Source organism: Streptomyces sp. CB01373, assembly GCF_002803075.1.
GTDB lineage: Bacteria > Actinomycetota > Actinomycetes > Streptomycetales > Streptomycetaceae > Streptomyces.
The window spans coordinates 43,387-101,057 of record NZ_NNBK01000009.1; the positions used below are offsets into that span (position 1 = coordinate 43,387).

General features: G+C 71.8%; 50 protein-coding genes and 1 tRNA gene (1 of these 51 running past the window's edge). 33 read left to right on the forward strand and 18 right to left on the reverse strand.

Features of this window, described 5'->3' with window-relative positions:
• The 5 genes from CG719_RS36445 to CG719_RS15375 all read right to left on the reverse strand — a co-directional run.
• On the reverse strand, positions 1-433 hold a 433-nt coding region (locus tag CG719_RS36445), incomplete at its 3' end, for an ABC transporter transmembrane domain-containing protein (RefSeq protein ID WP_267895360.1).
• 96 nt (positions 434-529) lie between these two features.
• Entirely contained in the window at positions 530-1,396 is an 867-nt protein-coding gene (locus CG719_RS15360; RefSeq protein ID WP_100569389.1) for a serine hydrolase, read from the reverse strand.
• A gap of 184 nt (positions 1,397-1,580) precedes the next feature.
• Positions 1,581-3,266 carry a thiamine pyrophosphate-binding protein gene (locus tag CG719_RS15365; RefSeq protein ID WP_100569186.1) on the reverse strand — a complete coding sequence of 562 codons (1,686 nt, stop codon included), beginning with the start codon at positions 3,264-3,266 and terminating at the stop codon, positions 1,581-1,583.
• 5 nt (positions 3,267-3,271) lie between these two features.
• A complete protein-coding gene (gene speB, locus CG719_RS15370) occupies positions 3,272-4,243 on the reverse strand; it encodes an agmatinase (protein WP_100569187.1) in 972 nt (323 codons plus the stop codon).
• A gap of 56 nt (positions 4,244-4,299) precedes the next feature.
• Positions 4,300-5,760 (reverse strand): sodium:solute symporter, encoded by a 1,461-nt coding sequence (locus CG719_RS15375; RefSeq protein WP_100569188.1) that lies wholly within the window; start codon positions 5,758-5,760, stop codon positions 4,300-4,302.
• 193 nt (positions 5,761-5,953) lie between these two features.
• Between CG719_RS15375 and CG719_RS15380 the strand changes: the two genes are divergently transcribed.
• Positions 5,954-7,732: a PucR family transcriptional regulator gene (locus CG719_RS15380; protein ID WP_100569189.1), complete on the forward strand. Its 1,779-nt coding sequence runs from the start codon at positions 5,954-5,956 to the stop codon at positions 7,730-7,732.
• A 62-nt stretch (positions 7,733-7,794) separates the two neighbouring features.
• Complete coding sequence (locus CG719_RS15385) at positions 7,795-8,583, forward strand: phosphatase (protein WP_100569190.1); 789 nt, start codon at positions 7,795-7,797, stop codon at positions 8,581-8,583.
• Between the two features lie 15 nt (positions 8,584-8,598).
• Here CG719_RS15385 and CG719_RS15390 read toward each other — a convergent pair whose 3' ends face one another.
• From CG719_RS15390 to CG719_RS15400, 3 genes are all read right to left on the reverse strand, one after another.
• The gene (locus CG719_RS15390; RefSeq protein ID WP_100569191.1) at positions 8,599-9,495 is read right to left on the reverse strand and encodes an acyl-CoA thioesterase; all 897 of its coding nucleotides are present in this window, start codon (positions 9,493-9,495) and stop codon (positions 8,599-8,601) included.
• 14 nt (positions 9,496-9,509) lie between these two features.
• A complete protein-coding gene (locus CG719_RS15395; RefSeq protein WP_100569192.1) occupies positions 9,510-10,667 on the reverse strand; it encodes an acyl-CoA dehydrogenase family protein in 1,158 nt (385 codons plus the stop codon).
• 99 nt (positions 10,668-10,766) lie between these two features.
• On the reverse strand, positions 10,767-11,375 hold the full coding sequence (locus CG719_RS15400) for an SACE_7040 family transcriptional regulator (RefSeq protein WP_100569193.1): 609 nt from the start codon (positions 11,373-11,375) through the stop codon (positions 10,767-10,769).
• A 108-nt stretch (positions 11,376-11,483) separates the two neighbouring features.
• Between CG719_RS15400 and CG719_RS15405 the strand changes: the two genes are divergently transcribed.
• From CG719_RS15405 to CG719_RS15455, 11 genes are all read left to right on the forward strand, one after another.
• The gene (locus tag CG719_RS15405; protein ID WP_100569194.1) at positions 11,484-13,100 is read left to right on the forward strand and encodes a carboxyl transferase domain-containing protein; all 1,617 of its coding nucleotides are present in this window, start codon (positions 11,484-11,486) and stop codon (positions 13,098-13,100) included.
• A gap of 17 nt (positions 13,101-13,117) precedes the next feature.
• Positions 13,118-15,136, forward strand: a complete 2,019-nt coding sequence (locus CG719_RS15410; RefSeq protein ID WP_100569195.1) for an acetyl/propionyl/methylcrotonyl-CoA carboxylase subunit alpha — start codon at positions 13,118-13,120, stop codon at positions 15,134-15,136.
• 14 nt (positions 15,137-15,150) lie between these two features.
• Positions 15,151-16,101, forward strand: coding sequence for a hydroxymethylglutaryl-CoA lyase (locus CG719_RS15415; RefSeq protein ID WP_100569390.1), 951 nt, complete (start codon positions 15,151-15,153; stop codon positions 16,099-16,101).
• A gap of 6 nt (positions 16,102-16,107) precedes the next feature.
• Positions 16,108-17,268, forward strand: a complete 1,161-nt coding sequence (locus tag CG719_RS15420; RefSeq protein ID WP_100569196.1) for an acyl-CoA dehydrogenase family protein — start codon at positions 16,108-16,110, stop codon at positions 17,266-17,268.
• 151 nt (positions 17,269-17,419) lie between these two features.
• Positions 17,420-17,758 carry a hypothetical protein gene (locus CG719_RS15425; protein WP_234375599.1) on the forward strand — a complete coding sequence of 113 codons (339 nt, stop codon included), beginning with the start codon at positions 17,420-17,422 and terminating at the stop codon, positions 17,756-17,758.
• 342 nt (positions 17,759-18,100) lie between these two features.
• The gene (locus CG719_RS15430; RefSeq protein WP_100569197.1) at positions 18,101-19,150 is read left to right on the forward strand and encodes an ABC transporter substrate-binding protein; all 1,050 of its coding nucleotides are present in this window, start codon (positions 18,101-18,103) and stop codon (positions 19,148-19,150) included.
• Between the two features lie 66 nt (positions 19,151-19,216).
• Positions 19,217-20,071, forward strand: coding sequence for a siderophore-interacting protein (locus CG719_RS15435; protein ID WP_100569198.1), 855 nt, complete (start codon positions 19,217-19,219; stop codon positions 20,069-20,071).
• A gap of 120 nt (positions 20,072-20,191) precedes the next feature.
• Positions 20,192-21,634: a lysine decarboxylase DesA gene (gene desA / locus CG719_RS15440; RefSeq protein WP_100569199.1), complete on the forward strand. Its 1,443-nt coding sequence runs from the start codon at positions 20,192-20,194 to the stop codon at positions 21,632-21,634.
• Positions 21,618-22,901: a lysine N(6)-hydroxylase/L-ornithine N(5)-oxygenase family protein gene (locus tag CG719_RS15445; RefSeq protein ID WP_199836650.1), complete on the forward strand. Its 1,284-nt coding sequence runs from the start codon at positions 21,618-21,620 to the stop codon at positions 22,899-22,901. The genes desA and CG719_RS15445 overlap by 17 nt, the downstream gene beginning before the upstream one ends.
• Positions 22,898-23,428, forward strand: coding sequence for a GNAT family N-acetyltransferase (locus tag CG719_RS15450; RefSeq protein ID WP_100569200.1), 531 nt, complete (start codon positions 22,898-22,900; stop codon positions 23,426-23,428). The genes CG719_RS15445 and CG719_RS15450 overlap by 4 nt, the downstream gene beginning before the upstream one ends.
• On the forward strand, positions 23,425-25,194 hold the full coding sequence (locus tag CG719_RS15455; RefSeq protein ID WP_100569201.1) for an IucA/IucC family protein: 1,770 nt from the start codon (positions 23,425-23,427) through the stop codon (positions 25,192-25,194). Before CG719_RS15450 ends, CG719_RS15455 begins: the two co-directional genes overlap by 4 nt.
• Before the next feature lie 103 nt (positions 25,195-25,297).
• On the opposite strand, the gene CG719_RS15460 is transcribed toward CG719_RS15455, so the two are convergent.
• Positions 25,298-26,887 carry a beta-N-acetylhexosaminidase gene (locus CG719_RS15460; protein ID WP_100569202.1) on the reverse strand — a complete coding sequence of 530 codons (1,590 nt, stop codon included), beginning with the start codon at positions 26,885-26,887 and terminating at the stop codon, positions 25,298-25,300.
• A gap of 307 nt (positions 26,888-27,194) precedes the next feature.
• On the opposite strand from CG719_RS15460, the gene CG719_RS15465 reads away from it, so the two are divergent.
• Together CG719_RS15465 and glmS are read left to right on the forward strand one after the other, a co-directional pair.
• Positions 27,195-27,452 (forward strand): hypothetical protein, encoded by a 258-nt coding sequence (locus CG719_RS15465; protein WP_100569203.1) that lies wholly within the window; start codon positions 27,195-27,197, stop codon positions 27,450-27,452.
• Positions 27,453-27,465: 13 nt separating this feature from the next.
• Positions 27,466-29,283 (forward strand): glutamine--fructose-6-phosphate transaminase (isomerizing), encoded by a 1,818-nt coding sequence (glmS, locus tag CG719_RS15470; protein ID WP_100569204.1) that lies wholly within the window; start codon positions 27,466-27,468, stop codon positions 29,281-29,283.
• Positions 29,284-29,484: 201 nt separating this feature from the next.
• Here the strand turns inward: glmS and CG719_RS15475 are convergent, their stop codons facing one another.
• A complete protein-coding gene (locus CG719_RS15475) occupies positions 29,485-30,051 on the reverse strand; it encodes a GPR1/FUN34/YaaH family transporter (protein ID WP_100569205.1) in 567 nt (188 codons plus the stop codon).
• A gap of 139 nt (positions 30,052-30,190) precedes the next feature.
• Entirely contained in the window at positions 30,191-30,718 is a 528-nt protein-coding gene (locus CG719_RS15480) for a universal stress protein (protein ID WP_100569206.1), read from the reverse strand.
• A gap of 353 nt (positions 30,719-31,071) precedes the next feature.
• On the opposite strand from CG719_RS15480, the gene CG719_RS15485 reads away from it, so the two are divergent.
• The 5 genes from CG719_RS15485 to CG719_RS15505 all read left to right on the forward strand — a co-directional run bounded on the left by CG719_RS15485 (position 31,072) and on the right by CG719_RS15505 (position 37,299).
• Positions 31,072-31,452: a hypothetical protein gene (locus CG719_RS15485; RefSeq protein WP_376492152.1), complete on the forward strand. Its 381-nt coding sequence runs from the start codon at positions 31,072-31,074 to the stop codon at positions 31,450-31,452.
• Between the two features lie 378 nt (positions 31,453-31,830).
• Positions 31,831-33,051 (forward strand): helix-turn-helix domain-containing protein, encoded by a 1,221-nt coding sequence (locus tag CG719_RS15490; protein WP_100569207.1) that lies wholly within the window; start codon positions 31,831-31,833, stop codon positions 33,049-33,051.
• Between the two features lie 126 nt (positions 33,052-33,177).
• Positions 33,178-33,786: an oligoribonuclease gene (orn, locus tag CG719_RS15495; RefSeq protein WP_100569208.1), complete on the forward strand. Its 609-nt coding sequence runs from the start codon at positions 33,178-33,180 to the stop codon at positions 33,784-33,786.
• A gap of 111 nt (positions 33,787-33,897) precedes the next feature.
• Positions 33,898-33,970 (forward strand) — tRNA-His (locus tag CG719_RS15500).
• Positions 33,971-34,152: 182 nt separating this feature from the next.
• Complete coding sequence (locus tag CG719_RS15505) at positions 34,153-37,299, forward strand: FG-GAP repeat domain-containing protein (RefSeq protein WP_234375600.1); 3,147 nt, start codon at positions 34,153-34,155, stop codon at positions 37,297-37,299.
• 77 nt (positions 37,300-37,376) lie between these two features.
• Here CG719_RS15505 and CG719_RS15510 read toward each other — a convergent pair whose 3' ends face one another.
• Positions 37,377-37,880 carry an NUDIX hydrolase gene (locus CG719_RS15510; protein WP_100569209.1) on the reverse strand — a complete coding sequence of 168 codons (504 nt, stop codon included), beginning with the start codon at positions 37,878-37,880 and terminating at the stop codon, positions 37,377-37,379.
• A gap of 133 nt (positions 37,881-38,013) precedes the next feature.
• Here CG719_RS15510 and CG719_RS15515 point away from each other — a divergent pair, with 133 nt between their 5' ends.
• Positions 38,014-38,484, forward strand: coding sequence for an ankyrin repeat domain-containing protein (locus CG719_RS15515; RefSeq protein WP_100569210.1), 471 nt, complete (start codon positions 38,014-38,016; stop codon positions 38,482-38,484).
• On the opposite strand, the gene CG719_RS15520 is transcribed toward CG719_RS15515, so the two are convergent.
• On the reverse strand, positions 38,453-39,508 hold the full coding sequence (locus CG719_RS15520; RefSeq protein WP_100569211.1) for a LacI family DNA-binding transcriptional regulator: 1,056 nt from the start codon (positions 39,506-39,508) through the stop codon (positions 38,453-38,455). The genes CG719_RS15515 and CG719_RS15520 overlap by 32 nt on opposite strands.
• A 364-nt stretch (positions 39,509-39,872) precedes the next feature.
• Here CG719_RS15520 and CG719_RS15525 point away from each other — a divergent pair, with 364 nt between their 5' ends.
• The 4 genes from CG719_RS15525 (at position 39,873) to CG719_RS15540 (ending at position 44,863) form a co-directional block, all read left to right on the forward strand.
• Complete coding sequence (locus CG719_RS15525; protein ID WP_100569212.1) at positions 39,873-41,237, forward strand: ABC transporter substrate-binding protein; 1,365 nt, start codon at positions 39,873-39,875, stop codon at positions 41,235-41,237.
• Positions 41,238-41,242: 5 nt separating this feature from the next.
• Positions 41,243-42,253: a carbohydrate ABC transporter permease gene (locus CG719_RS15530; RefSeq protein WP_100569213.1), complete on the forward strand. Its 1,011-nt coding sequence runs from the start codon at positions 41,243-41,245 to the stop codon at positions 42,251-42,253.
• A 12-nt stretch (positions 42,254-42,265) separates the two neighbouring features.
• Positions 42,266-43,171 (forward strand): carbohydrate ABC transporter permease, encoded by a 906-nt coding sequence (locus CG719_RS15535; RefSeq protein WP_100569214.1) that lies wholly within the window; start codon positions 42,266-42,268, stop codon positions 43,169-43,171.
• Positions 43,172-43,426: 255 nt separating this feature from the next.
• Positions 43,427-44,863, forward strand: coding sequence for a GH1 family beta-glucosidase (locus CG719_RS15540; protein ID WP_100569215.1), 1,437 nt, complete (start codon positions 43,427-43,429; stop codon positions 44,861-44,863).
• Positions 44,864-44,958: 95 nt separating this feature from the next.
• Here the strand turns inward: CG719_RS15540 and CG719_RS15545 are convergent, their stop codons facing one another.
• Complete coding sequence (locus tag CG719_RS15545; protein WP_100569216.1) at positions 44,959-46,362, reverse strand: sensor histidine kinase; 1,404 nt, start codon at positions 46,360-46,362, stop codon at positions 44,959-44,961.
• Entirely contained in the window at positions 46,359-47,063 is a 705-nt protein-coding gene (locus CG719_RS15550; protein ID WP_100569217.1) for a response regulator transcription factor, read from the reverse strand. Before CG719_RS15550 ends, CG719_RS15545 begins: the two co-directional genes overlap by 4 nt.
• A 140-nt stretch (positions 47,064-47,203) precedes the next feature.
• On the opposite strand from CG719_RS15550, the gene CG719_RS15555 reads away from it, so the two are divergent.
• On the forward strand, positions 47,204-47,743 hold the full coding sequence (locus CG719_RS15555) for a hypothetical protein (RefSeq protein ID WP_100569218.1): 540 nt from the start codon (positions 47,204-47,206) through the stop codon (positions 47,741-47,743).
• A 38-nt stretch (positions 47,744-47,781) separates the two neighbouring features.
• Here CG719_RS15555 and CG719_RS15560 read toward each other — a convergent pair whose 3' ends face one another.
• Positions 47,782-48,651, reverse strand: a complete 870-nt coding sequence (locus CG719_RS15560) for a spermidine synthase (protein WP_100569219.1) — start codon at positions 48,649-48,651, stop codon at positions 47,782-47,784.
• Positions 48,652-48,743: 92 nt separating this feature from the next.
• Positions 48,744-49,124: a hypothetical protein gene (locus CG719_RS15565; RefSeq protein ID WP_199836651.1), complete on the reverse strand. Its 381-nt coding sequence runs from the start codon at positions 49,122-49,124 to the stop codon at positions 48,744-48,746.
• Positions 49,125-49,464: 340 nt separating this feature from the next.
• Here CG719_RS15565 and CG719_RS15570 point away from each other — a divergent pair, with 340 nt between their 5' ends.
• Positions 49,465-50,898, forward strand: a complete 1,434-nt coding sequence (locus CG719_RS15570; protein WP_100569221.1) for a hypothetical protein — start codon at positions 49,465-49,467, stop codon at positions 50,896-50,898.
• Between the two features lie 25 nt (positions 50,899-50,923).
• Here CG719_RS15570 and CG719_RS15575 read toward each other — a convergent pair whose 3' ends face one another.
• Positions 50,924-51,517 (reverse strand): histidine phosphatase family protein, encoded by a 594-nt coding sequence (locus CG719_RS15575; protein ID WP_100569222.1) that lies wholly within the window; start codon positions 51,515-51,517, stop codon positions 50,924-50,926.
• Between the two features lie 201 nt (positions 51,518-51,718).
• Between CG719_RS15575 and CG719_RS15580 the strand changes: the two genes are divergently transcribed.
• The 6 genes from CG719_RS15580 to CG719_RS15605 form a co-directional block, all read left to right on the forward strand.
• A complete protein-coding gene (locus CG719_RS15580; protein ID WP_100569223.1) occupies positions 51,719-52,717 on the forward strand; it encodes a phosphatase PAP2 family protein in 999 nt (332 codons plus the stop codon).
• The gene (locus tag CG719_RS15585) at positions 52,629-53,801 is read left to right on the forward strand and encodes a hypothetical protein (protein ID WP_442802730.1); all 1,173 of its coding nucleotides are present in this window, start codon (positions 52,629-52,631) and stop codon (positions 53,799-53,801) included. Before CG719_RS15580 ends, CG719_RS15585 begins: the two co-directional genes overlap by 89 nt.
• Entirely contained in the window at positions 53,792-55,396 is a 1,605-nt protein-coding gene (locus tag CG719_RS15590) for a hypothetical protein (protein ID WP_100569225.1), read from the forward strand. The genes CG719_RS15585 and CG719_RS15590 overlap by 10 nt, the downstream gene beginning before the upstream one ends.
• Entirely contained in the window at positions 55,393-56,766 is a 1,374-nt protein-coding gene (locus CG719_RS15595) for an AAA domain-containing protein (RefSeq protein ID WP_100569226.1), read from the forward strand. The genes CG719_RS15590 and CG719_RS15595 overlap by 4 nt, the downstream gene beginning before the upstream one ends.
• A gap of 287 nt (positions 56,767-57,053) precedes the next feature.
• Positions 57,054-57,428, forward strand: a complete 375-nt coding sequence (locus CG719_RS15600; RefSeq protein WP_100569227.1) for a hypothetical protein — start codon at positions 57,054-57,056, stop codon at positions 57,426-57,428.
• Between the two features lie 146 nt (positions 57,429-57,574).
• Positions 57,575-57,671 carry the 5' end (the start) of a bifunctional DNA primase/polymerase gene (locus CG719_RS15605; RefSeq protein ID WP_100569228.1) on the forward strand. The gene runs 542 nt beyond the window's last position, so the window shows 97 of its 639 coding nt (coding positions 1-97); the start codon lies at positions 57,575-57,577; its stop codon lies beyond the right edge, outside the window.

Here is a 57,671-nt window from a genome sequence, read left to right on the forward strand (position 1 = left end):
GCAGGACGTTGCCGATCGTCATCGGCAGCATGAAGAGGAGGCCCTGGATCAGCTGGAGGTCGCTGGTGGCGCGGCCGATCACCTGGCCGGTGGACAGCTCGTCCTGGCGTCTGCCGTCGAGCCGGGTGATCGTCTCGTACATCTCCGTCCGCAGGTCGTGCTGGACGTCGAGGGCGAGCCGGCCGCCGTAGTAGCGGCGGATGTAGGTGAGGACGTAGACGACGAGCGCGGCGGCGATCAGGGCGCCCGCCCAGGGGGTCATACGGCGGCTGTGGTCGCCGATCACGTCGTCGATGATCACCTTGGTGATCAGCGGCACCAGCGCCGTGACGGCCATGCCTCCGAGCGAGGCGCCGAGGGCGAGGACGACGTCCCTGGGGTGACGCCAGGCGTACCCGGCCAGTCTCCGCGCCCATCCCGGCTGCGCTGCCACGTCGGTGCCTCCCTCAAGAACTGATCTTCCGGAAGACACCAACGCGGGCGGGGGCGGATTTCATCCCGCCGCAACGATGCGCCCGGCGGCGCGGGGTCACCCGCCGGGGGGAACGGCCACGAACGCCTCCTTGGGTGTGGTGGTCGGCGCGTAGCGCGCGGGGTCCGTCGTCGTGGGGACGAGGTCCTTGTGGATGGCCTTGGCGATGTTCTGGATGGTGGTGACGCCGTAGTTCATGGTGCTGTTGTCCTGGGTGAGCACCGTGATCATGTAGTCGCGGCCGGTGCCCTTGAAGGTGCCGACGCTGTGCACCCGCCAGCCGTGCGTCGCGCGCGACAGCCAGCCGTTCTTGACGTGCACGGCGACGGAGGACGGCGCCCCGGCGGGCGTGCCCCAGCGCTGGGAGGCGACGACCTGGCCCATGAGCTTGAGGATGTAGTCGCGGGAGTTGTCGCTGAGTACCGAGTTCTTGGCCGTGATCAGCCCGAGCAGCTTCTGCTCGTCACGCACGGTGATCTGGGTCAGGCCCCAGTAACCATTCGCGCCGGGCTTGGTCTGGGTCATGCCGGCCGCGGTGAGGAAGCCCTTCACCTTCGTCACGCCGAGCTGCTTCCACAGGGTGGAGGTGGCGTCGTTGTCCGACTTGGTGATCATGGCCTTGGCGAGGGTCGTCTCGCGGGCGGTGAGGTAGCGGTTGTGCTTCTTGGCGTCCCACAGCAGGGTGGCGAGGACGGTGACCTTGACGACGCTGGCCGAGTCGTAGGCGGTCGACTGGCGCAGCGTGCAGGTCGTGTCGGTGGTGCGGTCGCGCAGACCGACGGCGACGGTGCCCTTGCGGCCCTTCATCGCCGCGGTGATGTCCTTCTCCAACTTGGCTGCCAGGCCCGCCTTGCCGGACGTGCAGCTGACCGTGGGTGTGGCGGCCGCGGCGGGCGTCGCGGCGGCCACGCAGGGAATCAGCATCCCGGCGCCCACGCCCGCCGCTAGCACTCTGGCGCGTCGGGTTGTTGAGTGAGTCATGCACTCTTGACATACGGACTGCGGGGCATGGTTGCGCGAGTTGGTCGAAATTTGACCGGTCGTTACCCGAATGCAGTCAGGGACTCGCGCGTACGAGCACGAGCCCCTTTCCGGTTTCGACGCGGCCTCAGTCCAGATGCGTGGGCGCGAACATCCGCAGGACGGCGGGGAGGACGACGACCGAAGGACCCGGCTCGGCAAGGGCGTTCGCCAGGTCGGCCGCCAGGGTCTCGGGGGTCGTGCGGACGCCCGGGACGCCGAAGGACTCGGCGAGGGCCACGTAGTCGGGGCGGGTGAGCTCCGTGGCCGTGGCCTGGCCGAAGGCGTCGGTCATGTACTCGCGGAGGATGCCGTAGCCGCCGTCGTCGACGATCAGCCAGGTGACGTCGAGGCCGTACTGGCGGGCGGTGGCCAGTTCCGCGATCGAGTACAGGGCGCCGCCGTCGCCGGACACCGCCAGGACCGGGCGGGTGCGGTCCGCGGCCGCGGCTCCGAGCGCCGCCGGGAAGCCGTAGCCGAGGCCGCCCGCGCCCTGGGCCGAGTGCATGGTGTTGGGGGACTTGGCGTCGAAGGCCGACCAGGCCCAGTACGCCAGGATCGTCATGTCCCAGAAGGACGGCGAGCCGGCGGGCAGGGCGCGGCGGACGGACGCCAGCACGTCCTGCTCCAGCGTGAGTTCCTGGGCGGCGATCCGGTCGCGGACCTTGGCAAGGACCTCGCGCACGCGGTCGGCGGCGCCCTCGTCGGCGCGCTCGTCCACGGTCTCAAGGAGGGCCTGGAGCGCCAGGCGGGCGTCGGCGTGGATGCCGAGCGCCGGGTGGTTGGACTCCAGCTTGCCGAGGTCGGCCTCGATCTGGATCACGCGGCCGCGCGGCTTGAACGTGTGGTAGTTGGAGGAGAGTTCGCCGAGGCCCGAGCCGATGACGAGCAGCACGTCGGCGTCCTCGAGGAAGTCCGTGGTGTGCCGGTCCTCCAGCCAGGACTGGAGGGACAGCGGGTGCTCCCAGGGGAAGGCGCCCTTGCCGCCGAAGGTCGTGACGACGGGGGCGTTCAGCCGCTCCGCGAGGGCCAGCAGCTTGCCGGACGCGTCGGCGCGGACCACCCCTCCGCCCGCGATGATCGCCGGGCGGGCGGCCCCGGACAGCAGGCCGGCCGCCACCGCGGTGAGTTCGGGACGCGGGACCAGTTCCTCCGGGGTGGCGTCCAGGGCCGTCACCACCGGCAGGCTCGTCGGGTCGAGGAGCACGTCCTGCGGGATCTCCACCCACACGGGCCCGTGCGGGACCGTCAGCGCCGACTTCCAGGCGGCCGCGATGGCGGAGGGGATCTGGGACTGGGTGCGGACCGTGTGGACCGACTTCACCACACCGCGGAACGAGGCGGCCTGGTCGGGCAGTTCGTGCAGGTAGCCGTGACGGCCGCCGCCGAGCCCGGCCGTCGGGATCTGGCTGCTGATGGCCAGGACGGGGGCGGAGGCCGACGCCGCCTCCTGGAGGGCCGCCAGCGAGGTCAGCGCTCCCGGGCCGGTCGACAGCAGCAGCGGCGCGGCCTCACCGGTGATCCGGCCGTAGGCGTCGGCGGCGAAGCCGGCGTTGTTCTCCACCCGCAGGCCGACGTACGTCAGCTCCGACCGGCGCAGCGCGTCGAACATGCCGAGGGCGTGCTGCCCGGGCAGGCCGAAGACGGTCGTCGCGCCCAGCCCGGCCAGGGTCTCCACGACCAGGTCTCCGCCGTTGCGGCCGGGGGGAGGGTTCAGGGCGGCCTCCGTCTGCTCGGGTGTCGGGCGGAGTACCAGGTCGTGGTCGTGCGTCACTTCGCTTACGCGTCCTTCCGGGCCGCCGCGATCTGGCGGGCCATGATCGTGGTCAGTTCGTACGCCGTGTGCGAGGCGGCCACCGAGGTGATCTCGGCGTGGTCGTACGCCGGGGCCACCTCGACGACGTCGGCGGAGACCAGGTTGCAGGAGGCCAGACCGCGCAGGATCTCCAGCAGTTCGCGGGAGGTCATGCCGCCCGCCTCGGGGGTGCCGGTGCCGGGCGCGTGCGCCGGGTCGAGGCAGTCGATGTCGATGGAGATGTACAGCGGGCGGTCGCCGATGCGCTGGCGGAGCTGGTCGGCCACCTCGTCGGCGCCGCGGCGGTAGACGTCGGCGGAGGTGACGATGCCGAAGCCCATCTTCTCGTCGTCGGTGAGGTCCTGCTTGCCGTACAGCGGGCCGCGGGTGCCGACGTGGGAGAGCGCCTCGGTGTCGAGGATGCCCTCCTCCACCGCGCGCCGGAACGGGGTGCCGTGCGTGTACTCGGCACCGAAGTAGGTGTCCCAGGTGTCGAGGTGGGCGTCGAAGTGGAGCAGCGCGACCGGGCCGTGCTTCTTGGCGACGGACCGCAGCAGCGGCAGCGCGATGGTGTGGTCGCCGCCGAGGGTCATCAGCCGGGCGCCGGTGCCGAGGAGTTCGTCGGCGGCGGCCTCCATCGTCTCGACGGCCTCGTTGATGTTGAACGGGTTCACGGCGATGTCGCCGCCGTCCGCGACCTGGGCGAGGGCGAAGGGGGAGGCGTCCTGCGCCGGGTTGTAGGGGCGCAGCAGCCGGGACGCCTCACGGATGGCGTTGCCGCCGAAGCGGGCGCCCGGCCGGTACGAGACGCCGGAGTCGAACGGCACACCCACGACGGCGACGTCGGCGGTGCCCACCTCGTCGAGGCGGGGCAGCCGGGCGAAGGTCGCGGGGCCGGCGTACCGCGGGACGCGGGAGGAGTCGACGGGACCGCGGGGCGTCTCGGTGCTGCTCATGGTGAAATGCCTTCTTTCTTGCGCTTCGTCGCGTATGTGATGGCTCGTGATCGACTCTACTGGTGAGCGGGGGCCGGTTCGGACGCGAGTTCGGGGGTGCGCCCGGCGAGCCGCTCGCGCCAGGCGGCGAGGACGGCCGCGTCGGTCGGCTTGGTCGCCAAGGAGACGATGACGTAGGCGGCCAGGGAGGACAACAGGCCGTAGTAGACGGGCTCGTTGGCGAGGATGCCGAAGGTCGCCATGAGGCCGATGACCGCGGCGCCGCCGACGATCACCGAGGCGAGGGCGCCGTGCGCGGTGCCGCGCTTCCACAGCAGTCCGCCGAGGATCGGCACGAGCAGCCCGCCGACGAGCAGGTTGTAGGCGACGGTCAGCGCCTCGACGACGTTGTTGAGCGCGATGGCGGTGCAGATCACGCCGACGCCCATGATCAGGATGAAGACGCGGTTGCCCTTGACCTCGTCGTGCTCCTCCCCGTCGCGGCGGACGGCGCCGCGCAGCCGGGACCAGATGTCGTTGTTGGCGACGGTGGCGCAGGCGATCAGCGCCCCGGAGGAGGTGGACATCACCGCGGCCAGCGCGGCGGCGAGCACAAGGCCGCGGACACCGACGGGCAGGTCCGCCTTGACGATGGTGGCGAAGGCGTCGTCGGCGCTGTCGAGGTTGGGGTACAGCACCTTGGCGGCGGTGCCGATGACCGCGCCGGCGATCGCGTAGACCAGGCAGTAGGTGCCGGCGACGGTGCCGCCCCACTTGGCGGTGGTGTCGCTGCGGGCGGTGAACACGCGCTGCCAGATGTCCTGGCCGATCAGCATGCCGAAGGTGTAGATCAGGACGTACGTGAAGATCGTCTCGCCGCCGATGCCCAGCGGGTCGAAGTAGGAGGTCGGCAGCTTGGCCTTCATCTCGCTGAAGCCGCCCGCCTTGACGACGGCGATGGGCAGCAGCAGGAGCAGCACGCCGATCGTCTTCACCACGAACTGCACCATGTCGGTCAGCGTGATGGACCACATGCCGCCGAGGGTGGAGTAGGCCACGACGATCGTGCCGCCGAGGATGATCGCGACGGTGCGGTTCAGGTCGAACAGCACGTCGAAGATCGTGGCGTACGCGATGGTGGAGGTCACCGCCAGCATCAGGGTGTACGCCCACATCACGACGCCCGAGATGATGCCGGCCTTGCCGCCGTAGCGCAGGTCGAGCATCTCGGAGACGGTGTAGACCTTCAGCCGGGCGATGCGGGCGGAGAAGAAGACCGAGAGGGCGAGGATTCCGAGGCCGATGGTGAAGACCATCCAGGCACCGGAGAGGCCGTACTTGTAGCCGAGGCCCACGCCGCCGATGGTGGAGGCGCCGCCGAGGACGATCGCCGCCATCGTGCCGGAGTACATCGCGGGGCCCAGGCGGCGGCCCGCGACCAGGAACTCGCTCTTGGACTTGGCGCGACGCATGCCCCACCAGCCCATGGCCAGCATGCCGGCGAGATAGACGACGATCACTGTGTAGTCGACGGCCATGTGGGGCCCTCCTTCGCGCACATCCGGGTGGCGGTGTCGTGCAGATGTATGGGGTCGTGCAGATATGTGGGGGTGAGGCTCGGCAAGGGCTCGCGGGGACATCGCCCGTACCCGTGGCTGCCGGCCCCCTAGACACTAGGTGGCCGAAAAGCGACTGCGAAGTGTACTTTTCATCCATTCGAGTCGCGGCGGTATGGAGGGAATGCACATCGTGCCGGATGCACCTGTCCCCCTGGCCCCAGCCGTCCCACCGACCCCACCGATCCCGCTGTCCGCCCTGCTGGCCCGGGAGGACCTCGCGCTGCGCCGGATCGCCGGCCCGGCCGGCCCGGACACCGCGATCCACTGGGCGCACACCTCGGAGATGGCCGACCCCTACCCGTACCTGCTGGGCGGCGAGCTGCTGCTGACGGCCGGCGTCCATGTCACCCCGGCGGACGCCACCGGGGCGTACTTCGACACCTACGTCTCCCGGGTGGCGGCGGCGGGCGGCGCGGCCATCGGCTTCGGCCTGGCGCCGGTGCACGACACGGTGCCGCCCGCCCTGGTGGCGGCCTGCGAGGCCCACGGCCTGCCGCTGCTCGAAGTTCCGCCGCAGACCACCTTCTCCGGCGTCGCGCGCGCGGTCTGGCAGCTGATGGCGCAGGCCCGGCTGGCCGAACTGCGCCGCGTCACGGAGGCGCAGCAGCGGCTCGCGGCCGCCGCGTCCCGCCCCGACCCCGTCCCCTCCGTGCTGCGCCAGCTGGCCCAGCGCCTGTCCGGCTGGGGGGTCCTGTACGGCCCGGACGGCACGGAGATCGCCTCGGCGGGCCGGGCCCCGCACGAGACGGCCCGCCAGGCGCTCGCCCACCTGACGGACGTGGTCCGCCCGGCCCCGACGACCATGGCATCACCGGGGACGACCGTCCGCACGCCTCCGCCGTGTCCCACGCCCCCGCCGGGGACGGCCGTCCGAACGCCCCCTCCGTCTGCCACGACCCCGCCGGGCACGACCGGCCGGACGCACCCACCGTCTGCCACAACCCCGCCCGGCACGACCGTCCGGGCACCCTCGCCATCTCCCACGACCCCACCGGGCACAACCGGCCGGACGCACCCACCGTCTCCCCCGGCCCCCGTCGGCCGGCCCGTCGCGGCAGCCGTTCCCGTCGCCGCCCGGCCCGTTCCCTCCTCCGCCACCGACACCGTCGCCGGCAGCCATCTCGCCGCCTACGCCCTCGGCGCCGGGCAGGGCTTCGTGCTCGGAGTCGCCTCACCGCACCGCGAACCCGGGGACCACACCATCGCGTCCGTGGCCGCCGTGCTGCTCTCGCTGCTCACCGGAGAGCACCGCAGCGGTACGGGGGCGGCCCGGTCCTCGGCGCTGGTGCGGGTGCTGCTGGGCGCGCCGCCCGAGGAGGTGGCGCCGCTGCTCGGGACCGGACGGTGGGTCGTCGTGCACGCGCGGCCGGACACCCAGGCGGCCGACGCCGTGGCCGCCTCCGCGCTCGGCGCCGCCCTGGGCTCGGCCCTGGTCGACCTCGCCGACGGGGTCGTACGGGTCCTGCTGCCCGCCGAGCGGGAGCCGGGACCGCAGCCCGGCTGGGCCCTCGGGGTGAGCACCGCCGTCGGCCCCGGCGACTGGACGACGGCCGACGCCCAGGCGGCCCGCGCCCTGGCCCGCGCCCGCGCCACCCGCACCGCGCTGGTCGGCCACGGCACCCGCCCCGGCCTGGCCGACCTGCTCCCGCGGGACGAGGCCGACGCCCACGCCCAGGCGCTGCTCGCCCCGCTCGGCGCGGCCCCCGCGCTCACCGAGACACTGCGCACCTGGCTCTCCCTGCACGGCAGTTGGGACCGCACCGCGGTCGCCCTGTCCGTGCACCGCAACACCGTCCGCCAGCGCATCGCCCGCTGCGCCGCCCTCCTCGGCACCGACCTGGACGACCCCGACGTCCGCATGGAGCTGTGGTTCGCCCTGCGGCGGGCGTGACCCGCGTCCCAGCGGCCGGGACATCGGCGACGCGGACAGAGAGCTGCACCACAATGGGAGCCATGCCGATATCCGGGACACCCAGCCGCGCCGAGCTCGTCGACCACCTCGTGAGGACCCGTATCGCCGGGGACGTCGCCACCCCTCGCGAGAACAACCTCTCCCACTACCGCAAGCTCGCGAACGGCGACCGCCACTTCTGGCTCGGTCTGGAGCTCGGCGACCGCTGGAGCGACGAGCAGGACGTGCTGGCGGTGATGGCGGAGCGCGTCGGTGTCATCGACGACCCGGAGCACCGCTACGGCCAGGACACCATCGACCCCGAACTGACCGTCGACGCCCTGGAGCGGATGGCCGGCCGGCTGCGCAAGGCCGCCGACAGCAGTCAGCGGGTGCTGTTCGCGACCGGTCACCCCGGCGGCCTGCTCGACGTGCACCGCGCCACCGCCGCCGCCCTGCGCGCCGCCGGCTGCGAGATCGTGGTGATCCCGGACGGGCTCCAGACGGACGAGGGATACGTCATGCAGTTCGCGGACGTGGCCGTGCTGGAGCACGGGGCCACCCTGTGGCACACGCACTCCGGCGAGCCGATGCGGGCCATCCTCACCGGCCTGGAGCGCGAGGGCCGGCGACTGCCCGACCTGGTCGTCGCCGACCACGGCTGGGCGGGATACGCCGGTCAGCACGGCGTGGACTCGGTCGGCTACGCCGACTGCAACGACCCGGCCCTCTTCGTCGCCGAGGCCGAGGGCACCGTCCAGGTGACCGTGCCGCTCGACGACCATGTGGTCAGCCCCCGGTACTACGACCCGATGACGGCGTACCTGCTGGACCAGGCGGGTCTCGGCTAGGGCACGCGTTCCGGATCAGGTCGGCGGGGCGTTCTCGGACCGGGGGACGCGGACCACGCCCTCCTGGATCACCGAGATCGCCAGCCGGCCGTCCTGGGTGTAGATGCGGGCCTGGCCGAGGCCGCGCCCACCGTGCGCGGAGGGGGACTCCTGGTCGTAGAGCAGCCACTCGTCGGCCCGGAACGGCCGGTGGAACCACATCGCGTGGTCCAGCGAGGCCCCGACCACGTCGCCGACCGCCCAGCCGCCGCGGCCGTGCGCGAGCAGCACCGAGTCCAGCAGCGTCATGTCGGAGACGTAGGTGGCGAGGACGACGTGCAGGAGGGGCTGGTCGATAGCGCCGTCGAGCTTGCCGTCGGTGCGGAACCAGACCTGGGAGTGCGGCTCGCGCGGCTCGCCGAACCTGCCGTACGGCGGCTCGTCGGCATAGCGCAGGTCGACGGCCTCGCGGGCCTCCAGGAACCGCTCCACGACCTCGCGCGGAAGGTGGCCGTAGCCGCGCATCCGCTCCCGCGAGGTGGGCAGGGTCTCCGGGTCCGGGGCGGGCGGCATGGGCGCCTGGTGGTCAAGGCCCTCCTCGTACGTCTGGAAGGACGCCGAGAGGTGGAAGACCGGCTGCCCGTGCTGGACCGCGACGACCCGGCGGGTGGTGAAGGAGCGGCCGTCGCGGATGCGGTCCACGGTGTAGACGATGGGCGCTCCCGGGTCGCCGGGGCGCAGGAAGTAGGCGTGCAGCGAGTGCGCGTGCCGGTCCGCGGGGACCGTGCGCCCCGCGGCGACCAGCGCCTGTGCCGCGACCTGCCCGCCGAAGACGCGCGGGACGACCGCGTGGCGGGACCGGCCGCGGAAGATGTCCCGCTCGATCCGCTCCAGGTCGAGCAGATCGAGCAGGGACCGAAGTGCCGGGTTCATGCGTCGGCCGTCCCCTACAGGCCCATGTCCTTGGCGATGATCGACTTCATGATCTCGCTGGTGCCGCCGTAGATGCGGTTGACGCGGTTGTCCGCGTACAGGCGGGCGATGGGGTACTCGTTCATGTAGCCGTAGCCGCCGTGCAGTTGGAGGCAGCGGTCGATGACGCGGTGGGCGACCTCGGTGCAGAAAAGCTTGGCGGAGGCGGCCTCGGCGGGGGTGAGCTCACCGGCGTCGAGGGCCTCGAGCGCGCGGTCGGCGACGGCCTGCGCGGCGTCCACCTCGGCCTGGCAGGCGGCCAGCTCGAACTTGGTGTTCTGGAAGTGGGCGACCGGCTTGCCGAAGACCGTGCGCTCCAGCACATACTGCCTGGCGAACCGGACGGCGGCCCTGGCCTGCGCGTACGCGCCGAAGGCGATGCCCCACCGCTCGGAGGGCAGGTTGGCGCCGAGGTAGGAGAAGCCCTTGTTCTCCTCGCCGAGCAGGTCCTCGACCGGGACCTCGACATCGGTGAACGCCAGCTCGGCGGTGTCGGATGCCTTCAGGCCCAGCTTGTCGAGCTTGCGGCCCACCGAGTAGCCCTCGGACCGGGCGTCCACGGCGAACAGGGAGATGCCGTGGCGGCGGTCCTCGGCCGTCGGGGCGGCGGTGCGGGCGCAGACGATGACCCGGTCGGCGTGGACGCCACCGGTGATGAAGGTCTTGGCGCCGTTGAGGACGTAGTGCGTGCCGTCCTCGCTGAGCCGGGCGGTGGTCTTCATGCCGGCGAGGTCGGAGCCGGTGCCGGGCTCCGTCATCGCGATGGCCCACATCTCCTCGCCGGAGACGAACCTGGGCAGGTAGCGCTTCTTCTGCTCGTCGGTGGCGAGCATCTTGAGGTAGGGCAGCGCGAGCAGGACGTGCACGCCGGACCCGCCGAAGGTCACGCCCGCGCGGGCGGTCTCCTCGTACTGGACGGCCTCGAACCGGTGGGTCTGGAGTCCGGCGCCGCCGTACTCCTCGGGAACGTTGATCCCGAACAGACCGAGCTCGGCGAGCCGGTGGTAGAACTCGCGCGGGACCTGCCCTGCGGCGCACCACTCGTCGTAGACCGGCACGACCTCCGCCTCGATGAAGGCACGAAGGGTCTCCCGGAACGCCTCGTGATCCTCTCCGAACACCACACGCCGCACGCCGCCACCTCCACAGAGCAACTGTCCAAGCGCTTGCTCAGCCAAAGATACCGACGAGTACACAACCTCGTAAAGAGGCCGGACGCACCCGCGAACCGTTCAGCCCCCCGCGGGCGACCCCGCGGAGGCGAAGGCCCCCCGAGCCATCCGGTGCAGCAGCTCCGCCGTGTCCCCGCGCCCCGGCAGGACACCCGCCCGCCCCAGGTGCGGCGTGGAGTTCAGCAGCCCGAACACCGAGTGCACGGCCGACCGCGCGGCCGGCACACCGAGGTCCGGATGGACCCGCCGGACCACCTCCACCCACAGCTCGACGTACTGCCGCTGAAGCTGGCGCACCAGCTTGCGGTCGCTGTCCCGCAGGCGGTCCAGCTCCCGGTCGTGCAAGGTGATGAGCGGACGGTCGTCGAGCGCGAAGTCGATGTGCCCCTCGATCAGGGAGTCGAGCACCGCCTCGGGCCCGGCCACCCCGTCGGCCTCGGCCAGACGCCGCTTCGCCCCCGTCAGGAGCTGACCGCTGATGCCGACCAGCAGCTCGGCGAGCATCGCGTCCTTGCCGGCGAAGTGCCGGTACAGACCCGGCCCGCTGATACCGACGGCGGCGCCTATCTCGTCGACGCCTACACCGTGGAACCCGCGTTCGGCGAAGAGCCGCGCCGCTTCCTTGAGGATCTGCTCGCGACGGGTGGGGGCATCGGTTCGAGTGGCCATGAAAGCAATTCTAGACAGGACGGTTAGCGCTCGTTAACCTGGAGGGGAATCGCGTTAACGCTCATTAACAGTCGGGGGCACCGGCCACCGGGTGAGGGGACCGCAAGGATGCACGAGGCACCGGAGCTGACGAGCGCGGCCGATCCCGCGTCGGAGGCCTGGCGAGCCAACGAACAGGCACACCGCGCGCTCGCCGAGGAGCTGCGCGGCAAGCTCGCCGCCGCACGGCTCGGCGGCGGCGAGAAGGCGCGCGCCCGGCACACCGCGCGCGGGAAGCTGCTGCCGCGCGACCGCGTGGACACCCTCCTCGACGCCGGGTCGCCGTTCCTCGAGCTGGCCCCGCTGGCCGCCGACGGGATGTACGACGGCCAGGCACCGGCCGCCGGGGTCGTCGCCGGCGTCGGACGGGTCGGCGGACGCGAGTGCGTGATCGTCGCCAACGACGCCACCGTCAAGGGCGGGACCTACTACCCGATGACGGTGAAGAAGCACCTGCGCGCCCAGGAGGTGGCGCTGGAGAACCGCCTGCCCTGCCTGTACCTGGTCGACTCCGGCGGCGCCTTCCTGCCCATGCAGGACGAGGTCTTCCCCGACCGGGAGCACTTCGGGCGGATCTTCTACAACCAGGCCCGGATGTCGGGGGCCGGGATCCCGCAGATCGCCGCGGTCCTCGGCTCCTGCACGGCCGGCGGCGCCTACGTCCCGGCGATGAGCGACGAGGCCGTGATCGTCCGCAACCAGGGCACGATCTTCCTGGGCGGGCCGCCGCTGGTGAAGGCGGCCACCGGCGAGGTCGTGACCGCCGAGGAGCTCGGCGGCGGCGAGGTGCACTCCCGGATCTCCGGCGTCACCGACCACCTCGCCGAGGACGACGCCCACGCCCTGCGCATCGTGCGGAACATCGTCTCCACCCTGCCCGCGCGCGGCGCCCTGCCGTGGACGGTCACCGAGGCGGTCGAACCCAAGGTCGACCCCATGGGACTGTACGGCGCGGTGCCCGCCGACCCCCGCACCCCCTACGACGCCCGCGAGATCATCGCGCGCGTGGTCGACGGCTCCCGTTTCGCCGAGTTCAAGTCCGAGTTCGGGCAGACCCTCGTCACCGGCTTCGCCCGGATCCACGGCCACCCGGTCGGGATCGTCGCCAACAACGGCATCCTGTTCGCCGAGTCCGCCCAGAAGGGCGCCCACTTCATCGAGCTGTGCGACCAGCGCGGGATCCCGCTGCTGTTCCTGCAGAACATCTCGGGCTTCATGGTGGGCAAGGACTACGAGGCGGGTGGCATCGCCAAGCACGGCGCCAAGATGGTCACCGCGGTCGCCTGCACCCGCGTGCCCAAGCTGACCGTCGTGGTCGGCGGCTCGTACGGCGCGGGCAACTACTCCATGTGCGGCCGGGCGTACTCCCCCCGCTTCCTGTGGATGTGGCCGAACGCCAAGATCTCCGTCATGGGCGGCGAGCAGGCCGCCTCCGTGCTCGCCACCGTCAAGCGGGACCAGCTCGAAGGCCGGGGCGAGGAGTGGCCGGCGCAGGACGAGGAGTCCTTCAAGGCCCCCATCCGCGCCCAGTACGAGCACCAGGGCAACGCCTACTACGCCACCGCCCGCCTGTGGGACGACGGCGTGATCGACCCGCTGGAGACCCGCCAGGTCCTGGGCCTGGCCCTGACCGCGTGCGCCAACGCGCCACTGGGTGACCCCCAGTTCGGCATCTTCCGGATGTGAGGGGGGACCTCGTGACGATGTTCGAAACGGTTCTGGTGGCCAATCGGGGCGAGATCGCCGTCCGGGTCATCCGTACGCTGCGCGCGCTCGGTGTGCGCTCGGTGGCCGTCTTCTCCGACGCCGACGCCGACGCCCGGCACGTCCGGGAGGCCGACACGGCGGTCCGGATCGGACCGGCGCCCGCGGCCGAGAGCTATCTGTCCGTCGAGCGGATCCTGGAGGCCGCCGCCCGCACCGGCGCGCAGGCCGTCCACCCCGGGTACGGCTTCCTGGCGGAGAACGCCGGGTTCGCGCGGGCCTGCGAGGAGGCCGGGCTGGTCTTCATCGGCCCTCCGGCGGACGCGATCTCCCTCATGGGCGACAAGATCCGCGCGAAGGAGACGGTGAAGGCGGCCGGGGTGCCGGTGGTACCCGGCTCCAGTGGCTCCGGGCTCACCGACGCTCAACTCGCAGAAGCGGCCCGCGAGATCGGCATGCCGGTGCTGCTGAAGCCGTCCGCCGGCGGTGGCGGCAAGGGCATGCGGCTGGTGCGGGACGCCGGCCTGATCGACGAGGAGATCGCCGCCGCCCGTCGTGAGGCCCGCGCCTCCTTCGGCGACGACACGCTGCTGGTCGAGCGTTGGGTCGACCGCCCCCGGCACATCGAGATCCAGGTCCTGGCCGACGGGCACGGCAACGTGGTGCACCTCGGCGAGCGCGAGTGCTCCCTCCAGCGCCGCCACCAGAAGATCGTCGAGGAGGCGCCGAGCGTGCTCCTCGACGAGGAGACCCGGGCCGCGATGGGCGAGGCCGCGGTCCAGGCGGCCCGTTCCTGCGGCTACCGGGGCGCGGGCACGGTGGAGTTCATCGTCCCCGGCGGCGACCCGGCGGCGTATTTCTTCATGGAGATGAACACGCGCCTGCAGGTGGAGCACCCGGTCACCGAGCTGATCACGGGGCTCGACCTGGTGGAGTGGCAGCTGCGGGTGGCGGCGGGCGAGCCGCTGGCGTTCGCCCAGGAAGACGTCCGGCTGACCGGTCACGCGATCGAGGCCCGTCTGTGCGCGGAGGACCCGGCACGCGGGTTCCTGCCCTCGGGCGGCGCGGTGCTCGCACTGCGTGAGCCGCAGGGCGAGGGCGTACGCACCGACTCCGGGCTCAGCGAGGGCACGGAGGTCGGCAGCCTGTACGACCCGATGCTGTCCAAGGTGATCGCCTACGGCCCGGACCGCGCCACCGCGCTCAGGAAGCTGCGTGCCGCCCTCGCCGGGACGGTCACGCTGGGCGTGCAGACCAACGCCGGGTTCCTGCGCCGGCTGCTGGCCCACCCGGCCGTCGTGGCGGGCGAACTGGACACGGGCCTGGTCGAGCGGGTGGTCGACGAGCTGGTTCCCACAGAGGTGCCTGCGGAGGTGTACGAGGCCGCGGCGCTGCTGCGTCAGGCGGCGCTCGGCCCGGCCCGCGCGACCGGTTGGGCGGACCCGTTCTCCGCCGCGGACGGCTGGCGTCTGGGCGGCGAGCCGGCCTGGACGGTCCACCATCTGCGCGTGCCGGGACACGAGCCGGTCGCCGCACGCGTGCGCCGCACGCCGGACGGCGGAGCCGAGGTGCTGACGGACGGGTCCGGTACACCTCGCCGGGCGTCCGGGGGCCTGCCCCCGCGAGCCGGCACCGACGACCGGTTCACCTTCCAACTGGACGGCGTCGTGCACACCTTCGCCGCCACGCCGGACGGCACCTGGCTCGGCCGCGACGGCGACGTCTGGCACGTGCGCGACCACGACCCGGTGGCCGCCTCGCTCAGCCGCGCGGCCCACTCCGGCGCCGACTCGCTCACCGCCCCCATGCCGGGCACGGTCACGGTGGTGAAGGTCGCGGTCGGCGACGAGGTGGTGGCGGGCCAGAGCCTGCTGGTGGTCGAGGCGATGAAGATGGAGCACGTCATCTCCGCGCCGCACGCCGGCACCGTCACCGAACTGGACGTCGCACCGGGCGCGACGGTCGCCATGGACCAGGTCCTGGCGGTCATCGCCCCGGCGGAGGAGGAGACGGCATGACCGCCCCGGACGGCATGAGCGCCCCGGAGACCGGCCTCCCGATGGTGGTCACGGCACCCGACCTGCCCGCGCGGGTCAGGATCCACGAGGTCGGGCCGCGCGACGGACTGCAGAACGAGAAGGCGACCGTACCGACCGAGGTCAAGGCGGAGTTCATCCGCCGCCTCGCCGACGCGGGCCTGACGACCGTGGAGGCCACCAGCTTCGTCCACCCGAAGTGGGTTCCCCAGCTGGCGGACGCGGAGGCGCTGTTCCCGCAGGTCAAGAATCTGAAGGGGGTGCGTCTTCCGGTCCTCGTGCCCAATGCGCGCGGACTGGATCGCGCGCTCGCGCTGGGGGCGGACCGTATCGCCGTCTTCGCCAGCGCCACCGAGTCCTTCGCCAAGGCCAACCTCAACCGCACGGTGGAGGAGTCGCTCGCGGTCTTCGAACCCGTGGTGGCTCGCGCGAAGGAGGAGGGCGCGCATGTCCGCGGCTATGTCTCCATGTGCTTCGGCGATCCCTGGGAGGGCGCCGTCCCGATCCACCAGGTCGTCCATGTGTGCAGGGCGCTCCTGGACATGGGCTGCGACGAGCTGAGCCTCGGGGACACGATCGGTGTCGCCACCCCGGGGCACGTCCTGGAACTGCTGGCCGCGCTCAACGAGCGGCACGTGCCGACCTCCGCGCTCGGCGTGCACTTCCACGACACCTACGGCCAGGCACTCGCCAACACCCTGGCCGCCCTCCAGCACGGCGTCACCACCGTCGACGCCTCCGCGGGCGGTCTCGGCGGGTGTCCGTACGCCAAGTCCGCCACCGGCAACCTCGCGACCGAGGACCTCGTGTGGATGCTCCAGGGTCTCGGCATCGAGACCGGAGTCGACCTCGGCCGCCTCACCGCCACCAGCGCGTGGATGGCCGAACGGCTGGGCCGCCCCAGCCCCTCCCGCACTCTCCGTGCCCTCTCCCACAAGGAGCAGTGATCGACCATGAACCACCGTCTCTCCCCCGAGCTGGAGGAACTCCGCCGTACGGTGGAGCAGTTCGCCCACGACGTCGTCGCCCCGAAGATCGGTGACTTCTACGAGCGGCACGAGTTCCCGTACGAGATCGTGCGGGAGATGGGCCGTATGGGCCTGTTCGGGCTGCCGTTCCCGGAGGAGCACGGCGGCATGGGCGGCGACTACCTGGCGCTGGGCATCGCCCTCGAGGAACTGGCGCGGGTGGACTCCTCGGTCGCCATCACGCTGGAGGCCGGGGTCTCGCTCGGCGCCATGCCGATCCACCTCTTCGGCACCGAGGAGCAGAAGCGCGAGTGGCTGCCGCGGCTGTGCTCCGGCGAGATACTCGGCGCCTTCGGCCTCACCGAGCCCGACGGCGGCTCGGACGCGGGTGCGACCCGCACGACCGCCCGGCTCGACCCGGAGACCGACGAGTGGGTGATCAACGGCACCAAGTGCTTCATCACCAACTCGGGCACGGACATCACCGGACTGGTGACGGTGACGGCGGTGACCGGCCGCAAGCCCGACGGGCGCCCGCAGATCTCCGCGATCATCGTCCCCTCCGGCACGCCCGGCTTCACGGTGGCGCCCGCCTACTCGAAGGTCGGCTGGAACGCCTCCGACACTCGTGAGCTGTCCTTCGCCGACGTCCGGGTGCCGGCGGCGAACCTGCTGGGCGAGGAAGGCCGCGGCTACGCGCAGTTCCTGCGCATCCTCGACGAGGGCCGGATCGCCATCGCTGCGCTGGCGACCGGGCTGGCGCAGGGCTGTGTGGACGAGTCGGTGAAGTACGCCAAGGAGCGCCACGCCTTCGGCAAGCCCATCGGCTCCAACCAGGCCATTCAGTTCAAGATCGCCGACATGGAGATGAAGGCCCACACCTCCCGTCTCGCCTGGCGCGACGCGGCCTACCGCCTGGTGGCCGGTGAGCCCTTCAAGAAGGAGGCCGCCCTGGCCAAGCTCTACTCCTCGACGATCGCCGTCGACAACGCCCGCGACGCGACCCAGGTCCACGGCGGCTACGGCTTCATGAACGAGTATCCGGTGGCCCGCATGTGGCGCGACTCCAAAATCCTCGAGATCGGCGAGGGCACGAGCGAGGTGCAGCGGATGCTGATCGCACGGGAGTTGGGGCTGACCGGCTGATCTCCGCGGCTGCCGGACGGATGCGGCCTCACCGGCCCCGACCCGCCCGGCAGCCGGCAGCCGGACGCACGGCACCAGCCCAGGAACGGCTGGTACAACGTCCTGGAGAACTGCAACAAGCTCAGCCGAGCCGGCTGAGCCCGGAGGTCCCGTGAAGAACGCGCAGCCATGGAAGTCCTTCGTGCCCATGGCGGTCAATCTGCTGCTCGGGATTCCGGCGATCGTGCCGATCTTCCTGGTCTGGTACGTCCTGTCCAACGGCCCGCTGGCCGAGCTGGGCTTGACCATCCGGGACCCGAACGAGGACGACGGGATGCTGCTCTGGCTGGTCATCGTCGTACCCGTGGTGGCCGGCTTCGCGGGGATCTGGACACTGGTCAACATCTGGCTGCGGCGCAGGCTGTTCACCGTCCCGCCGCCGTACCCGTACTGGCTGGCGTGCGTGACGGCGACCCTCGCCCCCTTCTTCGTGGGAATCGGCATCGGCTGAACGGATGCCGTACGGCGTGGCGCGAGCGTGCACGGCACCGCAGGACAGCACAGTCCGCGGCTGGGACGCGCGGCCCGGCAAGGGGGGCCGGCGCGCCTGTCGACGTCCTGTCCGGCCAACGCCGCACCGCCACCGAGGCGTTGGGCCGCAGGCAGCGCGCCGCCGTCTGAGGCACCGGCCCCCTCATTCGGCCGCCCCGGAGCCCCGTGAGGCGATCGGCCCGGCCGCGCGTCCATGCCCTCGATCGAGGCGGACGACCGTTGGACAATCACTAAGGTTAGGCTAACCTGGCTTCGATTTTGTCCGGCGGGCGCTCCGCCCCGTTCGAAAGCAGTCACACCCATGCCCAACGCCCGTGCCACCCTTCTCTCCCGCCGCGGCATCCTCACCGCGGGCGGCGCCCTCGGCCTCGGTGCCGTGCTCGCAGCCTGCGGTGACGGCGACGCGAAAAGCGGCGGCTCGGGTGGCAAGGCGGCCAAGGGCGCGTCCGGCACGTGGTCGTTCAAGGACGACCGCGGGCAGACCGTGAAGGCCGACAAGACCCCCTCGCGCATCGTCGCCTTCGTCGGGGTCGCCGCCGCGCTGCACGACTACGGCGTCCGGGTCGAGGGCGTCTTCGGCCCGACGACGACCAAGGACGGCAAGGCCGATGTGCAGGCCGGCGACATGGACGTCAGCAAGGTGACGGTGCTCGGCAACGAGTGGGGCCAGTTCAACATCGAGAAGTACGCGTCCCTCGCCCCCGACCTGCTCGTCTCCACCATGTTCGACGACGCGGGCACCCTCTGGTACGTCCCGGAGGAGTCGTCGAAGAAGATCCTCGCCGTCGGCGCCCCCACCGTCGGGGTCTCCGTCTACGACCGGCAGCTGACGGAGCCGCTGGAGCGCATGCTCGCGCTGGCCAAGTCGCTCGGCGCCGATGTCACCGGCGACAAGGTGAAGCAGGCCAGGAAGCGGTTCGAGGACGCGGCCGCCCGGCTGCGTGCTGCCGCCCGGGCGAAGCCGGACATCAGGGTACTGGCGGGCTCCGCGAGCCAGGACCTGTTCTACGTCTCCGGCACCAACCTCTCCATCGACCTGGAGTACTTCAAGGCACTCGGCGTGAACTTCGTCGAGCCCCCGGAGAGCGCCAAGAAGGAGGGCGGCGGCTGGTACGAGTCCCTGAGCTGGGAAAACGCCGACAAGTACGCGGCGGACATCATCATGATGGACAACCGCACCTCGGCCATCCAGCCCCCCGACATCACCCAGGGCACCTGGAAGAAGCTCCCCGCGGTCAAGGCGCAGCAGGTCATCGCGCGCAACCCCGAGCCGATCCTGTCCTACGACAAGTGCGCCCCGCTGCTCGAGGACCTCGCGAAGGCCATCGAGACGGCGAAGAAGGTCGCCTGACCCGCTCCGCCTCCGCTCCACCACCCCCCCACATGCACGCCCCCTGACGCCGACTCAGGAGCCTCCATGACGACGGCCGTGGCCGCCCCGTTCCGTTTCTTCTCCCTCCAGGTCGTACGGGCGAGGCGGCTCGGCCCGTCTCTCGTCCGGGTCACCTTCGCGGGGCCCGACCTGCACGCCTTCCACTCCGACGGACGCGACCAGTCCCTCTCCCTCTTCCTGCCGCAGCCGGGCCAGACCGAGCCGGTGGTGCCGCTCGAACTCGGCGACAGCTGGTGGCAGGGCTGGCGCGAACTCCCTGACGACGTACGGGCGGTGATGCGTTCGTACACCCTGCGGTCGCTGCGCCGCGGCCCCGACGAGATCGACATCGACTTCGCCCTGCACGGCTTGGAGCCGGGCGCCGCGGTACCCGCCGGGCCCGCGTCCCGCTGGGCCGCCCACGCCACGCCCGGCGACCGCGTCCTGCTGCTCGGCCCGGCGGTCGCGGACAACCGGGCGATCCGCTTCCGCCCGCCCGAGGACACCGATCTGGTGGTGATGTGGGGCGACGAGACCGCCGTGCCCGCCGCGACCGCGATCCTGGAGTCCCTGCCGGCCGGCACGCGGGTGCGCGCCTGGCTGGAGGTGGGGCACACGGGCGACATCCAGGACGTGGCGACCGACGCCGACGCCGATGTCACCTGGCTGGTGCGCGAACCCGGCCGCCCGGAGGGGTCCCCGATGGCGCTCGACGCGCTGCGCGGCACCCGACTCCCCATCGGCGAGCGGCCGTACGTCTGGCTCGCGGGCGAGTCCGGGTGCGTCCGGGCGCTGCGCCGGCACTTCGTCGGCGAGCGCGGGACCGACCGTCGCCGCGTCACCTTCGTGGGCTACTGGCGGCACGGTCTGAGCGAGGAGCAGTTGCGCACGCAGGAGTGACACCGGTCACGGCGGGGCAACACCCGACATAGATCAACTTAGGTTAGGCTAACCTAAGTAATCGCGCGCCGCTTTCCCGTCCCACATGGACCGTCCCCACCCCACCGGAGGACCCCCCACATGCGCTCACACCTGCTCAACGACCTGACCGCGGAGCACTACCGCCGGTCCGTGAAAGAAGGAGTGGAGCGGGTGGCCGCCCGACTGGCCGCCACCGACCGGCCGTTCACGGGCGTGACCCCCGACGCCCTCGCCCCCCGCATCGAGCGGATCGACCTGGACCGGCCGCTGAACGACACCACGGCGGCCCTCGACGAGCTGGAGGAGGTCTACCTCCAGGACGCCGTCTACTTCCACCACCCCCGCTACCTCGCCCACCTCAACTGCCCCGTCGTCATCCCGGCGGTGCTCGGCGAGGCCGTGCTGTCGGCCGTCAACTCCTCCCTCGACACCTGGGACCAGTCGGCGGGCGGCACCCTGATCGAGCGCAAGCTCATCGACTGGACGGCCGCCCGGATCGGCCTCGGCCCCGGTGCCGACGGAGTGTTCACCTCGGGCGGAACCCAGTCCAACCTCCAGGCGCTGCTGCTGGCCCGCGAGGAGGCCGGCGGCACCCCGCTCTCCGAGCTGCGGATCCTCACCTCCGAAGCGAGCCACTTCAGTGTGCGCAAGTCCGCGCGACTGCTCGGTCTCGGAGCCGAGTCGGTGGTCGTCGTCCCGGTCGACCACGACAAGCGCATGCAGACCCTCGCGCTCGCCCACGAGCTGGAGCGCTGCCACCGCGACGGACTGGTCCCGATGGCCGTGGTCGCCACCGCCGGAACCACCGACTTCGGCTCCATCGACCCGCTGCCCGAGATCGCCGAGCTGTGCGAACGGTTCGGCACCTGGCTGCACGTCGACGCGGCCTACGGCTGCGGCCTGCTGGTCTCCCCCACCCGCCGCGAACTGCTCGACGGCATCGAACGCGCCGACTCGGTCACCGTCGACTACCACAAGTCCTTCTTCCAGCCGGTGAGTTCCTCCGCCGTGCTGGTCCGGGACGCCTCGGTCCTGCGGCACGCCACCTATCACGCGGACTACCTCAACCCGCGCCGCGCGGTGACCGAGCGCATCCCCAACCAGGTCGACAAGTCCCTGCAGACCACCCGCCGCTTCGACGCCCTGAAACTGTGGATGACCCTGCGCGTGATGGGCGCCGACGGTATCGGGCAGCTCTTCGACGAGGTGTGCGACCTGGCCGCCGCGGGCTGGAAACTGCTCGCCTCCGACCCGCGGTTCGACGTCGTCGTCGAACCGTCGCTGTCCACCCTGGTCTTCCGCTACATCCCGGCGGCCGTCACCGACCCGGGCGAGATCGACCGCGCCAACCTCTACGCCCGCAAGGCCCTGTTCGCCTCCGGCGACGCGGCGGTCGCGGGCACCAAGGTCGCCGGCCGCCACTACCTGAAGTTCACCCTGCTCAACCCCGAGACCACGACCGACGACCTCACCGCCGTCCTCGATCTGATCGCCGGCCACGCCGAGCAGTACCTGGGAGAGTCCCTTGAGCGCGCGTCCTGAAGCCCCGTACGAGACCCATGACTTCGTGGGCATCGGCCTGGGCCCCTTCAACCTCGGCCTGGCCTGCCTCACCGAGCCGATCGCCGAACTGAACGGCGTCTTCCTGGAGTCCAAGCCCGACTTCGAGTGGCACTCGGGCATGTTTCTCGACGGTGCCCACCTCCAGACCCCGTTCATGTCGGACCTTGTCACCCTGGCCGACCCGACCTCCCCGTTCTCCTTCCTCAACTACCTGAAGGAGAAGGGCCGCCTGTACTCGTTCTACATCCGGGAGAACTTCTACCCGCTGCGCGTCGAGTACGACGACTACTGCCGGTGGGCCGCGTCCCGGCTGAGCAGCGTCCGCTTCGGCACGACGGTCACCGAGGTGACGTACGACGAGGGCGACGAGCTGTACACCGTGCGCACGCACACCGGAGCCGCGTACCGCGCCCGCCGCCTGGTGCTCGGCACGGGCACACCTGCCTACCTCCCCGACGCCTGCCGCGGCCTGACCGGCGACTTCCTGCACAACTCCCGCTATCTGGAGCACAAGGCGGAGCTCCAGCGCAAGGAGTCGATCACGCTGGTGGGCAGCGGCCAGTCCGCCGCCGAGATCTACTACGACCTGCTCGGCGAGATCGACGTCCACGGCTACCGGCTGAACTGGGTCACCCGCTCCCCGCGGTTCTTCCCGCTGGAGTACACCAAGCTCACCCTGGAGATGACCTCCCCGGAGTACATCGACTACTACCACGCGCTGCCGGAGCAGACCCGCTACCGCCTCACCGAGCAGCAGAAGGGCCTGTTCAAGGGCATCGACGGCACCCTGATCGACGAGATCTTCGACCTGCTCTACCAGAAGAACCTCTCCGGCCCGGTCCCCACCCGTCTGCTCACCAACTCCGCGCTCACCGGAGCGACTCACCAGGACGGCGCCTACACCCTCACCTTCCGCCAGGAGGAGCAGGGGAAGGACTTCGAGCTGCGCACCGAGGGCCTGGTCCTGGCCACCGGCTACCGGTACGCCGAACCGGAGTTCCTGAAGCCGATCCGGGACCGGCTGCGCTACGACTCCCACGGCAACCACGACATCGGCCGCAACTACGCCATCGACGTCACCGGCCGGGGCGTCTTCCTCCAGAACGGCGGCGTGCACGCCCACAGCGTCACCAGCCCCGACCTGGGCATGGGCGCGTACCGCAACAGCTGCATCATCCGCGAGCTGCTGGGCACCGAGCACTACCCGGTCGAGAAGTCCATCGCCTTCCAGGAGTTCGCCGCATGACCCTCACGTTCCGTCCGCTCGACCCGCTGAAGGACGCCGAGTTGCTGCACGGCTGGGTCACCCACCCCAAGGCGACGTTCTGGATGATGCAGGACGCGACGCTCACGGACGTCGAGCGCGCCTACATGGAGATCGCCGCCGACCCCCACCACGACGCCTTCGTCGGCCTGCACGACGGCGAGCCCGCCTTCCTGATGGAGCGGTACGACCCGGCCCACCGCGAGCTGGTGGGGCTGTACGAGCCGGAGCCCGGTGACGTCGGCATGCACTTCCTGGTCGCGCCGACCGACACGCCCGTGCACGGGTTCACCCGGGCCGTGCTCACCGCCGTGATGCGGCACCTGTTCGAGGATCCGGCGATCCGACGGGTCGTGGTGGAGCCCGACGTGCGCAACACGGCCGTGCAGGCGCTGAACTCGGCCGTCGGGTTCGTGCCGGAGCGCGAGGTCGAAAAGCCCGAGAAGACGGCCCTGCTGAGCTTCTGCACCCGGGAGCGGTTCACCGCGGCGACGGGGGTGGCCGCATGACCCTCGCCGACGCCGTGTCCCACCTCTCCCCGGAGCACTGGGAGACCGCCAACCGCCTGCTCATACGCAAGGCGCTCGCCGAGTTCACGCACGAGCGGCTGCTCGCCCCCCGGCCGGACGGCGGCCACTTCGCCGTCAACAGCGACGACGGTCTCACCCGCTACCGCTTCACCGCCGTCCGCCGCGCCCTCGACCACTGGCAGGTGGACCCGGACTCGATCACCCGCCGGCGCGACGGCACCGAACTGCCCCTCGCCGCACTGGACTTCTTCATCGAGTTCAAGGCGTCACTGGGACTGAGCGACGAGATCCTGCCGGTCTACCTGGAGGAGATCTCCTCCACCCTGGCGAGCACCTGCTACAAGCTGGCCAAGCCGCAGGTCACCTCCGCCGAGCTGGCGAAGGGCTCGTTCCAGGACATCGAGAGCGGCATGACCGAGGGCCACCCCTGCTTCGTCGCCAACAACGGGCGGCTCGGCTTCGGGGTCCACGAGTACCTGTCGTACGCCCCCGAGACCGCGAGCCCCGTCCGGCTGGTGTGGCTGGCCGCGCACCGCTCACGGGCGGCGTTCACGGCGGGCGTCGGCATCGAGTACGAGGCGTTCCTGCGCGAGGAGCTGGGCGCGGAGACCGTCGAGCGCTTCCACGCCCGGCTCACCGGCCAGGGCCTCGACCCCGCCGACTACCTGCTCATGCCCGTCCACCCCTGGCAGTGGTGGAACAAGCTCACCGTCACCTTCGCCGCCGAGATCGCCCGCAGGCACCTGGTCTGCCTGGGCGAGGGCGACGACGAGTACCTGGCCCAGCAGTCCATCCGGACCTTCTTCAACCGCACGAACCCGCACCGGCACTACGTCAAGACCGCGCTGTCCGTGCTCAACATGGGCTTCATGCGCGGGCTGTCGGCCGCCTACATGGAGGCCACCCCGGCCATCAACGACTGGCTGGCCCAGCTCATCGCCGACGATCCGGTGCTGAAGTCGACCGGTCTGACGATCATCCGCGAGCGGGCGGCCGTCGGCTACCGGCACCTGGAGTACGAGGAGGCGACGGACCGCTACTCGCCGTACCGGAAGATGCTGGCCGCGCTGTGGCGTGAGAGCCCGGTGCCCTCGCTGCGGGACGGCGAGTCCCTGGCCACCATGGCCTCGCTGCTGCACGTCGATCACGAGGGCGCGTCCTTCGCGGGTGCCCTGATCGAGCGCTCCGGACTGTCCCCGCGGCAGTGGCTGCGCGGCTATCTGCGCGCCTACCTCACCCCTCTCCTGCAGAGCTTCTACGCCTACGACCTGGTGTTCATGCCGCACGGCGAGAACGTGATCCTGGTGCTTGAGGACGGCGAGGTGCGGCGGGCGGTCTTCAAGGACATCGCCGAGGAGATCGCGGTGCTCGACCCGGACGCCGCGCTGCCGCCCGAGGTGCGGCGGATCCGGGTGGAGGTCCCGGACGAGCAGAAGCTGCTGTCCCTGTTCACGGACGTCTTCGACTGCTTCTTCCGCTTCCTGGCCGCGACTCTCGCCGCCGAGGGGATCCTGGAGGAGGACGATTTCTGGCAGGCGGTGGCCGAGGCGGTCCGCGAGTACCAGGAGTCGGTGCCCGGACTCGCCTGGAAGTTCGCGCGGTACGACCTGTTCGCCCCCGAGTTCGCGCTGTCCTGCCTCAACCGGCTCCAACTGCGCGACAACCGGCAGATGGTGGACCTCGCGGACCCCTCCGGGGCGCTCCAGCTCGTCGGAACCCTGCGCAACCCCCTCGCGGGGCGCTGAGTTCCGGCCCGGACGGACGGGCACCCCGGAGTACGGTCCTCCGGGGTGCCCGTCGCGTGTGTTCCTGTCGCGTGTGTTCCTGGCGCTCTTCCCGCCGCTGTCCTTACCGCGCCGGCCAGGGCACCTGCGGGGAGCGGTAGTAGCCGATCCCGAGCGCGTCCCAGCGCGGCGCCTGGGCCGCCAGACGCGTCCTGTAGGTGTCCCAGTCGTGCGTGGCCGCGGGCGACCAGCCGAGTTCGGCGACGCCGGGCAGCCGGGGGAAGGCCATGGCGTCGATGTCGGCGGAGGTGGACAGGGTCTCCGACCACAGCGGCGCCTCGACACCGCGGATCGCGGAGGCGGGCGCGCCCGGCACGTAGCTGCCCGGATCCCAGTCGTAGGACCGCCGCACCTCGACATAGCCGGCCCAGGCCAGTCCGAGCGGGGTGTCCTTGGTGTACTTCATGTCCAGGTACACCCGGTCGGCCGGGGACAGGATCAGCCCGGTGCCGTTCTGCGCGGCCCGGGCGACCTGGGCCTTCTCCGCCGCGCTGGTGGAGTCCAGGCCCCAGTACTGGGCGAGCGCGTCCTTGGCCGGGGTGGCGCCGGTCAGCTGGTGCCAGCCGATCACCGTCTTGCCGTACTTGGCGACGACGGGCTGCACCCGGTCCATGAACTTCACGTAGTCGTCGTGGCTGGTGGAGTGCGCCTCGTCACCGCCGATGTGCAGGTAACGGCCGGGGGTGAGGGCGGCGAGCTCGCGGACGACGTCGTCCACGAAGTCGTAGGTGATCTCCTTGGACACGCACAGCGAGCTGAACCCGACCTCGGTGCCCGTGTACAGCGGGGGAGCCTTGCCGTCGCAGTTCAGCTCCGCGTAGGAGGAGAGGGCCGCGTTGGTGTGGCCGGGCATGTCGATCTCGGGGACGACCTCCAGATGGCGGGAGGCGGCGTAGCGGACGATCTCCCGGTAGTCGGCCTTGGTGTAGTGGCCGCCCGTGCCGCCTCCGACCTGCGTCGAGCCGCCGTGGGCCGCCAGGCGCGGCCAGGAGTCGACGGCGATGCGCCAGCCCTGGTCGTCGCTCAGATGCAGATGCAGCTCGTTGATCTTGTAGAGGGCGAGTTCGTCGATGTAGCGCTTGACCTGCGCGACGGTGAAGAAGTGCCGGGAGACGTCGAGCATGGCGCCCCGGTAGGCGTAGCGCGGGCTGTCCTGGATGGTGCCGCCGGCGACCAGCCACGGGCCCGGCTGCACGGACTTCTTCTCGACGGCGGCGGGCAGCAGCTGCCGCAGGGTCTGCACTCCGTGGAAGAGGCCGGCCGGCTCCCCCGCGGTGATCGTCACCCCGCTCGCCGCGCTGTCCAGCCGGTAGCCCTCGGCGCCGTACGCCCCCTTGGCCAGCCGCAGGCGGATGCCGCCCTTGCCCTGGGTGGTCAGCGGCAGGCGGTAGCCGGTGGAGGGCCGCAGGACGTCCGCGAGGTACTCGCCCACCCGGCGCGCCTCCGGGGAGCCGTCGACGCGGATGTGGGTGCCCGCCGTGACGCGGTACGGGTTTCCGCCCGCCTGGACGGAGGCCGGGGCCGGGACCACCTGGCCCAGCGGTGTCGCGGCCGGCGCGGGCGCCGCCCCACCGGCGGGCGCCGCGCCCATGGCGAAGGCCCCGGCCGCGGCCACGAGCAGCAGCGAACCCAGGGCCCGGCTGGTCCTGGGCATCCTCCGGATCCCGCGGGGAGTCGTGCTGTGGTGCCGTCTCACATGCGCTCCCTTCGTTCGGCTCGGGGACTCCACGGAGCCCCGACGGTATAGACCACTCTCCCGCAGATGCGGCGAAACAATCTCCCGATGACGGAAATCATCCAGAGCGACGGCGGGTCAGTCCTGGACGGCGGCACCCGGGGCCCGCGCGCTCGCGCTCCCCGGCATCACCGCGGGCCGCCCCGAACAGCCCCACCGGCACTCTCCTGCCCGAAATCGGGCAGGTTTCTTGCGAAAGCCCGCCCCTTACTCCAGAATCCACGGGGTGCACGACGAACTTGTTGATCATCTGACGCGGTCCACGCCCCTGAACCGGGGCGAGGCACTCCGGGTGGTCCAGGACGTGCTCGCCTACTTCGACGAGACGACCGAGGGGTTCGTCCGTCGCCGCCACCGCGAGCTCCAGGCCCAGGGCCTGGTGAACGCGGAGATCTTCGAACGGATCGGGGCGGACCTGCAGTACCGCGCGGTGGCACCGCCGGAACTCTCCCTCCGGCAGCTGCGCCGGATCGTCTACGGCTGAGGGGTACCTGTACATGTGCGGAATCGTCGGATACATCGGCAAGCGTGACGTCGCTCCCCTGCTCCTGGAAGGCCTTCAGCGTCTGGAGTACCGCGGCTACGACTCCGCGGGCATCGCCGTCACCTCGCCGAAGACGGCGGGTCTGAAGATGGTCAAGGCCAAGGGCCGGGTCCGCGACCTGGAGGCCAAGGTGCCGGCGCGCTTCAAGGGCACCACGGGCATCGCCCACACCCGCTGGGCCACCCACGGCGCCCCCTCCGACGTGAACGCCCACCCGCACATGTCGGCCGACAACAAGGTCGCCCTCGTGCACAACGGCATCATCGACAACGCCTCCGACCTGCGCCGCAAGCTTCAGGCGGACGGCGTGGAGTTCCTCTCCGAGACCGACACCGAGGTGCTCACCCACCTCATCGCCCGCTCCGAGGCCAAGACGCTGGAGGAGAAGGTCCGCGCCGCCGTCCGCATGGTCGAGGGCACCTACGGCATCGCCGTCCTGCACGCCGACTTCCCCGACCGCATCGTGGTGGCCCGCAACGGCTCGCCGGTCGTGCTCGGCATCGGCGAGAAGGAGATGTTCGTCGCCTCCGACATCGCCGCGCTGGTCACCCACACCCGGCAGATCGTCACCCTCGACGACGGCGAGATGGCCACCCTCAAGGCCGACGACTTCCGTACGTACACCACCGAGGGCACCCGCACCACCGCCGAGCCGACCACCGTGGAGTGGGAGGCGGCCTCCTACGACATGGGCGGCCACGACACCTACATGCACAAGGAGATCCACGAGCAGGCCGAGGCCGTGGACCGGGTGCTGCGCGGCCGGATCGACGACCGGTTCGCCACGGTGCACCTCGGCGGCATCAACCTCGACGCCCGCGAGGCGCGCGCGGTGCGCCGGGTGAAGATCCTCGGCTGCGGCACCTCCTACCACGCGGGCATGATCGGCGCCCAGATGATCGAGGAGCTAGCCCGCATCCCCGCCGACGCCGAGCCGGCCTCCGAGTTCCGCTACCGCAACGCGGTGGTCGACCCCGACACGCTGTACATCGCGGTCTCCCAGTCCGGTGAGACGTACGACGTGCTGGCGGCCGTGCAGGAGCTCAAGCGCAAGGGCGCGCGGGTGCTCGGCGTCGTCAACGTCGTGGGCTCCGCCATCGCCCGCGAGGCGGACGGCGGCGTCTACGTCCACGCCGGGCCCGAGGTCTGCGTGGTGTCCACCAAGTGCTTCACCAACACCTGCGTCGCCTTCGCGCTGCTCGCCCTGCACCTGGGCCGCATCCGCGACCTGTCGGTGCGCGACGGCAAGCGGATCATCGAGGGCCTGCGCAAGCTGCCGGAGCAGATCTCCGAGATCATGAAGCAGGAGGAGGAGATCGAGCGGCTGGCCCGGGACTACGCCGACGCCCGCTCGATGCTCTTCATCGGCCGGGTCCGGGGCTACCCGGTGGCCCGCGAGGCCTCCCTGAAGCTGAAGGAGGTCTCCTACATCCACGCCGAGGCCTACCCGGCCTCCGAGCTCAAGCACGGCCCGCTGGCCCTGATCGAGCCCGCCCTGCCGACGGTGGCGATCGTGCCGGACGACGACCTGCTGGAGAAGAACCGCGCGGCCATGGAGGAGATCAAGGCCCGCAGCGGCAGGATCCTCGCCGTCGCCCACCAGGAGCAGGAGAAGGCCGACCAGACGATCGTCGTGCCCAAGAACGAGGACGAGCTCGACCCCATCCTCATGGGCATCCCCCTCCAACTCCTCGCCTACCACACGGCCCTGGCCCTGGGCCGTGACATCGACAAGCCCAGGAACCTCGCCAAGTCGGTGACGGTGGAGTAGCAGCCCCCCTGTAGGTCGCCCCGCAGGGGCGCCAAAGGGGCGCGGGGCTGCATCGACATGCGGCTCCGCCGCGTGGGCGCGAGCAACCCCAACGCGCCCGCACGGGCAGAACCATGAGAAACGGACCCCCACGTGTGCCTCCCACCACGCGGGGGTCCGTTTCCATGGCCGGGGAGCATTCCAACCCCCCAGCCTGCGCGGCTAACCGGTGGCCGTCACCCTCCGGCCCGCAGCGCGTCGCGGAAGTTCCGTGGGCCAGTGGGCGAGCGCCGCCGTCGCCGCGTACCAGGCGACCGCTCCCGCCGCCACGGCGAACCAGCCGCCCACCTTCGCCAGACCGCCGGTGTCGGCGAACCGTGCGATGGCGAGCAGCACCAGAGAGACGAAGAACAGACCGTAGGTGCCCTGGCCGAGGACATCGCCGGCGGCGAGCGTCAACGTCAGGGCCACGAGGGCGAACAGGAGCAGGAAGAGTCCCGCGCCGTTGGCGGACACCTGGCTTCCCGCCGAGACGGCCCAGGTGAACCAGAGGGCGCCAAGTGCGCCGTAGGCCGTACCGGTCGCGGTGTCGCGATCGCGGAAGGCCAGCAGTCCGGCGACGAACAGCGCGACGCCGCCCACATAGTGAGCGAGTGTCACCGCGTCGTTCGCCGTCACTCCGTTGATGACTTCGGTGTACCCGAGGCCGAAGGCCAGCAGGGTCACACCGAGGGCGAGTCGGCCGAGGATGGTGGTCGTGGTGCTTCCCGCAGAGACGTCGTTGGCCACGGCAAGCTCCCTTCATGCCTGCGCAGTTGTGCGGTGACCGGTATATGCCCTTCACAAGGGCACAAACACCTCTGCGTGCCGGTATTTTCGCGGAAACGTACGCGCCGTGAAGAGAAGGGGAGTCAGCGGAGGGAGCCGGCTAGGGGATGACGACGACCGGCCGCTGCGCGCGCTTGGCGAGCCGGCCCGCCACCGAGCCGAACAGGCGCCCCACGATCCCGTGCGTGGAGCCCACGACGATCGCGTCCGCCTCATACTCCTTGCCGACCTCTTCGAGTTCGTGGCAGATGTCGCCGCCGCGCTCGACGAGGATCCACGGCACCTCCGCCAGGTACTCCGCGCAGGCGAGTTCGAGGCCGAGGACCTCGGTGCGGTGGTCCGGCACGTCCACGAAGACGGGGGGCTCGCACCCCGCCCACACCGTGGTGGGCAGCCGGTTGGCGACGTGGACGATGATCAGGCCCGAGTGGGTGCGATGCGCCATGCCGATCGCGTAGGCGAGGGCACGTTCGCTGGAGGTGGACCCGTCGAAGCCGACGACGACGCCGTGCTTGAACGCCGGATCGCAGGGATGGCGTGACTCTTCCGCCGCCAGGGGATCGGCCGCCGTGGGGTCGGCGAGCGGTCGCTTGCGGTCCGCGGGTTCGAAGAATTCGTGACCGGCCATGGCTGTCTCGGCGAGGTGATCCTTTGTCGGGGACGACAGTCTGCGGCGAAGCTGTGTCCGGGAATGGTCTTCCCGTCCCCATACCCCCAAGGGTACGGCGGCACGCCTCCTTAGCCCAGATCCCGCGCACTCTCCGTGGCGGTTCCCCGGAGCATGCACGAGCCACGCCCGTAACGCAATGGTTGCTGCCCCGTACAGGCGGTTTGTGCGGGATTCACTTTCCGCGACGGGTGGGAACACGGTAGCGGAGGGCGCCGGCGGGCGGCCGCGGCGAGCCCGCCCCGGTGCCGCACAGTGACCGACCCCTGGAACGCGCGTTGATCCCGGGGAGCCGCCGCCGTAGGGAGCACGCCGTGCCCGGACCCCGTACCGTCCCCGACCGAGGCCTGCCTCCCCCGTGGGACAGCGCGTCGGACACCGGGCAGGACACCGCGACCCCCGGGGCCACGGTGAGCGACACCGCGGGTGAGGTGGTGCACTGGGCCGCCTTCGCCTCCGCCCTCGTCCCACTGGTCCTGCTCCGGTACGGCACGTCGTTCGCCGGCGCCGCCGGCACCGGCCTGGGCCTCGCGGCCGCCACCGGCGCCTGTGGCGTACTGCTGCGCCGCTCCGAGCGCGCGGCGGCCCGGCTCCGCGCCGAGGAACGCGCTGCGCACCACGGCCGCCACCACAGGACGGAACCCGGGGCACACCGCGGCGCTCGGGACCCGGGCGGAACGGCACCGGTCGGCTGACCGGTTTTTGCGCACGCAGGCGCATCTTTTCAGCCAACTTCTCGAATCTGTGCATTCTCCGGCCGAAGCACCCCCCACCCCCCGTTCCACCTGCAAGGAAAGGGCCTCGGCGACCCCGCGCACCCTACGGGGATTGGCCACCACGACGAGGCGCACTTCCCTGCACGCTCCCCGAGTGCAACGCTTCGTGATCGAATGCTTCACGCCAAGTTGCCATGTCGACAATGTGCCGGGTGACGAACTGGCCAACACGGCACGGCGGGACGCAGTAGATTCGATCTTGACTGTCTTACGGCGGGGGACTCGTGCAGGACCGAGGGGAAACGTGCAGGAGCGACACAACCGAGGAGCCGCGACCACCGAGGGGGGCTTAGCAGTATGAGCCACGACTCCACTGCCGCGCCGGAAACGGCGGCCCGGAAGCTTTCCGGGCGACGCCGCAAGGAGATCGTCGCGGTGCTGCTGTTCAGCGGCGGCCCCATCTTCGAGAGTTCCATACCGTTGTCGGTGTTCGGGGTTGACCGCCAGGACGCCGGCGTACCGCGCTACCGACTGCTGGTGTGCGGGGGCGAGGACGGCCCACTGCGGACCACCGGCGGCCTGGAACTCACCACTCCGAACGGCCTGGAGGCGATCTCACGGGCGGGCACGGTCGTCGTGCCGGCCTGGCGCTCGATCACCTCGCCACCGCCGGCAGAGGCGCTCGACGCGCTGCGCCGTGCGCACGAGGAGGGGGCCCGCATCGTGGGCCTGTGCACCGGGGCGTTCGTACTCGCTGCGGCCGGCCTGCTGGACGGCCGGCCGGCGACCACGCACTGGATGTACGCGCCGACGCTGGCCAAGCGCTATCCGTCGGTGCACGTGGATCCCAGAGAGCTGTTCGTCGACGACGGCGACGTGCTGACGTCGGCGGGCACGGCGGCCGGAATCGACCTGTGCCTGCACATCGTGCGCTCGGACCACGGCAACGAGGCGGCGGGCGCGCTGGCCCGGCGGCTGGTGGTCCCGCCTCGCCGGAGCGGAGGCCAGGAACGCTACCTGGACCGCTCTTTACCGGAGGAGATCGGCGCCGACCCGCTCGCCGAGGTCGTCGCCTGGGCGCTGGAGCACCTCCACGAGCAGTTCGACGTGGAGACGCTGGCCGCGCGGGCGTACATGAGCCGGCGTACGTTCGACCGCCGCTTCCGTTCCCTGACCGGGAGCGCGCCGCTGCAGTGGCTGATCACCCAGCGGGTGCTCCAGGCGCAGCGGCTGCTGGAGACGTCCGACTACTCGGTCGACGAGGTGGCGGGCCGCTGCGGCTTCCGCTCCCCCGTGGCACTGCGCGGCCACTTCCGGCGGCAGCTGGGCTCGTCCCCGGCGGCGTACCGGGCGGCCTACCGGGCACGGCGTCCGCAGAACGAGCGGCAGGGCGACGGCGACCTCGCCTCGGGAACGGCCGGCATGCCGGGCGGCCCGGGACCGCACTCCGCGGCCCCCCCGGCCGGCCCCGTGTCGCCGCTGCCCTCCTTCCACCCGGACAGCCAGGTTCCTCACCAGTCCCGCCGCACCGCGGCGGCGCTGTCGGTGAGCGTTCCGGGCCAGCGCGGCGGCTCGTGACCCGCGACGGGCGGGCGGACGGACCTCCGGGTCCCGTCCACCCGCCCGTGCCGGCAGCGGCCGCTGTCGGACAAGGTCGTCGCACGGTCGGTCCGGGTCGCGGCGGGGCGCCGTAAGGTGAGACACATGAACGATCGCATGGTGTGGATCGACTGCGAGATGACCGGCCTCTCGCTGTCCGACGACGCGCTCATCGAGGTGGCCGCCCTCGTCACCGACTCCGAGCTGAACGTACTCGGCGAGGGAGTCGACATCGTCGTCCAGCCGCCGGACTCGGCGCTGGAGACGATGCCGGAGGTAGTGCGTGAGATGCACACCGCGTCCGGCCTGCTCGCCGAGCTGGCCGGCGGCACGACGCTCAAGGACGCCGAGGAGCAGGTCCTGGCCTACGTGCGGGAGCACGTGAAGGAGCCCGGCAAGGCCCCGCTGTGCGGAAACTCGGTCGGCACCGACCGCGGCTTCCTGCTGCGCGACATGCCGGCGCTGGAGGGCTACCTGCACTACCGGATCGTGGACGTGTCCTCGATCAAGGAGCTGGCCCGGCGCTGGTACCCGCGGGCGTACTTCAACAGCCCGGAGAAGAACGGCAACCACCGCGCCCTGGCCGACATCCGCGAGTCCATCGCGGAGTTGCGCTACTACCGCGAGGCCGTCTTCGTCCCGCAGCCCGGCCCCGACTCCGACACCGCCAAGGCGATCGCGGCGAAGCACGTCCTGCCTGCTCAGCAGGTCTAGCGGGGGCCCTCGAAGGGGCGCCGCGAAACCTGTGCGCGAGCACCCCTTCGGACCCTGTAGACTTCTTCTCGGCCGGTCGGGGAAACCGCAGAATCCCTCTGACCGGTCATGGTGGGTGTAGCTCAGCTGGTAGAGCACCTGGTTGTGGTCCAGGATGCCGCGGGTTCGAGTCCCGTCACTCACCCTCCTCAAAGAGGCCGATGACCTGCAACAACAAGGTCATCGGCCTCTTTCGTTCTCCTCATGCACAGCTGTGACGCCCGATGGCGGTAATATCAGCCGACTTTCCGGGGGGATGCGACGGCTGGGGGCCGAGTCGCCATGGACGACATCGCCCACCCCTCGGACTTCTCGGGAGGGGCACCCTTGTTCCGCAATACCGTTGCGCACCCCCGTGGCGCGAGACCCGTCGGTATCGCCGTCACCGCATGCGCGGCTCTACTGGCCGGTACCGGTCCGCTGGCACCCGGCGTCGCCTCCGCGGCGCCTGCCGTACCTCAGGAGACCGTCGTCCCGGCGGCCCTGCGCAGCACCTACACCTCGGCCTCGCTCTATGACGCCAACACCCTGACCGGCGCGGACGGTGCCGGCAGCCAGGGTTTCTTCCACCAGCTCGAGGGCTACTCCGGTCTCGTCTGGTCGCGTTACGGCGGCGGCGCGCCGGTCCCTGTACCGAAACCGGAAGGCTCGTACTTCAAGGAAGCGACGGGCAGCGACGTACTCGCGTACCACTACCCCGACCGGGTGGAGTTGTGGGACGCCTCCGACGGGACAACCGGTACGGTGCACATCCCCGAGAAACAGAGCGTGCTCTCCGTCTACGGCAGCACCGTCGTCACCTTTCGCAACTCCGCCACCGGGGACGGGACATCCACCCGGGTCATGCATCTGCTGACCAGCGGCCCTGACGGAACCACCCGCGACGTGCCGGTCGTCGGCGCGCCGGAGGACATGGTGCTCGGCCAGCCGCACGGGGCCGACGCGTCCGGCGTGCTGTTCCAGAGCCAGCAGAGGGACGGCACGGTCCGGATGGTCGTCGTCGACCGGGAGACGGGCCGGGTCCAGGGCTGGACGCAGCGGCTGCCCAGCGGCTACTACCGGGCGAAGATCTCCCCCGACCACATCGTGGTGTACAGCTCCTCCAAGTCCACGGTGCTGGTGCTGCCCCGCTCCGACGTGTCGGCGACGCCGGTCGAGGTCGCGCTGGACAGTGGCTTCTCCAAACCGGGCCACGAACTGGCCCTCGTCGGCGACTGGTTGGTCTACCGCCCCGGTGCCGTCACCACCCTCGAGGCGATACCGGTCGCGGGCGGGCAGCCCATCACCGTGGTCACGGGGTCGGGCACCGGCCTGGTGGCCGCCCCCGACGGCACCGCCCTCGCCATCGGCCGCACGTCGACCGCCCTCGACGACCGCGGCATCCAGCACATCCACCCCGGCGACGACAGCGCGCCCGTCGTCACCACGGTCAGGCCACTGCCCCGGCCGGTCGTCCCGATCGAGGGGCTCGTCCTGAGTCAGGGCAGACTCGTCGACGCCGAGATGGCGAACGGCCGCCGCACCCCCTACGTCCGGGACGTGGCCGCGACCGGCACCCCCGAGTACGGCGATCACACCCGCCTGACCCCGACGTCCGATGTGGTCATGGACGACTGCCCGGCCGCAGACCCCGGCTGCGCGTCGGTCTTCGACGTCGGCGACGGGCGCGTCGCCTGGATCGAGCGCCGGAGCGGCGGATCGGACCTGCTCCGGGTCCACGGCCCCGGCACATACGACTACTACCAACGCAGCGTGCCGGCCGGCGGCCGGATCACCGACGTCTCGGGCGGGTACCTGATCCACACCACCCCCGACAAGCAGTCCGTCTACCGCCTGGACGACGACGGCGCCCCTCTGACGCGCACCCCCGGCGCGGCCGCCGTCTGGGAGAACCGGCTCTGGACGCCTGGTACCGCGCCGGGCAGCGTCTCGGCGCTCGACCTCGTCTCGAAGAAGACGGTCGAGACCGTCGACACCGGCGCGAGCTGCGTTCCGCAGGAGTTGCAGGCCGTGGGCCGCTGGCTGTACTGGAGCTGCGGCGCCGACGGGCCCGCCGGGGTGTACGACCGTACGAAGAAGACCTCGGTGGCCGTCCCCTCCGGGGAGGCGCTGCTCGGCGACGGGTACCTCGTCACCCACGACCGGCAGGCCGGGATCCTGAACCTCACCACGGTGGACTCCGGTTCGCCCAGCACCCGCGTCATCGGCGAACTGCCCGACACCGGGACCTCGCAGCGCCACGTCCGCTGGACCGTGGACAGGTACAGCGGCAACGTCGCGTACGTGGACGCGCAGGAACGCATCCACCTTGTGCCGTCCGGGGTCACCACCACCCAGTCACTGATCACCCTGCGGGAGGCGGAGGCCACCTCCGTCAACGCCGAATGGCCCGCGAACCGTGCGGGCATGCGCGGGACGGCGGTCTTCGACGGCGTGTTCTCCAAGCCGGTCGCGTCCTGGAAGCTCGTGGTCCGGGACAAGAACACCAACCGCGTGGTCGACCAGCGCCAGGGCGGCGACACCCGCGGGCGGCTGGACGTGCAGTGGACGGGCATGGACCCGGCCAAGAAGTACAAGACCCCGCTGCCGAACGGCCGGTACACCTGGGAGCTCACCGCGAACCCGGCGGACGGCCGGGGGGCGGCGCTGCGCCGCCAGGGGACGGTCCGGCTCCTCCGCGGTCAGCCCGTCCCGCGCGACTACGCGGGGTCCGGGGCGTCGCCTGACGCGATCGCGGACCTGCTGACGCTCGACTCGCACGGGACCCTCACGTTTCACCACGGGAACGGCGCCGGGAAGTTCTCCGGCAAGACGTCGGGGCGCGGCTGGCCCACCTCGGTGCTCGCCGTGCCCTTCGGGGACCTGAACAAGGACAAGTGCAACGACGTCCTCGTACGGATGGCGAACGGATCGCTGCGGGCGTACCGGCCCGCATGCGGAAAGCCGCTCACGCCCTCGACCCCGTACCGGACGCTGAGCGGCGGCACCGGCTGGAAGGCCTACGACATACTCACCGCGCCCGGGGACCTCACCGGCGACGGGCTGACCGACCTGCTGGCGCGGAAGGCGTCGACGGGCGCGATGTACCTCTTCGCGGCGAAGCCCGACGGCACGCTGGCGGCCGGGAAGAAGATCGCCTCGGGCTGGGGCTCGTACACGAAGATCATCGGAGTCGGCGACCTGAACGGCGACGGCCTCGGGGACGTGCTGGCACGGCACAAGAACGGCACTCTGTACCGGTATTACGGGACGAAGGGCGGGCTGTCGACGAAACGGGTCAAGCTGTTCTCGAAGTGGGGTGCCTCGTACAACGCGGTCGTCGGCGTCGGCGACATCACCTCGGACGGGAAGCCCGACCTGGTGGCGCGCGACACCTCGGGGAACCTGTGGCTCCAGAAGGGCGACGGCCGGGGCTCGTTCGGGGCCCGCACGAAAATCGCGACGGGCTGGAAGGGCTACAAGGGACTGTTCTGAACCGGGCTCGGGACGGGGGCACACGACGACCGTGGTGTGCCCCCACGGACGGGCCGCAGTCGTGCCCGCCCGGCCGTTCAGTGCCGGGCGGGTGGGTTACGCAGAGCCTTCGCGATCACGTCGTGGACGAGGTGCTCGCCGGGGGCTCGGTTCTCCTTGAGCCGGGGGAGGTCGTCCGGGCCGAACCAGTCGTAGGCGGTGTGCTTGGACCATTCCAAGGCGGGGTGGTTCAGGTCGCCGTCGACTTCGACGAGGTAGTCGGCCTCCCGTCTCATACCGCTGCCGTCGTCCCCGGTCCATGCGGTGATCCCGAGCAGGCGCCGCACCCGGCGCAGACGCCAGCCGGTCTCTTCCTCGACTTCGCGGGCGAGGGCGTCCAGCAAGGACTCGCCGGGCTCGACGTGGCCGCCGACGATGTCCCAGCAATCGGGGAAGAGCCGCCGGTCCGGGCCGCGCCTCTGGGCGAAGGCCCTGCCGTCACGGTCGAGGATGACCGCTCCGGCCGCCCAGACCTCCCCGTCGGCGGGAACCGGGATCTCGACTCCGCTGTCCACGGCCACCTTGTGCTGCTCGCCCGCCATGGCCTCACTGTAGGGCGAGCACGCTGCCGTCTCCTCGCCCCCCGGCTCCGTCGCGTGCGACGGGTACGACGGGTTGGAGGCAGAGAGCTGATATCCATCGGCTCTCCGGACCGGAAGCCGCTACTCTCCGGCAATGAACCGACGCCGGCGCAAGAAGCTCTCCCGGCATCTCGTCGACGCGGCCATGATGGGTCACACCGCCCGCGCGGAGGCGCTGTTGCGGCTCGGGGCCGATCCGGAGCGAGCGGACAGGGAGGGCACCACTCCGCTCTACGCGGCGTCCGTGCAAGGGGATGCCGAGACGGTCCGGCTGATTCTCGCGGCCGGGGCCTGTCCGGACACCGAGAGCGGGCGCGGGTCGGAGGGCACGCCCCTGTGCGCGGCCGCCTGCTGGGGGCACACCGAGACGGTGCGCGAACTGCTGGCGCACGGTGCCGATCCGAATCTCCGTGAGGATCACGGCACGGGCCGTACGCCCCTGGAGTGGGCGGTGGCCGATTCCCATGCCGAGACCGTCGCCCTTCTCGTCGCGGCGGGATCCACCCACCGCGGCGAACCAGAGCCGGGGCCCGTTACGACGACGCCCGCACCACCAGTTCCGTAGGCAGCACGAGTTGCCTGCGTTCCAGCCCGCGGGACACCGCCGGGCGGCGGTCGGCGATCTCGTTCAGCAGGAGGTCGATCATCGCGCGGCCCATCTCCTCGATGGGCTGGCGGACGCTGCTCAGGGGCGGGTCCATGTGGCGGGCTATGGCGGAGTCGTCGTAGCCGACGAGGGCCACGTCGTCGGGGATGCGGCGGCCCGCCTCGCGCAGCACCTGGCGGGCGCCGGCGGCCGTGACGTCGGAGGCGGCGAAGACGGCGTCCAGGTCGGGGCGGTGGGCCAGCAGGCGCGTCATCGCGCGGCGGCCGCCGCCCTCGGTGAAGTCACCCTGCGCCACGAGGAGTTCGTCCACCTCGTGGCCCGCGTCGCGCAGGGCGGCGCGGTAGCCGTCGACGCGGCGCTGGGCACCGTAGACGTCCAGGTGGCCGGTGATGTGGGCGACGGTGCGGCAGCCGTGGGCCAGCAGGTGCTCCACGGCGGAGCGGGCGCCTCCGTAGTTGTCGGAGTCCACCGAGGTCAGGGTCTCGCCCGCCGACCGCGGACCGCTGATCACGGCCGGGATCTCCAACTGGGACAGCATGTCCGGCAGCGGGTCGTCGGCGTGCACGGAGACCAGCAGGACGCCGTCCACCCGGTGCGCGGCCAGGTACTGGGCCAGCCGCTGCCGCTTCTGGTCGCTGCCGGCGAAGATCAGCAGCAACTGCATCTCCGTGTCCGACAGTCCGGCGCCGACACCCCGCAGCATGTCCGAGAAGTACGGCTCGGCGAAGAAGCGGGTCTCCGGCTCGGGTACCACGAGGGCGATCGCGTCGGTGCGGTTGGCGGCGAGGGCGCGGGCGGCCGTGTTGGGGACGTAGCCGAGTTCGGCGACCGCGGCCTCGACCGCGGCCCGGGTGGCGTCGCTGACCCGGGGCGAGCCGTTGATCACCCGTGAGACGGTGCCCCGGCCGACGCCGGCCCGCGCGGCGACCTCTTCGAGGGTCGGCCGACCGCCGCTCCGGCCCCGCGCTCCGTGGCCTGTCATTGGCTCCGCCTTTCCGCCGTCGAAACCGCCTTGGCCTGGAATGTAACAGTCTCCCGAGAACGCACGCCGTGCCCGGGGCCGCCGCGGCGGCCTCCGGGGAAGGAGCGGCTCCGCATGTCCGGGACGCGAACCTCACTCTCCCGCGTTAGCTAACAGGCCGATAACTGAACGCATTTGTCCTCGCTCACACCCTTGACACCCCCGCTCGAACCCGCGACTCTTCAACACATCACTGGTGGGAGCGCTCCCACAGTACCTGACACATACACAACCCGCACGTTCCCCGCCCGAGCCGCAGCGAGTAAAACGGGCCCAACATGCAGTTGGCCGGGGGGTCGGCACGTCAGGGCAACAGGAGGACGCAATGCGAGCACGTTTCCTCGCCCATTCTCGGCTTCGTCCGAGTGGGGGCACACCCATCGCCCGCAAGGCGGTGGTCCTGGCGGCAGCCGCGTCGCTGGGGGCCGGACTGCTGGCCGGCTGCTCCAGCGACAGCGGAGGCGAGTCCGGCTCGTCCGGCGGCAGTGGCAACGGCGGTGACAAGGTCACGATCACCTTGGGGCTCTTCGGCACCATGGGCTTCAAGGAGGCCGGCCTCTACACCGAGTACGAGAAGCTGCACTCCAACATCAGGATCCAGGAGAACGTCACCGAGCGCAATGAGAACTACTACCCGGCGCTCGTCAACCATCTGACCACCAACAGCGGCCTGATGGACGTCCAGGCCATCGAAGTCGGCAACATCGCCGAGGTCGTCGGCACCCAGGGGGCCAAGTTCGAGGACCTCTCCAAGGTCTCGGGCGTGGACAAGAGCAACTGGCTGGACTGGAAGTGGCAGCAGGCCACCACCAAGGACGACCAGACCATCGGCCTCGGCACCGACATCGGCCCGATGGCGATCTGCTACCGCAAGGACCTCTTCGAGCAGGCCGGTCTGCCCACCGACCGCGAGGAGGTCGGCAAGCTCTGGGCGGGCGACTGGAACAAGTTCGTCGCGGCGGGCGAGACGTTCAAGAAGAAGGCGCCCAGCGGCACCTACTTCATGGACTCCCCCGGCGGTCTGATCAACGCGATCCTCAGCAGTGAGAAGGAGAAGTTCTACGACGCCTCCGGCGAGGTCATCTACAAGAAGAACCCCGCCGTCAAGTCCGCCTTCAACCTGACGGCCAAGGCCGCCCAGGAGGGCCTGCTCCAGTCGCAGACGCAGTTCCAGCCGGCCTGGGACCAGACGATCGCGAACAGCAAGTTCGCCACCGTCGCCTGCCCGCCGTGGATGCTCGGCACCATCAAGGGCAAGTCGAAGCCGGACGCGGCCGGCAAGTGGGACGTGGCCGTGCCGCCGAAGGGCGGCAACTGGGGCGGTTCCTTCCTGGCCGTGCCCAAGAGCGGCAAGCACGTGAAGGAGGCGACGGACTTCATCACCTGGTTGACGGCTCCCGAGCAGCAGGCGAAGCTGTTCGCCGTCCAGGGCAGCTTCCCGAGCGCGCCGGGCGCGTACACCATGCCGGCGGTGACCGACGCGAAGAACGAGATGACCGGTGACGCGCCCATCGGCAAGATCTTCGCCGAGGCCGCCAAGTCCATCCCGGTCCAGGTGATCGGCCCGAAGGACCAGATCGTCCAGCAGGGCCTGACGGACAACGGTGTCTTCCTCGTGACGAAGGGCAAGTCGCCCGCCGACGCGTGGACGACGGCCACCAAGACCATCGACAACAACCTGGAGAAGTGACCGGTATGGCCACCCGGCACGACACCGCCGCGCCCCCCGAGGAGGGGGGCGCGGCCCCGGGCCGCCCGGCGGAGACCGACGCCGCCGACGCGGAGCACCGGCGCCGGGCACGGCAGTCCCGGCGCTGGCAGCGGGACATGCGGTGGAGCCCGTACGCGTTCGTCTCGCCGTTCTTCCTCCTGTTCGTCGCCTTCGGGCTGTTCCCGCTGATCTACACCGCGTGGGCCTCGCTGCACACGGTGGAGCTGACGGCGCCGACCGACATGGAATGGGCCGGGCTGCGCAACTACACCCGGATCTTCGACGACGAGTTCTTCTGGAACGCGGCGCGCAACACCCTGACCATCGGTATCATCTCCACGGTCCCGCAGCTGCTGATGGCGATGGGCCTGGCGCACATCCTCAACTACCGGCTGCGCGCCACGACGTTCTACCGGGTCGCGATGCTCGCGCCGTACGCGACCTCGATCGCCGCCGCCTCGCTGGTCTTCGTGCTGCTCTTCGGCCGCGACTACGGGATGATCAACTGGGTGCTGCACTCGGTCGGCTTCGACAACGTCGACTGGCAGAACGACAAGTGGCCCTCCCAGATAGCCGTATCCACGATCATCATCTGGCGCTGGACGGGCTACAACGCGCTGATCTACCTCGCGGCGATGCAGGCCATCCCGAACGACCTGTACGAGTCGGCGGCCCTGGACGGCGCCAACCGGTTCCGGCAGTTCTTCCACGTCACCCTTCCGCAGCTGCGCCCGACCATCCTGTTCACCGCCGTGGTGTCGACCATCGGCGCCAGCCAGGTCTTCGGCGAGCCGCTGCTGTTCGACGCCAACAAGGGCGCCTCCGGCGGTGCCGAGCACCAGTTCCAGACGCTGGGTCTGTACCTGTACGAGCAGGGCTGGGTGAACCAGCACCTGGGCCGGGCCTCCGCGATCGCCTGGACGATGTTCCTGATCCTGATCGTGATCGGCGTGGTCAACTACGTCATCTCGCGCCGGCTGCGCGCCAGTAGTTAAGGAGTACCGGCCGTGACGACGACGACCCTGACCGAACCCGAGACGCCGACCGACGCGCCCCGCCGGACGCGCCGGCCCAAGGCCGCCCGCGCGGGCGGACAACTGCACGCCGGCCCGATCGCCTACGTGATCCTGGCCCTGTTCACCATCGGCTCGCTGTTCCCGCTGGTGTGGACGGCGATCGCCGCCTCCCGGAACAACAACCGGCTGGCGCAGACCCCGCCGCCCTTCTGGTTCGGCTCGAACCTGACGCACAACCTCCAGGTCGCCTGGACGGACGCCAATCTGGGCAAGGCCTTCGTCAACACCACGATCGTGGCGGGGACCTCCGCGGCGACGGTCGTGTTCCTGTCGACGATCGCCGGCTTCGCCTTCGCCAAGCTGCGCTTCAAGGGCCGGGGCGCGCTGATGCTGATCGTGATCGGCACGATGATGGTGCCGCCGCAGCTCAGCATCATCCCGCTGTACATGATGGTGGCCAAGCTGGACTGGACCGACCAGTTGCAGGCAGTGATCCTGCCGTCGCTGGTCAGCGCGTTCGGTGTGTTCTTCATGCGGCAGTACCTGCTTCAGGCGCTGCCGGACGAGATCATCGAGGCCGCCCGGGTGGACGGCGCGAGCAGTTGGCGTGTGGTGTGGCACGTGGTGTTCCCGGCGGCGCGACCCGCGATGGCCGTGCTGGGGATGCTGATGTTCGTGCAGACCTGGAACGACTTCCTGTGGCCCTTCCTGGTCCTGACCCAGACCGGCAACCCGACCGTGCAGGTCGCCCTCGCGGGCCTGGGCCGCGGCTACACCCCCGACCAGTCCCTGATCATGGCGGGCGCGCTGCTCGGCACACTGCCGCTGCTGCTGGTCTTCGCGATCTTCGGCAAGCAGATCGTGGGCGGCATCATGCAGGGCGCGGTCAAGGGCTGACGCCCGCGACCGGTCCGCACCGGCCCGCGACTGTCCTCGCGGCGCCCGCGGCCCGTCCGCGTCCGCGCGTCGGCCCGGCCGCCGCGCACGCCCCGCCTGTCCCGGGGCCGGGTCACCGTGGTCCCGGCCCCTCGCCTTCCCGTTCCCTCCGTCCCCTCCATCCCTTTTCCCTGCTTCCCTCTGCCCACATCGATCCCTGTCCACCCTCCCCTTTCGAATCGTCGGTCTTTCACGACCACCTATGGGAGCGCTTCCATGTCTGAGTCCGCACAGCCGGTGACCCCGGTGACCTTTCCGCCCGCATTCCTCTGGGGCGCCGCGACCTCCGCGTACCAGATCGAGGGGGCGGTGCGGGAGGACGGCCGCACGCCCTCGATCTGGGACACCTTCAGCCATACCCCGGGCAAGACCGCCGGAGGTGAGACCGGTGACATCGCTGTCGACCACTACCACCGCTACCGCGACGACGTGGCCCTGATGGCGGACCTGGGCCTGAAGGCCTACCGCTTCTCCATCTCCTGGCCACGGGTGCAGCCCACCGGCCGGGGCCCCGCCGTCCAGGTGGGCCTGGACTTCTACCGCCGTCTCGTGGACGAGCTCCTGAACCACGGGATCAAGCCGGCGGTCACCCTCTACCACTGGGACCTGCCGCAGGAACTGGAGGACGCGGGCGGCTGGCCCGAGCGCGAGACCGCGCTGCGCTTCGCGGAGTACGCGCAGATCGTCGGTGAGGCGCTCGGCGACCGGGTGGAGCAGTGGATCACCCTCAACGAGCCATGGTGCACCGCCTTCCTGGGCTACGGCTCCGGGGTGCACGCCCCGGGCCGCACCGAGCCCGCGGCCACGCTGCGCGCGGCCCACCACCTGAACCTGGCCCACGGCCTGGGCACGCAGGCGCTGCGGTCGGTGATGCCGGCCCGCAACTCGGTCGCGGTCAGCCTCAACTCCTCGGTGGTCCGCACCGTCTCACAGGACCCCGCGGACCTGGCGGCGGCCCAGAAGATCGACGACCTGGCCAACGGGATCTTCCACGGCCCGATGCTGCACGGCGCGTACCCGGCCACGCTGCTGGAGGCGACCTCCTCCCTCACGGACTGGTCCTTCGTCCAGGACGGCGATGTGCGCACCGCCCACCAGCCGCTGGACGCGCTCGGCCTCAACTACTACACGCCGGCCCTGGTGTCGGCGGCGGACACGACGCTGGAGGGTCCGCGGGCCGACGGCCACGGGGCGAGCGAGCACTCGCCGTGGCCCGGCGCGGACGACGTGGCGTTCCACCAGACGCCGGGCGACCGCACCGAGATGGGCTGGACGATCGACCCGAGCGGCCTGCACGAGCTGATCATGCGCTACTCCCGCGAGGCACCGGGGCTGGCCCTGTACGTCACCGAGAACGGCGCCGCCTACGACGACAAGGTGGACGCCGACGGCCGCGTGCACGACCCGGAGCGCGTCGCCTACCTGCACTCGCACCTGGCGGCGGTGCGCAGGGCCATCACGGACGGCGCGGACGTCCGCGGGTACTACCTGTGGTCCCTGATGGACAACTTCGAGTGGGCCTACGGGTACAGCAAGCGGTTCGGCGCGGTCTACGTCGACTACAGCACCCTCGCCCGGATCCCGAAGTCCAGCGCCCACTGGTACGGCAAGGCCGCCCGCACCGGGGAGCTGCCGTCGCCGGACGCCGTCTGACGGCCCGTCCGGCCCACAGCGCGTCCCGGCCGGCTCGGGGGTGAACCGGCCGGGACGCTTTCCCCCCTGAGCGGCCGCACGGTGGGAGCGGCCGCTCAGGGAAGGGACCGGGTACGGCCGAGGCGTGCGGCCGATCTGCCCGGCCGGCGGCGGCGCACCGCTCCCCGGTGTCCTGACCGGACCGGGGAGCGTGCGTCGAGCTGGATCCAGATCCGCACCTCCGTGCCGCCGAGCACGGAGGAGCCGATCCGCACGTCCCCGCCGGTGGACTCCGCGAGCCGGCGCACGATGTCCAGGCCGAGTCCCGTGGAGCCGTCGTTCCCCGAACCGCGCCCGCGCAGTATCGCCGCGTCCGGGTCGGGTATGCCCGGTCCGGCGTCGGAGACCAGCACGATCACCGCGTCGTCGCCGTTGTGCACGTCGACGGCGAACGCGGTGCCCTCGGCGGTGTGCCGGAAGACGTTGCCGAGCAGGGCGTCCAGCGCGGCCGCGAGGTCGGCGCGGGCCACGGGTATGCGCACCGGCCGCTCGATCCCGGCCAGCCGCCACTTGCGGCCCTCGTCCTCGGCGAGCGCCGACCAGAACTCCATCCGCTCACGGACGACTTCGGCCGCGTCGCACCCGGCGCCCGGACCGGCGGCCGCCGTCTGCGGCTTGGCCTCCCGGGCGGTGCGGATGATCGTGTCGACCTCCCGCTCCAGCTGGGCGACCGCCGTCCGGGTCTGCTCGGCGGCGGGCCCGTCTCCGAGCGAGGCCGCGTTCAGGCGCAGCACGGTCAGCGGCGTACGCAGCCGGTGGGACAGGTCGGCCGCCAATTCGCGTTCGTTCGCGAGCAGTTGGACGACCTGGTCGGCCATGGAGTTGAACGCGACGGCCGCGAGCCGCAGTTCGGTCGGCCCGTCCTCGGGCACCCGGGCGCCCAGCCTGCCCTCGCCCAGTTCGTGTGCGCCCTCGGCCAGCCGCTGCGCGGGCCGCACCATCCGTACGCCGAGCCGGTCGGCGACGGCGACCGAGCCGACGACGAGCGCCGCGCCCACGCCGGCGAGCACCGCCCAGGCCGTGCCCACGCCCTTGCCGACCTCGGCCTCGGGGACGTAGACCTCGACGACCGCGATGGCGCCGGAGCTCAGCGCGACCGGCTGGAGCAGCGTGGATCCGCCGGGTACGTCGGCGGTGGAGGCGCGGCCCGTCCGCCGCACGGTCGCGACGTCCTCGCCGGTGGCCCGGGCACGGCCGATCTCGACGGGAGCGGCGCCGTCGACGGCCGGTACGTGCACGGCCATCCGGGCGTCGGAGCCGGCCGAGGCGACGACCCGCTCCAACGGCTCGCGCTCGGTGGTGATGGACAGGGCGGGCGCGACCGCCGCGGCCTGGCGCTCGGCGTTGGAGAAGGCGCGGTCCCGGGCCATCTCCTGGATGACCAGGGCGAGCGGGACGGCGAAGGCGATCACGACCATCGTGGTGACCGCGAGGCAGACCTTGACCAGTGCCCATCTCATCGCGGCGGCTCCCCTCCGGGCGGCTCCAGCTTCACGCCCACACCCCGAAGGGTGTGCAGATAGCGGGGCCGGGCGGCGGTCTCGCCCAACTTCCGCCTGAGCCAGGACAGATGGACGTCTATCGTCTGGTCGTCGCCGTAGGACTGCCGCCACACCTCGGCGAGCAGCTCCTTGCGCGCCACGACCACTCCCGGCCGTCCGGCGAGGAAGGCGAGCAGGTCGAACTCGCGGCGGGTCAGGTCCAGCCGCACGCCGTCCAACTCGGCCTGGCGGCGCAGCGGGTCGACGGTCAGGCCGCCGACCCGGAGCACGGTGGACGGCGGCTGCCCGCCGGTGGCGGAGCGGGCCCGGCGCAGCACGGCGGCCATGCGCGCGGACAGGTGCTCGACGGAGAACGGCTTGGTCAGGTAGTCGTCCGCCCCGGCGTTGAGCAGCCGGACGATCTCCGCCTCGTCGTCCCGGGCGGTGGCGATGATGACGGGCACGTCGGTGATGCCGCGCAGCATCTTCAGCGCCTCGGAGCCGTCCAGATCGGGCAGTCCGAGGTCCAGTACGACCAGGTCGAAGCGGAGGTGGGCGACCTCGCGCAGCGCTTCGAGCGCCGTGCCGACGCTGCGCACGGTGTGCGAGGCGTCGGTCAGGTGCCGGATGAGCGCGGAGCGCACGAACGGGTCGTCCTCGACCACGAGAACACTTGCCATGCGCCGCACCGTACGCCATGCGGGCGGACCCGGCCGGGGCCTGTGGACAACTCCGCCCGGGCTCCGGCCGCCTGTGGACAACGTCACCCCGGCCGGCGTTCCCGCGACACCATGGGAACGGGTGGGGCAGGATGGCGGCGATGCTGAGAGGACTCGTACACCTGCTGGCCTGGTCGCTCGCCACGGGCGCGGCGGCCACCCTGTCGTGGTGGGGCGTCCACACGGTGATGGCGGGCACGGCCTACGATCCGCCGCGCGCCCTGCCCATCACCGCGGCCGAGGTGGCGCCGCGTCAGGAGTCGGCACCGGCCGCCTCCCCCACCCCCACCGCTCCGCCGACCGCGTCCAGGACGCCCTCCGCCGGTCCGAGCGTGCCGTCCGGCGGACCGGCGGTGACTCCCGTCCCCTCCCGGCCGGCGCGCCCCGCGAGCGGTCCCGCCCCCTCCCCCACCGCCTCCGGCCAGGTGCGGGGTTACGACACCGAGGGGGGCCGGGTGGTCTTCGACCTCGGCGAGGTCTCGGCGAACCTGGTCTCCGCGACTCCGGGCACGAACTGGTCGATGCAGGTGTGGAAGACGGAGACCTGGATCCGCGTCGAGTTCACCTCCGGCACGGACCGGGTGTCGGTCATCTGCGCCTGGCACGACGGGCCGCCTCATGTGGAGGTCGGCAACTACTAGAGCGGTGGGCGTGGTTGAGTGGGCCTGGGCCGGCCTGATCAGCGGAAGGCGTTCGGCGGCGGGGCCGGTGAGGCGACCGCCGCGGTGTCGGTGACCGGTGCGGCCCCTCCGGTGAAGTCGGTGAGGGCGCGGCTGTGTTCGACGCGGCCCGGGTGCGGGTCGGTGGCGGCCCTGCGGGTCAGTTCGGCGACCGGCAGCGGGAGGTCGCAGGCCACGAGTACCGCGTTGCCGAAGCGCTTGCCGCGCAGCACGGCCGGGTCGGCGACCAGCGCGAGTTCGGCGAACCGGGCGGCCGCGGTGGCGATCTGGCCGCGCAGATGGGCCAGCGGCGGGCCGTCGGCGAGGTTGGCGGCGTAGACACCGCCCGGCTTGAGGACCCTGCGCACCCCGTCGAGGAACTCCGTCGAGGTGAGGTGGGCGGGCGTACGGGCGCCGCTGAACACGTCCGCGATGACCAGGTCGGCCCAGCCGTCCGGCACTTTGGCGAGACCCTCGCGGGCGTCCGCCGACCGCACCCGAAGACGGGCTCCGGAATCCAACGGCAGCTCCCGACGCACCAGTTGGACGAGGGCCGCGTCCCGCTCGACCACCTGCTGGGTGGAACGGGGCCTGGTGGCGGCGACGTAGCGGGCCAGGGTGAACGCCCCTCCGCCGAGGTGCACCGCGTGGACGGGCCGGCCGGCCGGTGCGGCGAGGTCGATCACGTGCCCGAGCCGGCGCTGGTACTCGAAGGAGAGGTACGCCGGGTCGTCGAGGTCGACGTAGGACTGCGGGGCGCCGTCGATCAGCAGGGTCCAGGCCCGCGCCCGCTCCCGGTCGGGTATGAGCTGTGCGAGCCCGCCGTCGACCTGTTCGGCGACGGCTTCGACGGCTCCTCGCCCGCGGCGGGGGCTCCTGGTCCTTCCCATGGGCCCATTGTCGCAAGCGGCGCGGTGTGCCACCCACAGGTGGCGGGATCCGTCGACGGGCGTCGGGCGTCCGGGCGGGTGGGGCGCCGGGGTCAGCAGCAGCTGTCCGCCGCCTCGATCATCCGGGCCGCCTCCCCCAGAGCCCGCCGCAGCACCGCGGGGTCCGTCGCGAGGTCGGCCTCGTCGGGCGGGACCAGCCAGTCCGAGCCCTCCACCGGCGGCTGGGGGGCCAGCCGCAGTCCCCGTCCGTCGGTCCCGGTGCAGGTGCTTCCGGGTACGTCCCAGGCCGCGGCCGTGCCCGCCGGCACCACGAAGCCGAGCGTGTCGCCCCCGTCGTCGTGCAGTACGGGACCCACCGCGTCGCCCGGCCCGCGGCGCAGGATGTCGACCGCCTCGAGCCCCTGCCTGGCGGGCACCGTGACCACGTCGCACGGGGGCGGCGTACAGGGGTCGGCACTGCGCGGGGTTTCCATCCCGGCCTCCATCACGAAAATCCCTCCTCGTGAACGAGCGGGCCCGCAAGCCCGGCGGCTCCCGGCCCACGGGGTTAAACGCGGCAGGGCGTCAACGGCTACGGGCGAAGTCCGCCATGAAGAGTGGCACTTCATGGCAGATCACGGTTGAGATATCCGGTTTGTAGCCAAACACAGCGTGTCCGGGCGGACACAACAGGTACTTTCTTGCTCGCCGGAAACAGGGCGTCACCCGGACGACCGGGACGACTCGGGCAGCGGGTGACGGGACGACCGGATGACTCGGGCGACTTCCCCTGGGTCCGGCATGGTTCGACGGTTCGCACGAGAGGGCCCGGCCATGACGTCGTCGACGGTGACCTCGTCTCACTCCCCCCGCCCGCCACGGCCGAATCTCGCCTTCCGGCGCCTGCGCGGACAGCGCTCGCCGGCCGAGTTCGCCGCGGCGGTACGGCGGGCCGCCCACGAGATCGGTGAGCGGGTCAGCTGTGACGCCCGCTACATCGGCCGGGTGGAGGCGGGTGAGATCCGTTGCCCCAACTACGCCTATGAACGTGTGTTCTTGCACATGTTCCCGGACCTCACCCTGACCGACCTGGGGTTCGCCCCCCGGTCGGCCGTTCGGGGACGCGCCTCGCGCGCCGTGCCCGAGGCACGGACGGGGGACGGCCCGTACCACTCCGCCGATCCGCCGGACCCGTACGACCCGCACGATCCGTACCACCCGCACGAAGTCCACGAGAACCACGAGGAGAGCGACGTGCTGCGTCGCGCATTCATGACCCGCGGGGGCGCCACGGTGGCCGCCGCCTCGCTGGGCCCCATGGGACCCGCCTTCGACGCCTGGGCCGCGGACCGCCCCGCGCGCCGCGCCGGCGCGAGCGACGCCGGTGCCGTCGAAGAGGCCGTCCGCAGGATCCGGTTGCTCGACGACCGGCACGGAGCGGACGGTCTCTACCGCCGCGCGGCCGCTCCGCTGCGCGCCGCCTACGCGCTGCTCGACGCCGGCACGACCCGGCAGACCACCGCCGACCGGCTGCACTCGGGCGCGGGTGAACTGGCCATCTCGGTGGGCTGGCTCGCCCACGACTCCGGGCGTTTCGACGACGCGCGCTCGCACTACGCCGAGGCACTGGCCACCGCGCGCATGACCGGTGACCCGGCCCTGGAGGCGCACGCCTTCTGCAACACCGCGTTCCTCGCACGGGACGCCGGACGGCCCCGCGAGGCGGTACGGGCGGCACAGGCCGCACAGCGCGTCGGGCGCGGGCTGGGCTCGGCGCGGCTGATGTCGCTGCTCTCGCTGCGGGAGGCGGGCGGCTGGGCCGGGCTCGCCGACCGCACCGGCTGCGAGCGGGCGCTCGCGCGGGCGCGGGCCCTGTACGACCGGGGCGCGTCGGACGCCGATCCCGAGTGGATGAGCTTCTACGGCGAGGCCGAGCTGGCGGGGCTCGAGGCGCAGTGCTGGTCCACGCTGGGCGACTGGCCGCGGGCGGCCCGGTGCGCGCGGCGTGCCACGCAGCTTCAGGATCCCCACTTCACGCGGAACATCGCGCTCTACACGGCCGAGCTGGCCGACGACCTCGCGCGCGGGGGCCGGCCGGACGAGGCGGCCGCCGCCGGAATGCGGGTGCTGGACCTGCTGGACCAGGTCCAGTCGTCCCGCATCCAGTCGATACTGGCGGGAACGGCACGGGTACTGCTTCCGCACCGCCGGGCGACCGGGGTCTCCATCTTCCTGGAAAGGCACGCGAGCGCCCCTCGGCCGGTGTGACGACGCCGGATCACCCGGCGGCCGACTAGGCGAGGTGGCCCACGTCGTTCCAGTGTTCGAGGGCCGGTTCTCCGTAGGCCCAGCCCAGCACCGACAGCGATGTGGGGTTGAGGCGGATGCGGGCCGCGAAGTCGAGCGGCAGGCCGAGCCACCGCGCGCCGATCGACCGCAGGATGTGGCCGTGGGCGAAGACCAGGACGTCGCGGTCCTCGGCGCGGGCCCAGGCCACCACCTCGTCGGCGCGGGCGGTCACCTCGGCGAGCGTCTCCCCGCGCGGGACCCCGTCGCGCCAGATCAGCCAGCCGGGCCGCTCGGCCTGGATCTCCCCGGGCTTCAGGCCCTCGTACGCGCCGTAGTCCCATTCCATCAGCGGGTCCCAGCACATCGCGCGGTCGCCGAAGCCGGCGAGCTCGCACGTCTCACGCGCGCGCACCAGCGGGCTGGTGCGGACCTCGACCCCGGGCAGGCCGTCGAAGGGCGCCCGATGGAGCCGTTCGCCGAGCAGCTTGGCGCCGAGCCGGCCCTCCTCCAGGAGGGGAACGTCGGTCCTGCCGGTGTGCCTGCCGGACAGCGACCACTCGGTCTGTCCGTGGCGGGCCAACAGGATGCGCGGTGCCATGGAGAACCTTCCGGAAAAAAGTCGGATCTTCGGACGGAATCCCTCCATCATCGCGCACGCCGTCCGGCGGCAACCCGGGGGGCGGTCTCTGCGTCTATCAGCTCCGGGGGCACCCCGAGGTGGCCACGTCGGACACCGTAAAGTGGCACGACCGTCCGGGCACCGCCGGACAGCGCAGCGACGAAGGGGGAGGGGCATCGGATGCCGCAGACCGAGGCACCGGCACGGCGCACCGAGACGGCCCCGCACACCCGGCCACGCTGGTGGACCGAGCTGCCGCTGATCCTGCTGGTCTACGGCTGCTACTCGGCGGGCCGGCTGCTGGCCCGCGGCGACGTCACCACGGCCGTCGACCACGGCCTGGCGATCCTGCGCGTCGAGAAGCTGCTGCACCTCAACGCGGAGCACCCCCTCAACCGCCTGTTCACGCGTGAGCCGTGGCTGGGCGTGCCCGCCGACTTCTGGTACGCGTCGCTGCACTACCTGGTCACCCCCGTGATCCTGGTGTGGCTGTTCAGAGCGCGCACCACGCACTACCGGGCGGCCCGCACCTGGCTGATGACGTCCACGTTCATAGGACTGATCGGCTTCACCCTGCTGCCCACCTGCCCGCCCCGCCTGCTCTCCCCGGACCACGGGTTCGTGGACACGATGGCCCAGTACAGCTCGTACGGCTGGTGGGGCGGTGAGGCCAGCGCGCCGCGGGGCATGGGTGGCATGACCAACCAGTACGCGGCCATGCCGAGCCTGCACGTGGGCTGGGCCCTGTGGTGCGGGGTGATGCTGTGGCGTCACGGCGGCACGCGCACGGCGAAGGCGGCGGGCGTCGCCTACCCGTTGCTGACCGCGCTGGTCGTGATGGGCACCGCCAACCACTACCTCCTGGACGCGGCCGCGGGCGTGGCCGTCATGGGGATCGGCATGCTGCTCGCGCCGTTCGTGATGCGGGGCGCGGACCGCGCCAAGGCACTGCTGGCACCCGGCGCCACGGCCGTCGCAGAGGGCTCCGGTGCCGCGGGGTCCCCGATTGTCAGTGGTGGATGCCAGACTTCGGCGGGTGAGCGAATTCCACGGCAGCGCGAAGCACGGTTCGGTCCCGGAGCCGAACCGGGTGCCGTCCCCGAGGACGCGGGAGACGGCGCTCAAGCCTGGGGCCTTGCCCGCCCGAGCGACGTCGAGAGCTTGGGCAAGGCTCGCTGAGCTGCGCGGTCCCGGCGTCCCGCCCCGGGCGCTCGACGCCCGTGGCCTGGCCGCGCTCGCCGCGAACCCCGGCTGCGGACGGCGCGCGGTCCTGGACGGCGCGGGCGTGGACAAGGCGGCGCTCGCGGAGGCGCTGGGCGCGCCCGCCGCCTTCGGGCAGTCGCAGTTCGCCTTCATGCGGGGCAACGCGTTCGAGGCGCGAGTCAAGGCGGACGGCGGCGCCGAGCTGCTGAGGCTGGCGCACACCAGGCTGGACCCGGGCGCCGAACCACCGCAAGAGGGCCGGGTGCCCGACCTGAGCGCCGTCGGTCCCGAGGGGCGTACGGCGCGTACGGCGCTGGCGCTGCGCGAGGCCACGCAGGCGGGCACCTGGACGCTCCTCGACCACCCGATGCTCGCCCTGGAGGTGGCCGGCTCGCCCGTCCATCTGGAGCCGGACGCGGTGGTGGTGCACCCGGACGGGAGCTGGACCGTGGTGGAGATCAAGTCCTTCCCGGTGCTGGACGGCTCCGCCGACCCGGCCAAGGTGGGGGCGGCCGCCCGCCAGTCGGCGGTCTACGTGCTGGCGCTGGAGGACGTCGCCGCGCGCCTCGACCCCGCCCCACGCGTGCGGCACCGGGTGCTCCTGGTGTGCCCCAAGGACTTCTCCAACCTGCCGACCGCGTCCGCCGTCGACGTCCGCAAGCAGCGCGCGGTGACCGCCCGCCAGCTGACCCGGCTGACCCGTGTCGAGGACATCGCGGACGCCCTGCCCGAGGGCGTGTGCTTCTCCCCCGAGCTGTCCCCGGAAGAGCTGACGGCCGCGGTGGAGGCGGTCCCGGCGACGTACGCGCCCGAGTGCCTGGCCGCGTGCGAGCTGGCCTTCCACTGCCGTACGCGGTCCCGCGAGCGGGGCGCGGTGACGGCGCTCGGCCGCTCGGTCCGCGCCGACCTGGGCGGCCTCTCGACGGTCGAGGACGTGCTGGCGGCCGCCCACGGCGAGGCGGGCGACCCGGACGACCCGGCGGTGGCGGCGCTGCGCCGGGCCGCCGCGCTGCGGGCCGAGGCCCTGGAGGCGGCCGGGCGGGAGGCGGTGTGTCGCTGATCGCCACCCTGGGCCGTCTGGAGGCCGTGCGGTCCGGGCGGGCCCAGCCCGCCGCGACCGTCCGGCACCGGCACCTGTCGGAGCGGCCGCTGGTGTTCGTGCCGCTCACCACCGCCGGTGAGGCGGGCGCCCCGCTCGGCGCGCTGGTCGGCACGGACCGTGCCGCGCCGCGGCTGCTGGCCGTGCCGCAGCCCCGCGACCGCGACCTGCGGTTCGCGTTCCTGGCCGAACTGGCCGGCATCGTCCTGCCGTACCTCGACTCCTTCGCCGACGTGGTCGAGGCCGCAGAGCGGGGCGAGACCGACCCGGACAGCGGCAAGCGGGTCAAGGTCGAGGTGGAGCTGTGCTCGGAAGCGCCCCAGCTGATCGTGCCGAGCCGCGCGGGCATCGACTTCGTACGGCTGCTCGGACGCTCGATGCGCTTCCGCCGCACCGCCGAGCAGGACCCGGAGACCCCGCATCCGGCGCCGCCGCGGGTGCCGTTGCTCGGGCGGTGGCTGACCCACTTCGGGGAGCGGGCGCGGGTGCCCGGTTCCTCACTGCTGCCGGCGATGACCGACCTGCTGGCCCGGCACTGGACGACCGGCCAGTCCAGCCTGGAGGACCAGCACCTGGGGGCGCTGCTGGCGTGGATCGCCCCGCCGGACGGCGCGTCGGGTGCCGAGGCCGCGCTGCGTGCCGAGCTCGCCCGCGCCTCCGACGGCCAGTTGGAGTGCCCGCCCGCGGGCCCCGCCACCGATCCGGCCTTCGACAACAAGCTGCTGGCGCCCGCGATCGAGCGCTACGACCGTGCCCGCACCGCGTTCGCCGCCGCCGAGGACGGCATGGAGGCCGACGCGCGGCTCGGCACCCTCGCCGAGGCCGAGCAGCACATCCGCGACCTGGTCGAGAAGTGCGCCCGCCCCACCTGGGACAACGTCTGGCGCGGCCTGGACCTGCTGCGGACACTGCCCGAGGGCGCGCACGTCGAGGAGCGCTGGACGCGCGACCGCTGGTCGTTCACCGGCCACCGCGACCGGGTGCTGGCCGGCGAACCGCCGCAGCCGCGTCGCGACGACGCGGTCACCGCGGCGAACAAGCTGGCCACGCGCGAGCGTGAGCAGGCCCGTCTGGAGGCGCAGGAGGCGCTGGACGACCCGCTGGTCATGGCGGGGCGGCGGCTGGCCGGGGAGGCGTTCGCGGGCGAGGTCACGGACGTCGTCATGGCCTACAGCGAGGGCAAGCGGCCCAGTCCGCGCCCGCTGGTCACCGTGCGCACCGACGACGGGCCGCATCTGGGCGAGCGGGCCAGGGTGTACCGCTCGCTGGACGGCAAGCCGCAGTCGGCGGAGTTCGTCGCCTGCGAGGAGGACACCGCCGAAGGGACGCTCGTCGTCCTGCGGATCCTGGACAGGATGGGCCGCGGCAAGGAGCCCGCGGCCGGTTCCGTGCCGGACAAGGGCGACCGTCTGTGCTTCACGCTGTTCGAGCACGAGCAGCGCGGCGGCGCGAAGCTGCCCGACCCGGAGCAGACCCCATGGACGCACGGCGGCCCGCCGGGCGAGGAGAGCACGCCGGAGGCCCCGGACCCGGTGACCGAGGAGGATCTTCTGTGACCGCCCCCGCCCAGGACCCCGCGGTCGGCTCCGCCGGCCTCCGGACACCCTTCGACCCCGGGGCGGCGGCCGCCCGCGCGACGGACGCGATCCTCCGCGACACGCTGCACGGCACGGACCGCGGGGTCGTCGTCGACTCCCCGCCCGGCGCGGGGAAGTCGACCCTGGTCGTGCGCGCGGCGCTGGAGCTGGCCGCCGCCGGACGGCCGCTGATGGTGGTCGCGCAGACCAACGCCCAGGTCGACGATCTGGTGCTGCGGCTGGCGGAGAAGAACCCCGAACTGCCCGTGGGCCGGCTGCACAGCAGCGACACCGACCCGTACGACAAGGCGCTCGACGGTCTGAACGTACGGAAGTCGGCGAAGGCCGCCGACCTCGCGGGACTCGACGTGGTCCTGTCGACCGCCGCGAAGTGGGCGCATGTGAAGGTCGACGAGCCGTGGCGGCACGCGATCGTCGACGAGGCGTACCAGATGCGCTCGGACGCCCTGCTCGCGGTGGCCGGGCTGTTCGAGCGGGCGCTGTTCGTGGGCGATCCGGGTCAGCTCGACCCGTTCGCGATCGTCGGCAGCGAGCAGTGGGCGGGTCTGTCCTACGACCCGTCGGCGTCCGCGGTGACGACGCTGCTGGCCCACAATCCGCGGCTGCCCCAGCACCGGCTGCCGGTGTCCTGGCGGCTTCCGGCGTCGGCGGCGCCGCTGGTCTCCGACGCGTTCTACCCGTACACGCCGTTCCGCAGCGGCACGTCGGCCGGGGACCGGCGGCTGACGTTCGCGGTGCCCTCGGACGGCTCCGGTCCCGACCGGGTGCTCGACGAGGCCGCCGAGTCCGGCTGGGGCCTGCTGGAGCTGCCCGCGCGGCACACTCCGCGCACCGATCCGGAGGCGGTGCGGGCGGTGGCGGCGGTGGTACGGCGGCTGCTGGAGCGGGGCGGGGCGGCCGTCTCGGAGCGGTCGCCGGACCCTGCGCCGCTGACCGCGGACCGGATCGCCGTCGGCACGGCGCACCGCGACCAGGCGGCCGCCGTGCGGGCGGCGCTGGCGGAACTGGGCGTGACGGATGTCATCGTGGACACGGCGAACCGCCTCCAGGGCCGTGAGTTCGACGTGACCGTCGTCCTGCACCCGTTGTCCGGGCGTCCGGACGCCACTGCCTTCCACCTGGAGACCGGCCGCCTGTGCGTCCTCGCCTCCCGCCACCGGCACGCCTGCGTCGTGGTCTGCCGCGCCGGCGTGACCGACCTCCTGGACGACCACCCGTCCACGGAACCGGTCCAACTGGGAGTGACGGTGAAGTTCCCGGACGGCTGGGAGGCGAACCACGCCGTGATGGCCCACCTGCGGGAACACCGGGTGCCCTGGCGACCCTGACCGGCACCCGGCCTCCCGCCGGACGGAGTCCGGCACGCCGCCGGAGGCGGCCGTCGAACACAGCCCCGACGGCTGGGAGGCGAACCACGCCGTGATGGCCCACCTGCGGGAACACCGGGTGCCCTGGCGACCCTGACCGGCGCCCCCGGTGCGGGATCCCAGGTGGTCCTGAGAAGTTGTGAGTGGGGTGGGGTCGGGGCCTTGCGTTCGCGGGACACAATGGAGGGTGGCCCTTTCGCAGGGCGGTGTCATCCGGACCCTTCCGAACCGTACGAGGAGGTCGAGACATGGCGGAGCCAACGCCGCGTCGTGACGAACAGCGGCTACGCCCCGCGCCCCTGCTCTTCGAGCCCGCCGAGGCGGCCGCCGACCCCGAGCACTTCTTCGACCTGGAGTCGATCGACGACCCGCGGGCGCTGCTCTCGCGGGCGACGGAGCTGACGGTCGCGTTCCGCGCGGCGGCCGACCGGGCGGTGGAGTTCCAGGCGATCGCGGCGGCGCAGCTCGCCGACCCGCGGCGGTTCGACCGGCTGACCCCGGCGGCCATCGCCGAGCGGGCCGACTGGACCGAGGACTACGCGAAGAAGATGGTGGAGTTCGGCCGGGACCTGCTGAGCGGAGCCGAGGGCGGCGTGCACGCCAACCCGGCCGACCCGGTCTGACCCCACACGCCTCCCGCGCCTCGCGTGCGCCGTCCCCCGTCTCTGGCATATGCCGGGCGGGCAAGATACCCCCACCCACCGTTCCATGTCCCGATTTCCCGCAACCCTGGGGAATCGCCCACTCACAGCGGGTAGATATATCCGCCATGAGCCGCACAGGGAACCAACCCTTCGCCGACCACCTCGACCAACGGGCAGGCCACCGCTCCGACGCCTCGGGCGTCACCGCGGACGGCGCCGCCT

Excerpts from the sequence above, each read along its gene's own strand:
- CG719_RS15360 (WP_100569389.1), bottom strand. The coding sequence starts at position 1,396 with ATGCTGATTCCCTGCGTGGCCGCCGCGACGCCCGCCGCGGCCGCCACA.
- speB (WP_100569187.1), bottom strand. The coding sequence starts at position 4,243 with ATGAGCAGCACCGAGACGCCCCGCGGTCCCGTCGACTCCTCCCGCGTC.
- CG719_RS15375 (WP_100569188.1), bottom strand. The coding sequence starts at position 5,760 with ATGGCCGTCGACTACACAGTGATCGTCGTCTATCTCGCCGGCATGCTG.
- CG719_RS15380 (WP_100569189.1), top strand. The coding sequence starts at position 5,954 with ATGGAGGGAATGCACATCGTGCCGGATGCACCTGTCCCCCTGGCCCCA.
- CG719_RS15385 (WP_100569190.1), top strand. The coding sequence starts at position 7,795 with ATGCCGATATCCGGGACACCCAGCCGCGCCGAGCTCGTCGACCACCTC.
- CG719_RS15390 (WP_100569191.1), bottom strand. The coding sequence starts at position 9,495 with ATGAACCCGGCACTTCGGTCCCTGCTCGATCTGCTCGACCTGGAGCGG.
- CG719_RS15400 (WP_100569193.1), bottom strand. The coding sequence starts at position 11,375 with ATGGCCACTCGAACCGATGCCCCCACCCGTCGCGAGCAGATCCTCAAG.
- CG719_RS15405 (WP_100569194.1), top strand. The coding sequence starts at position 11,484 with ATGCACGAGGCACCGGAGCTGACGAGCGCGGCCGATCCCGCGTCGGAG.
- CG719_RS15410 (WP_100569195.1), top strand. The coding sequence starts at position 13,118 with ATGTTCGAAACGGTTCTGGTGGCCAATCGGGGCGAGATCGCCGTCCGG.
- CG719_RS15415 (WP_100569390.1), top strand. The coding sequence starts at position 15,151 with ATGAGCGCCCCGGAGACCGGCCTCCCGATGGTGGTCACGGCACCCGAC.
- CG719_RS15420 (WP_100569196.1), top strand. The coding sequence starts at position 16,108 with ATGAACCACCGTCTCTCCCCCGAGCTGGAGGAACTCCGCCGTACGGTG.
- CG719_RS15430 (WP_100569197.1), top strand. The coding sequence starts at position 18,101 with ATGCCCAACGCCCGTGCCACCCTTCTCTCCCGCCGCGGCATCCTCACC.
- CG719_RS15435 (WP_100569198.1), top strand. The coding sequence starts at position 19,217 with ATGACGACGGCCGTGGCCGCCCCGTTCCGTTTCTTCTCCCTCCAGGTC.
- desA (WP_100569199.1), top strand. The coding sequence starts at position 20,192 with ATGCGCTCACACCTGCTCAACGACCTGACCGCGGAGCACTACCGCCGG.
- CG719_RS15450 (WP_100569200.1), top strand. The coding sequence starts at position 22,898 with ATGACCCTCACGTTCCGTCCGCTCGACCCGCTGAAGGACGCCGAGTTG.
- CG719_RS15455 (WP_100569201.1), top strand. The coding sequence starts at position 23,425 with ATGACCCTCGCCGACGCCGTGTCCCACCTCTCCCCGGAGCACTGGGAG.
- CG719_RS15460 (WP_100569202.1), bottom strand. The coding sequence starts at position 26,887 with ATGCCCAGGACCAGCCGGGCCCTGGGTTCGCTGCTGCTCGTGGCCGCG.
- glmS (WP_100569204.1), top strand. The coding sequence starts at position 27,466 with ATGTGCGGAATCGTCGGATACATCGGCAAGCGTGACGTCGCTCCCCTG.
- CG719_RS15480 (WP_100569206.1), bottom strand. The coding sequence starts at position 30,718 with ATGGCCGGTCACGAATTCTTCGAACCCGCGGACCGCAAGCGACCGCTC.
- CG719_RS15490 (WP_100569207.1), top strand. The coding sequence starts at position 31,831 with ATGAGCCACGACTCCACTGCCGCGCCGGAAACGGCGGCCCGGAAGCTT.
- orn (WP_100569208.1), top strand. The coding sequence starts at position 33,178 with ATGAACGATCGCATGGTGTGGATCGACTGCGAGATGACCGGCCTCTCG.
- CG719_RS15510 (WP_100569209.1), bottom strand. The coding sequence starts at position 37,880 with ATGGCGGGCGAGCAGCACAAGGTGGCCGTGGACAGCGGAGTCGAGATC.
- CG719_RS15515 (WP_100569210.1), top strand. The coding sequence starts at position 38,014 with ATGAACCGACGCCGGCGCAAGAAGCTCTCCCGGCATCTCGTCGACGCG.
- CG719_RS15520 (WP_100569211.1), bottom strand. The coding sequence starts at position 39,508 with ATGACAGGCCACGGAGCGCGGGGCCGGAGCGGCGGTCGGCCGACCCTC.
- CG719_RS15525 (WP_100569212.1), top strand. The coding sequence starts at position 39,873 with ATGCGAGCACGTTTCCTCGCCCATTCTCGGCTTCGTCCGAGTGGGGGC.
- CG719_RS15530 (WP_100569213.1), top strand. The coding sequence starts at position 41,243 with ATGGCCACCCGGCACGACACCGCCGCGCCCCCCGAGGAGGGGGGCGCG.
- CG719_RS15540 (WP_100569215.1), top strand. The coding sequence starts at position 43,427 with ATGTCTGAGTCCGCACAGCCGGTGACCCCGGTGACCTTTCCGCCCGCA.
- CG719_RS15545 (WP_100569216.1), bottom strand. The coding sequence starts at position 46,362 with ATGAGATGGGCACTGGTCAAGGTCTGCCTCGCGGTCACCACGATGGTC.
- CG719_RS15550 (WP_100569217.1), bottom strand. The coding sequence starts at position 47,063 with ATGGCAAGTGTTCTCGTGGTCGAGGACGACCCGTTCGTGCGCTCCGCG.
- CG719_RS15555 (WP_100569218.1), top strand. The coding sequence starts at position 47,204 with ATGCTGAGAGGACTCGTACACCTGCTGGCCTGGTCGCTCGCCACGGGC.
- CG719_RS15560 (WP_100569219.1), bottom strand. The coding sequence starts at position 48,651 with ATGGGAAGGACCAGGAGCCCCCGCCGCGGGCGAGGAGCCGTCGAAGCC.
- CG719_RS15565 (WP_199836651.1), bottom strand. The coding sequence starts at position 49,124 with ATGGAAACCCCGCGCAGTGCCGACCCCTGTACGCCGCCCCCGTGCGAC.
- CG719_RS15570 (WP_100569221.1), top strand. The coding sequence starts at position 49,465 with ATGACGTCGTCGACGGTGACCTCGTCTCACTCCCCCCGCCCGCCACGG.
- CG719_RS15575 (WP_100569222.1), bottom strand. The coding sequence starts at position 51,517 with ATGGCACCGCGCATCCTGTTGGCCCGCCACGGACAGACCGAGTGGTCG.
- CG719_RS15580 (WP_100569223.1), top strand. The coding sequence starts at position 51,719 with ATGCCGCAGACCGAGGCACCGGCACGGCGCACCGAGACGGCCCCGCAC.
- CG719_RS15600 (WP_100569227.1), top strand. The coding sequence starts at position 57,054 with ATGGCGGAGCCAACGCCGCGTCGTGACGAACAGCGGCTACGCCCCGCG.